Consider the following 57671-nt stretch of genomic DNA (forward strand, 5'->3'; position numbering starts at 1 on the left):
CGGGGTGCGGAGTCGCGCGGGTGTGGCTGGCCGGGGTGCGGAGTCGCCGCCGGGACGGTCAGCCCTTGTGCAGGGCGGGATGGGCGCCGGCGGCGACGAGGTCGGCGACACCGCTGCGCGGGTCGCGGCCGGTGACCAGAGCCTCGCCGACCAGGACCACGTCGGCGCCGGCTCGGGCGAGCTCGATCACGTCGTGCGGGCCGCGGACGCCCGACTCCGCCACCCGGACGATGCCGTCGGGAATCTGCGGGGCGAGCCGGGCGAAGGTGCCCGAGTCGACCTCCAGGGTCTGCAGGTTGCGGGCGTTCACGCCGATCAGGCGGGCGCCGGCGGCGACCGCGCGGCTGACCTCCTCGGCGGTGTGCACCTCCACCAGCGGGGTGAGGCCGATCGACTCGGCCCGCTCGATCAGGCAGACCAGTTCGTAGTCCGACAGCGCCGCCACGATCAACAGCACCAGGTCGGCGCCCGCCGCCCGGGCCTCGAACAACTGGTACGCCGTGACGACGAAGTCCTTGCGCAGCACCGGCACCGACACCGCGAGCCGGACATCGACCAGGTCGTCCAGGCTGCCGCCGAACCGGCGGCCCTCGGTCAGCACGGAGATCGCCGCGGCGCCGCCCGCCTCGTATTCGGCCGCGAGCGCCGCCGGATCGTCGATCGGGGCGAGCGCCCCCTTGCTCGGGCTGGACCGCTTGACCTCGGCGATCACCGCGACCCCGGGGCCGGAGAATCTCGGCATCGGGTCGATCGCGGGATCGATCTGGGCGACCCGCTGCTTGAGCCGGTCCAGGCTCACCCGAGCCTGCCGGACCGCGAGGTCCTCGCGTACTCCGGCGACGATCTCGTCCAGGACGCCCACGGTGGCTGCCGCCTCGATCAGTCGGCGCCGAAGCCGAGCTTGCGCAGCACGACGGTGGCGATCAGTCCGATGACGAGGATGACGACGGCGATGATGACGACGATCCAGTTGGGATGCGGCGGGATCACGAAGCCGATGCCGCCGACGATGAACGCGAGCAGCGCGATCAGTGAACCGGCCCAGGCCGCGGGCGTACGTCCGTGGTGGACGTGCTTCGCCGGCCGATCGTCGGCTGCGTGCTGGCCGGTGGCCGTTCGTGCCCCCGACGAGGATGTCGATGTCATGGCGTCCTTCGTCCAGCGCCACGCTCCGGCCCCGGGAAACCCCAGAAATCCTGGAGCGGCCTCAAGACGGTTCGCGGCGGGTGTCTGTTCCTCCTTGAGGATCCATTGTGTCCCCTGTGGGATCGGATTGCACATCGGGGTGCGGCGAGCCGTCCGCCGCGCTCATCTCGCTGGGTTCGGCCGGTTCCGGATCGATCGCGGTCGGGTCCTCGCCGGCATCCATCGCCTTCCAGGCACTCGCCGGATCGTCGGCCAGCTCGGTCGGCGCGCCCGCGGCCGCGCGGTCGAAGCGGGCGGTCCGGACCGGCCACCGGCCGGCGCGGAGAAGCATCGTCAGCGCGCCGGCGGTCCCGGCCAACCCGGCCAGGGCGTAGATCCACGGCCAGGCGGTCGGGGCCAGGGCGAAGCTGTCGGCGAGCGTCACCTGGGCGAGCCGGTCGAGCACGCCCTGACTCGTCGGCTGCTGCCGGAGCAAGCCGGTGACCGCCAGGCCGAGCCCGGTCAGCGCCAGCACGACCGCGATCACCCGCCGGCCGCGGGCGCGCAGCACGAGCCCCAGCAGCGCGCCGGCCAGCAGCACGGCGGCGAGCGCCCAGGTCAGTCCCCCGCTGGCCTGGTTCCCGGTGAAGCTGACGCTGGTGCCACCGCCGCTGGCCCGCCACCAGGCCTGGCTGCCGGCGACCAGGCCGAGCGCCCCGCCGAGCAGCAGCCCGGCGAACGCGAGCGCCCGGCTCCGAGCGGCCGATGGAGCGGTCGCGGGCAGGCTCATCCGGCCGGGACGAAGGTCTGGGCGACAGCGATGGCGCGGACCACGGCGGCCGCCTTGTTCTGCGACTCCTGGTCCTCGGTCGGCGGGTCGGAGTCGGCGACGATGCCGCCGCCGGCTTGGACGTACGCCGTGCCGTCCTTCAGCACCGCCGTCCGGATCGCGATGGCGGCGTCGGCGTCGCCGCCGAACGCGAAGTAGCCCACGATCCCGCCGTACAGCGCGCGGCGGGACACCTCGAGGCCGTCGATGATCTCCATCGCCCGGACCTTCGGCGCACCGGACAGGGTGCCGGCCGGGAAGGCGGCCAGCACCGCGTCGAGCGCGCTCCGGCCGGCGGCGATCTCGCCGGTCACCGTGGACTCCAGATGCATGATGTGGCTGTAGCGGCGGACCTCCATGAACTCCACCACCGCGACCGTGCCCGGCCGGCAGACCCGGCCCAGGTCGTTGCGGCCGAGGTCGACCAGCATCACGTGCTCGGCCCGCTCCTTCGGGTCGGCGAGCAGCTCGGCCTCCAGCGCGGCGTCGTGCTCCGGCGTCGAGCCCCGGGGCTTGGAGCCGGCGATCGGGTGGGTCACCGCGGTGTCCCCCTTGACCGTGACCAGCGCCTCCGGTGAGGAGCCGACGATGTCGAACGGGTTGCCGTCGGGATCGGTGAGCCGCAGCAGGTACATGTACGGGCTCGGGTTCAACAGCCGCAGCACCCGGTAGACGTCCAGCGCGTCGGCGCTGGTGTCGACCTCGAACCGCTGGCTGACCACGATCTGGAACGCCTCGCCCGCCTTGATCTCCTCCACCGCGGCCGCCACCGCCGACTGGAACTGCTCCGGCGTGCGCTGCCGGCGGATCGGCAGCGCCTGGCCGAAGTCGGCGCCGACCACCGCGGACGGGGCCGGCTCGGCCAGCGCCCTGGTCATCTGCTCGACCCGGGCGACTGCGTCGGCGTACGCGTCGTCGACCCGGTCGTCGCTGGCGTCCCAGTTGTAGGCGTTCGCGATCACCCAGACCTCCCGGTCGTAGTGGTCGAGCACGACCAGGTCGGAGGCGAGCAGGAAGGCCAGCTCCGGGATGTCGATGTCCTTCGGGTTGGAGTCGGGCAGCTTCTCCAACCGGCGGACGGCGTCGTAGCCCAGGTAGCCGACCATGCCGGAGGTGAGCGGCGGCAGCCCGTCCCCGTGCGGCGTTCGCAGGATCTCCAGCGTCTCGCGCAGGGCCGTCAGCGGATCGCCCTCGGTCGGCAGGCCGGCCGGGACCTTCCCCTGCCAGGCGACCTGGCCGCCCACCTCGGTGAGCACGGCGGCGGAGCGGACGCCGACGAAGGAATAGCGCGACCAGGTGCCCTGCTCGGCGGACTCCAGCAGATAGCTGCCGGACCGGTTGCCGGCCAGCTTGAGATAGAGGCTGATCGGCGTTTCGGCGTCGGCCAGCAGCCGGCGATAGACCGGGATCACCCGGTGGGTCCTCGCCTGCTCGCGAAAGCCCTCCAGCGCCGGCACGACGGCGCCGATCATGCGCCGAGCTCCTCAGCGAGCAGCACGCGGGCATCGAAGCAGGTCCGGTCCCCGGTATGACAGGCGGCGCCCTCCTGGTCCACCTTGACCAGCAGGGTGTCGCCGTCGCAGTCGAGTCGCACCTCGCGAACCCACTGCCGGTGACCGCTGGTCTCCCCCTTCACCCAGAACTCCTGCCGGCTGCGGGACCAGAAGGTGGTCCGGCCGGTGGTCAGGGTGGCGTGCAGCGCTGCGTCGTTCATCCAGCCGACCATCAACACCTCGCCGGTGTCGTACTGCTGGATCACCGCGGTGACCAGGCCGGCCGGGTCGCGTTTGAGCAGCCCGGCGACGGCGGGATCGAGGCTGCCGGAGCCGACCGGTGCGGAATCGCCGATGGTGTTCGCTGCGCTCACGGAGGCCCATTGTTCCCGGCCGGGCCGCCCGATCGCGAACAGGTTGTCGGCGCGGACACCAGCTGGCGAGTGCGCCGGCCGGACAGCACGAGCCGGACGAACTGTCGGTGCGCTCCCCTACCGTCGGTCGGGTGGGTATCTACGGGGACGCGCCGGCCGAGGTGGAGGGCCGGTTGCGCGAGATCTGCCGCGAGCTGCCGGAGGCGTACGAGGAGCCGGCCTGGGCTGGTCTGTGCTGGCGAGTGCGACGGCGGACGGTGGTCCGGCTGCTGACCGTGCAGCGCGACTGGGCGCCGGACTTCGGCGATGAGCGGGGCGGGACGGATCGACGGACGGTGCTGACGTTCAAGACACTGGCGGGCGAGTCGGCAAGTCTGGCGGCGTGCGGCTTCCCGTTCTATCTCCTGGGTTGGGGGCACGACAGCGTCGGCATGGTGTTGAGCGGCGACACGGACTGGTCGGAAGTGCGCGAGCTGGTGACCGACAGTTATTGCACGGTGGCGCCGCGGATGCTGGTGGCCAGGATCGCCCGGCCACCGTGATGCCTAGCATCGTCGGCGTGAGCCGGGCGCGCGGTGACGGTCAGTGCGGTGGCCGGCGTGGTTGACGCCGACGACGTGCGGCGGATCGCGTCGAGCCTGCCGCACGCGGTCGAGATCGAGAGCGACGGCTTCGACTTCCGGGTCGGCAACCGCGGGTTCGTCTGGTCCTATCCCGAGTACGTTCGCGGTCGCGGCCGGACGATCCGCACCGACATCGCGGTGCTGTACGTCGGCGACGAGGCCGAGAAGCAGGCGCTCCTGCTGAGCGAGCCCGAGGTGTTCTTCACCAGCCCGGCCTATGACTGGTTGCCGCTGGTGCTGGTCCGGCTGGCCGCGATCGACCTGGACCGGCTCACCGAGCTGATCACCGACGCCTGGCACATGCGCGCCCCGGCCGAGCTGCACCTGCGTCACCCGATGGCCGAGCGGGGACGCGCCGACCACGGCGACGCCGAGAATTCGGGCCGCGGCGATGTCGGATCGGCCGGCTCCCGTTCGTCATAGCTTCGTCAGGTCGGCGGGAACCGCCCGCCGACCGCCCGATCCAGGAGTGGACATGAAGTACATGATGTTCGTCGCGACCGACACCGAGCCCGACACCGACCCCGACGCCGCGCCCGACGTCGAGGTGTGGGTCAGCACCAACGACGCGCGGGGCACCCGGCTGCTCGGCGACCGGCTCCGGCCGGTCGAGGACGCGACCACCGTCCGGGTCCGGGGTGGCGAGCTGCTGGTCACCGACGGGCCGTTCACCGAGAGCAAGGAGTGGATCGTCGGCTTCGACATCCTCGAGTGCGACAACCTCGACGCCGCCATCGAGATCGCCGCGGCCCACCCGATGGCCTATCGGGGCCGGCTCGAGCTGCGGCCGTTCTGGCCGTTCGAGGACTGACCGGGCGGATGGCCGGCCACGATCCGCAGGACGCGGCAGCTCCCTCGCGCGCGGTCGGTGCTGCGCTGACCGCCGCGCTCGCGGGGGAACGGCTGCGGATCGTGGCCGGACTGATCCGGACCACCGGCGACTGGGAGCTGGCCGAGGACTGCCTGCAGGACGCCGCCGAACGGGCCCTCGCCCACTGGCCGGCCGACGGGATCCCCGACAACCCCGCGGGCTGGCTGCGCACCACCGCCCAACGGCGGGCGCTGGACCTGCTTCGCCGCCGCCGTACCGAGCTCCGGAAGGTGCAGGAGGTGCAGGCCATGGACGAGCCCACCCGCCGAGACGAGGGCGCGGACCGGCGGCCGGGACCGCCGGCGGGCGACGTCCTGGTCGGCCCCGGCGGCGCCGTGGTCGACGACCGGCTGGTGCTGCTGTTCGCCTGCTGCCACCCGGCCCTGCCCCTGGCCGGCCGGGTGGCGCTGACCTGCAAGACCGTGACCGGAATGAGCACCCGGCAGGTCGCGCGGGCGTTCCTGGTCTCCGAGGCGACGATGGGCCAGCGGCTGCTCCGCACCCGGAACAAGATCGCGCACGCCGGCATCGCCTTCGCACCCCCGCCGCCGCACCGGCTCGCCGAGCGGACGGCGGGCGTACTGGCGGTGATCTATCTGCTGTTCAACGAGGGCTACACCGCGCCGGAGGCGAGGACGGCCGGCGAGCCGGATCTGGCGGCGGAGGCGATCGACCTCGCCGCGCTGGTCAGCCGGCTGCTGCCGGACGATCCGGAGACCCACGCGCTGCTCGCGCTGCTCCGGCTGCAGCACTCCCGCCGAGCCGCCCGGTTGGACGACCGCGGCGACCTGGTGCCGATGGAGGATCAGGACCGGACCCGCTGGGACCGGGCCATGATCGACGCCGGGCTGGCCGACCTGCGGCGGGCCCGTGCCGCCGGGACACCCGGACGTCCTGCCCCCGCGGCCGGGACGTACCGCCTGCAGGCCGAGATCGCTGCCCTGCACGCCACCCCCGCCACGGCGGCCGAGACCGACTGGCCGCGGGTGGTCGCGCTGTACGACCTGCTGCTCACGAGCTCGCCGTCCCCGGTCACCGCGCTCAACCGGGCGGTCGCGGTCGGGTTCGCCGACGGGCCGGACGCCGGGCTGGCCGCGCTCGGCACGGTCGCGGACGACCCGCGGCTGAGCGGCTATCGCCAGGTCGAGGTGGTCCGGGCCGATCTGCTCCGCCGCGCGGGCCGGGTGAGCGAGGCCGCGGCGGCGTACCGGCGGGCCCTCGGGGATGCCGAGGGCGAGGCCGAGCGTCGCTTCCTGCGGCGCCGGCTGCGCGAGTTGGGCGGCTGATCTCCGGGCTAGCATGGCTCCTCATGACCGCGTCCGCCGCCAAGACCTTCGTCCGCAGCGAGCGCGCCGCGCTGTGCGATCTGTTCGACAAGCTCGGCCCCGACCATCCGACCTTGTGCGCGGGGTGGGAGACGCACGACCTCGCCGCGCACCTGTGGATCCGGGAGAACGACCCGATCGGGGCGGGCGGGATCGCGATCAAGCCGCTCGGCGGCTGGTACGAGCGGCGGGCGGCGGAGGCCAAGCAGCGCTGGCCGTACGCCGAGCTGGTGGACAAGATCCGGGTCGGCCCGCGGACACTCTCCCCGTTCGCCATTCCGGGCGTGGACGCGGCCGCCAACTCGCTGGAGTTCTTCGTGCACCACGAGGACGTCCGTCGAGCCGGGGACGCGGCCCAGCCCGCGCGGCCGCTGGATCCCGAGGTCGAGGACCTGATCTGGCGGCGGCTGAAGCTGCTGGCCCGTGGCTGGTTCCGCCGGGCCCAGGTCGGGGTCGTGCTGGAGCGGCTGGACGGGGCGCGGGACGCCGGAGGGTCCGCCGGACCGGACAGCATTCGAGCCGTCGCAGGATCGCCCATCGTCACCCTGGTCGGGGAGCCGTCGGAGCTGCTGCTGTTCGCCAACGGGCGGACCTCGGTAGCGGAGGTGAAGATCATCGGCGAGCCGGCGGCGATCGACCTGCTGCACGCCGCCGACCTTCGGGTCTGACGACACTGGGTGGATGAGACGCCGCCTCGGCCTGACCTGCCTCGCCCTCGTCGTGCTGCTCGCCGGCTGCGTCGACCCCGTCTCGTCGCCGAACGAGCAGACCAGGACGGCCGCGCCGACCGCGGCCTCGACCGCCGTCCCGAGCGCCCCCGGAACCGACCTGCGCGCAGCCGACGTCGCGACCGGCCTGGAGGTGCCCTGGGGTCTGGTCCCGCTCGCGGACGGCTCGATGCTGGTCAGCGAGCGTGACAGCGGCGCCATCCTGCGGGTCGACGGCTCCCGGCGGGAGACCCTGACGACCCTGACCGACGTCCGTCCCGGCGGCGAGGGCGGTCTGCTCGGGCTGGCCCTCACCCCGGACCGGAGCAGGCTGTTCGCGTACTTCACCGCGGCCGACGACAACCAGATCGTGGCGATGAGCTGGGACGGCACCCGGCTGGGCGAGCCGGTGGTGGTGCTGAGCGGCATTCCGAAGGGCACCATCCACAACGGCGGCAGAATGGCGATCGGCCCCGACGGCTTCCTGTACGTCGGCACCGGCGAGACCGGCCGGCGCGAGCTGGCCCAGGACAAGAACAGCCTCGGCGGCAAGATCCTCCGGCTGAGCTTGGACGGGAAGCCCGCGCCCGGCAACCCGTTCGGTACCGCGGTCTGGAGCTATGGCCATCGCAACGTGCAGGGGCTCGCGTTCGACGACCAGGGCCGGCTCTGGGCCAGCGAGTTCGGCCAGAACACCTGGGACGAGCTGAACCTGATCACCGCGGGCGCGAACTACGGCTGGCCGGAGGTCGAGGGGTCGGGAAACCGGCCGGGGCTGACCGACCCGGTGGTGGTCTGGCCGACCGACGACGCGTCGCCGTCGGGGCTGGCGTGGTGGCGGGGCGCGCTGTGGATGGCCTCGCTGCGCGGTGCTCGGCTGTGGGAGATTCCGCAGTCCGGCGGCAAGGCCGGGACGCCGGTCGAGCACCTCACCGGCGACTTCGGCCGGCTGCGGACGGTGGTTCCGACGGCGGCCGGTGACGCCCTGTTGGTCAGTACCAACAACACCGACGGCCGCGGCGCCCCCCGCTCCGGAGACGACCGCGTGCTGCGAGTGACGCGCTGATCGGCCGAGAAACGGGTAGCTCCGGTGACCTGCTCGTAACAGTGCGTGACTAGGGTGGTTTGAGATGAGCACCGAAGTGGCCCGGGCTGAGCCGAGACGTGCCGAGTTGTCATTGGGTGCCGAGGAGGAATTGCACCTCATCGACCTGGATGGCAAGGACCTGTCCGCCCGGGCGCCGCAGCTGCTGTCGAAGCTGCCGGAGGGCAACTACTCCGCGGAGATCCAGCGGACCACGGTCGAAACCAATACCGACGTGGTGAACACCTTGGACGATCTCCGCTCCGAGCTGCTCCGGCTGCGCAAGGGCCTGGTCGAGGTGGCGCGGCCGGAGGGTCTCGGCATCGCCGCGGTCGGCACCGCGCCGCGCTCGGACTTCTCCGACTTCGAGTTGACCACCACCGGACGCTACGGCCGGATGCAGGAGCAGTACCGGCTGCTGGTCGACGAGCAGCTGATCTGCGGTCTGCAGATCCACGTCGGGGTCGCCGACCGCGATCTGGCGATCGAGATCACCCAGCGGATCGCGCGCGACCTGCCGGTGCTGCTGGCGCTCGCCGCCAGCTCGCCGTTCTGGAACGGCGCCGACACCGGCTACGCGAGCATTCGCACGATCATCTGGCAGCGCTGGCCCACCGCCGGTGCGACCGGACCGCTGAAGTCCGCCGCCGAGTACGACCGGCTGCTCGCCGACCTGATCGCCAGTGGGGTGATCGCCGACGCCAAGATGGCGTACTTCGACGTCCGCCCGTCCTCGCACGCTCCGACCCTGGAGCTCCGGGTCTGCGACGCCTGCCCGGTGGTCGACGACGCGATCCTGGTCGCCGGCCTGTTCCGGGCCATGGTGGCCTCGGCGGAGCACGAGATCCTGGCCGGCCGGCCGTACGCGCCGGTGCCGCCGCCGATCCACCGCGCAGCCATCTGGCGGGCCGCCCGCGGCGGGTTGTCCGGCGACCTGCTGGACAACTCCCGCCATCCCCGGCCGATCCCGGCCGCGCTCGCCGTACAGAGTCTGGTGGAGAGACTGACGCCGCAGCTGCGCCGGCTGGGCGACTACGAGCAGGTGTCCGCACTGACCGAGGCGATCCTGGCGCGGGGCAACTCCGCCGACCGGCAGCGGGCCGCGTTCGCCGAGCGTGGACAGCTCGCCGACGTCGTCGATCTGGTGGTCAGCGAGACCGAGGGCGCCAGCGGCGGGGTGGTGCCCGACGCGCCGGTGCTGCGGACGTACCGGATCCGGGCCGGTGACGAGGCGGTCGGGCTCGGCGGCCACACCCGGCCGGTGTACGCGGACCTGGTCGAGTCGTTCCGGGCCATGGGGATCGACGACATCCTGCGCGCCGAGCAGCAGCGCGACGAGTGGATCGCCGGCCACGGCGTGACGTTCGGCGTCGAGGGATATCAGCAGGAGTTCGCGGTCGACCTGATGCCGAGGATCATCAGCCCGCATGAGTGGGCGGCGTTGTCGGCCGGCCTGATCCAGCGCGCCCGGGCGATCGAGGCGTTCCTGCGGGACTGCTACGGCGAGCAGCGGCTGCTGGCCGACGGCGTGCTGCCGAGCGAGCGGGTGGTGGACTCGCCCGGCTGGCGGGAGGAGGCCCTGCGGCTGCCGGCCGACGTCGTCCGAGCGCCGATCATGGGCTTCGACCTGGTCCGCAACGAGTTCGGCGGCTGGCGGGTGCTGGAGGACAACGTCCGCAACCCGAGCGGAGCGGCGTACGCCATCGCCATCCGCGACCTGCTGGACGAGGTGCTGCCCGACCTGCCGCGGCCCCCCGGACTGCTCGACCCGGCCGACGCGCTGTCCCGGCTGCGGGCGACGCTGCTGGCGAACACCGGGTCGGACCCCGTGAGTGGCATGGCAGCGTCCGCGCCGGAGGCCGGCATTGCAGCGTCCGCGCCGGAGGCCGGCATTGCAGCACTGCTGAGCAATGGTTCGGAGGCCTCCGCCTGGTATGAGCACAAGACGCTGGCCGAGCGCGCCGGGCTGTTGCTGGTGCAGCCGGCCGACCTGCAGGTCCGCGACGGCGCGGTCATCCACGTCCCGGGCGGCGAGCGGATCGACGCGCTCTATCTGCGGCTGGACGACGAGCTGGTCGACACCGTCGACGGCTCGGGCCGGGCGATCGGCGCGCAGGTCTTCGAGGCGGCCGCGGCGGGCGGGGTCGTGCTGGCCAACGCGCCGGGCAACGGGATCGCCGACGACAAGGCGATGTATCCCTACGTCGGGGAGTTCATCGGCTACTACCTGGACGAGCGTCCGCTGCTGGAGTCCGTGCCGACGTACCGCACCGGGGACAGCGCGGAGCGCCGGACGGTGTTGGAGCGGGTGGGCGAGCTGGTCACCAAGCCGGTCGACGGCCACGGCGGCGCCGGGGTGCTGATCGGTCCGGACGCGTCGGCCGCGGAGGTATCCGCCCGCCGGGCCGCCATCGCCGGCGATCCCGAGGCTTGGGTGGCGCAGGAAGTGGTCTCGCTCAGCTCGCATCCGACCTTCGTCGGCGGCCGGCTCCAGCCGCGGCGGGTGGACCTGCGCGCTTTCGTGTACGTCCGCGGGCTGCGGGCCGAGCAGTGCGAGCTGGCCCCCCTGGCGCTGACCCGGGTAGCCCCGCAGGGCAGTCTGGTGGTCAACTCCTCGCGCGGGGGCGGCGCGAAGGACACCTGGATCGTCACCGAACAGACCTGACCTGAATACCGAGGAGTTCCGCGACATGTGTGGACTGGCCGGCGAGATCCGGCTCGACGGTCGCCCGGCCGATGTCGCGGCGCTCGGCCGGATGTGCGACTGCATGATTCCCCGCGGGCCGGACTCCTCCGGCGTCTGGCAGCGCGGACCGATCGCGCTCGGCCACCGGCGGTTGTCGATCATCGACCTCAGCGCGGCCGGCTCGCAGCCGATGGTCGACTCCCAGATCGGCCTGAGCGTGGCGTTCAACGGCTGCATCTACAACTACCGCGACCTGCGCGCGGAGCTGGAGAGCGCCGGCTACCGGTTCTTCTCCACCTCCGACACCGAGGTGATCGGCAAGGCGTACGCCCACTGGGGGATGAGCTTCGTCGACCACTTCCTCGGCATGTTCGCGTTCGCCATCGTCGAGCACGTCTCCGGCCGGGTGATCCTCGGCCGCGACCGGCTGGGGATCAAGCCGCTGTACGTCGACGCCAACGCCGAGCGGATCCGGTTCGCCTCCGCGCTCCCCGCGCTGCTGGCCGCCGGCGGCACCGATACCTCGATCGACCGGGTCGCACTGGCCTACTACCTGAGCTTCCACTCGGTCGTGCCCGCGCCGCGGACGATCCTGAGCGGGGTCCGGAAGCTGCCGCCGGCGACGCTGCGGGTGATCGAGCCGGACGGGACCTGGCGCGACCGGCTCTATTGGGAGCCGCGGTTCGAGCGCGATCCGGCCCGGGCCGGCTGGTCGGAGCGAGACTGGGAAGAGGCCCTGATCGCGAAGCTGCGGACCGCGGTGGAGCGCCGGATGGTCGCCGACGTACCGGTCGGGGTGTTGTTGTCCGGCGGGATCGACTCCTCGCTGGTGGTGGCGCTGCTGGCCGAGGCCGGCCAGCACGGGCTGCAGACGTTCTCGATCGGGTTCGAGTCCGCCGGCGGTGAGTCGGGGGACGAGTTCTCCTACTCCTCGCTGGTCGCCCGCACCTTCGACACCGACCACCACCAGATCCCGATCGACTCGGCCAAGTTGCTGCCGGGCATCGACGCCGCGATCTCGGCGATGAGCGAGCCGATGGTCAGCCACGACTGCGTCGCGTTCTATCTGCTCAGCGAGGAAGTAGCGAAGTCGATCAAGGTCGTCCAGTCCGGGCAGGGCGCGGACGAGGTGCTCGGCGGCTACGACTGGTACCCGCCGCTGATCGACGTCGCGCGCGAGGACGCCGTGGAGGCGTACTCGCGGGTCTTCTTCGACCGCCGCTGGTCGGCGATGGCCGGCGTCCTGCAGCCGGAGTGGCTGATCGAGCACGACGCGCCGACCGCGTACATCGCCGAACGGTTCGGCCGGCCCGGCGCGCGGACCGCGGTGGACGCGGCGCTGCGCAACGACACCACGATCATGCTCGTCGACGATCCGGTGAAGCGGGTCGACAACATGACCATGGCGTGGGGCCTGGAGGGCCGGGTGCCGTTCCTGGACCACGAGCTGGTCGAGTTCGCCGGCACCATCCCGCCCGAGCTGAAGCTGGCCGACGGCGGCAAGGGCGTGCTGAAGCGGGCCAGCCGCGGCATCGTGCCGGACGAGGTGATCGACCGGACCAAGGGCTACTTCCCGGTGCCGGCGATCCGGCAGCTCGAGGGGCCCTATCTCGATCGGGTCCGGGACGCGCTGACCGACCCGGCCGCGCGGGCTCGCGGGCTGTTCCGGCCGGAGCTGGTCCAGCGGCTGCTGGCCGATCCGAACACGACCCGGACCCAGCTGGGATCGAACGCGTTGTGGCAGCTGGCCCTGCTGGAGATGTGGTTGCAGGACCAGGGGATCCGGTGAGCCTGGCGGACACCCGGGATCTCGCGGCGGCGGCTGCGCTGGCGGAACGGCTGGTCGGCGCCTGGGGCAGCTGGGGTCCGACCCTGTCCCCCGGCGCCGACTGCCTGGCGTTCCTCAGCGACCGGTCCGGCGCGCCGGAGATCTACGTCGTGGACCTGGCCGTCGGCGGCGCTGAACCGCATCGGGTGGTGCTGTCGCCGGACCCGGTGATCAGCGTGAACTGGTCGGCCGACGGCCGCTGGCTGGCGGCGGCGGTGGCCACCGACGGCGGGGTGCGAACCCAGGTCTGGGTGGTGCGGCCCGACGGCACCGACGCCCGCCGGGTCGCCGGCTCGTCCTCGGTCCACGCCGAGCTGGGTCCGTGGACCCGCTCCGGGCACCGGGTGAGCGTCTGCATGCCCCGCGACGACGGGGGCACGGACGCCTTCCTTGCCGACCCGGCGACCGGCGAGCTGACCCCGCTGGCCAGCGGGGAGCTGATCCACGTGCTGGACATGTCGGTCGACGAGGACCTGGTCATCCTGCGCGACGGGCAGCGATCGAAGCAGTTCTGCGTGGTGGTGGACCGGGTGGCCGATGCTGACCACCCGCTGCTGCCCTATCCGGCGACCGGCGACACCGAACGGGCGATCATCCGCCCGGCCCCCGACGGGCGTGGCCCGCTGGTCGCCTACCTGGCCACCGACGCCGGTCTGTCCCGCAAGCAGTGCGTCGCGCTGCCGCTCGGGCCGAACGGCTGGCGCGGCCAGTCCGGCGTGCTGGCCCCACGCGAGGACGCCGAGCTGGAGGGGCTGGACGCCGACGACGCCGGGCACCTGCTGCTGCTGGTCTGGAACGTGTCCGGCGGGCGGAGCGAGGTCGAGCTGTACGACACCCGGACCGACTCCCGGCGCGTGCTGTCCGGGCTGCCGGGTCAGGTGGTCACCGGAGCGCTGCTCAGCCGCGACGGCTCCCGGGTGGTGCTCGCCGTGGAGGGGCCGGACCGGCCGCGCCGGGTGTGGTCGCTCGACGTCGCGACCGAGGTCTGGTCCCCCGCCACCGCGAGCCCCGAGCCGCATCCGTGCCCCGAGCCGCATCCCAGCCCTGAGCCGCATCCATGCCCTGAGCCTGTCGAAGGGCACCCCGGACTGGTCAACCCCGAACTCGTCACCTTCTCGGCCCGGGACGGGCTGGAGCTGTCCGGCTGGCTCTATCGGGTGCCGGGCCGGACCTCGCCGGGGCCGGCCATGCTCAGCCTGCACGGCGGACCGGAGGCGCAGGAGCGGCCGACGTTCAATCCGCAGCACCAGGCGATGCTCGCCGCGGGGATCGCGGTGTTCGCGCCGAACATCCGGGGCTCGTCCGGCTTCGGCCGCAGCTACGTCCGGGCCGACGACGTCCACGGCCGTCGGGACGCGTTCGACGACGTGATCGTCTGTGCGCAGTACCTGATCTCGGCCGGCGTCGCCGACCCGCGCCGGCTGGCGGTGACCGGACGGTCGTACGGCGGCTATCTGACCCTCACGTCGCTAGCGTTCACGCCGGGGATCTTCGCCGCCGGCGTCGACATCTGCGGCATGTCGGACCTGCTGACCTTCTATCGCGACACCGAGCCGTGGATCGCCGCCGCGGCGGTCAGCAAGTACGGCGACCCGAAGCGGGACCGGACCCTGCTGCGGGCCATCTCGCCGCTGCGGTTCGCTGTGAACATCAACGTGCCGCTGCTGGTGGTGCACGGGGAGCTGGACACCAACGTACCGATCGGGGAGGCGCACCAGATCGTCGCCGCATTGCGCGCCCTGAACCGCCCGGTCGACTATCTGGAGCTCGCCGGCGAGGGCCACGAGTACCGCCGGGCCGACTCGCGGCTGCTGCTGATCCGCACCATGCTCGACTTCCTGACCCGGGTGCTCTAGATCCTCGTGCTGCTCGCACCCCGTGGAACGGTTCGCCCCCCGTACAAGAGGCGCGAACCGTTCCACGGGGTGCGAACGCGCCTGGGATCGAGCCAAGGCCCGATTGCACGGCAGAAACTTATCCACAGATTCTGTGGATAACCTCTCGAATTCGAGCGGGATCCTTGACTTTCGGATTTGGCTGGGCCCATGTCCGAGATCAGTCTCCATCGAGAGCTTCGCGACCGGGGCTATAGCGCGCCAGAGCTGGCCAGGCTCGTTCGCAGCGGTGAGCTCAGCCGGCTCCGGCGTGGGGCCTACGCCCTGCCTGCCGCGGACGGAGATCCGGTGGCCGCGCACAAGGCTCGGCTGACGGCCGTGATCCGTCAGGTGTCCGACGAGGCCATCGTGAGTCACGTCTCTGCCGCCGTGCTGCACGGACTGCCCACCTGGACCGATCAGCTCGATCTCGTCCATCTCACCCGGGACCGCTCGGGCGGTAGCAAGCTCCGGCGTGACCTGCGGATCCACGGGCTGCCGATCGCTCCCGACGAGGCGACCAGGATCGGCGGCTTCACGGTCACCTCGCTGGCGAGAACCGTTGTCGACCTGAGCTGCCTCGACACCCTTGAACGGGGTGTGGCGATCGGCGACGCGGCGCTTCGGCTCGGGCTGCGCGATCACGAGCTGGCGGCGGCCGTCGACGCGGGCACCCGGCGCCACGGCATCGGCCGGGCCCGCCGCGTGTGCGAGCTGGCGGACGTCCGCAGCGAGAGCGTCGGCGAGTCCTTCAGCCGGGTGCGATTCTGGCAGTGGGGTCTGCCGGCGCCGGTGCTGCAGCTCGACGTACGCGATCCTCGCGGGGTTCTGGTGGGACGGGGCGACTTCGGCTGGCCCGAGTTCGGCACCATCGGCGAGTTCGACGGCAAGGTCAAGTACGGCGCGCTGCTGAAGCCAGGGCAGAGCGCGCAGGACGTCCTGCTCGCGGAGAAGCGGCGGGAGGAACGCATCCGCGAGGTCGGCTGGCAGGTCGTCCGCTGGACCTGGGCGGATCTGCGCCGCGGCACCGACCTCGCCGCCCGGCTCCAGGACGCCTTCCGGCGAGGCAGGGACCTGTCCGCCTGACCGCTCGGCGTTCGCACCCCGTGGAGCGGTTCGCGCCCCTTCTACGAGGGGCGAACCGTTCCACGGGGTGCGAACCGGCGGAGGGTGCGGCCGAACCAGATGTACCAGGCGGTCTGGCAGGCGATCCCGATCGGCGCGGTCAGTGCCAGTCCGGGCAGCAGGAAGTAGCCGAACTCGACCAGCTGGAACACCACCGCGACGATCGCGAGCCGGGCCAGTCCGGCCGGCAGCGCCGCGCTGCGCCGGATCACCGGCAGCCACGCGATCATCGCGGTCGCGGTCGCGGCGATCGCGATGTAGAACGTGGTGTCGCCCAGCGCATGGACGATCTCCGCCAGCCGTTCGGCGTCCGCGCGGTCCTCCCCGGCCAGCTGCTGCAGCGCGGAGACATGCCAGCCGAACACCCCGTGGAAGATGCCGCTGAACACGAACAGCAGGCCGGAGAACGCGAGCTGGACCGTGCCGATGATCAGCCACACCCGCGGTCCCGCGGCGGCGACGGCCCAGAAGCCGAGCACGATCAGGGTCAACAGCGGCTGTTGCACGATGAAGATCACCTGGGCGACGACCCAGGGCACCTGCATCGTGGTCACGTCGGCGACGAGGTCGGCCGGCGAGACGATGGAGAAGTCGAGCACGATCGCCTCCAGCGTGGCCGCGACCAGCGAGGCGACCGCGTACGCGATCGAGGCGGTGCCCGCCGCCCGCAGCAGTCCGGCGCCGCACGGCGCGGCCTGCCGTCCCGCTGGGCGCGCACCGTCCGGGCGACCGCCCTGGTCAGTGCGCACCGGCCACCTGATCGAGGAAGAGCCGCTGCCCCTGCTCGGCGGCGAGATCGGTCGCGATCCGGCGGTGCAGCGCGATCTCGTCATCGCCGGCCCCGCTCGCCACCAGGGCGTCGACGGCGACCAGGTGCAGATAGGGCAGGAAGAAGCCTTCCCCCGTCTCCGCCGTCAGCGCGATCGCGTCCCGGATCCGCGCGAGGGCCGGTTCGGGCCGGCCGGCAAGCACCTCCGCGGCGGCCGCGAGCGCGTTGAAGTACGGCAGCAGCTGCCGGATGTCGCCGGCCTGCTCGATGGCCTCCAGCACGATGGCCAGACCCTCGTCGGGATTGCCCTGCGCGGCCACCGACCAGCCGAGCAGCGCCTGCGCCCACACGAACCACCAGTCGTTGCCGAGCTGGACCGCGAGCTCGATGGTCGCCTCGGCGGCCTGCTGGGTCCCGGTGGCGTCACCGGCGAGCTGGAGCGCGATCCCGCGGGTGGCGTACACCAGGCAGATCGCGTCGGCGAGGTTCGAGGACTGCGCCCGCACGCGGGCGCGCTCGAACAGCTCGTGACTCCGGTCCGCCCGCGCCCGGGTGTGCTCGGCCAGCCCGGCGAGCGCGAGCCCCGCGCAGTCGCTGAGCAACTCGGCCGCGCGCAGCAGCAGGGACAGCTCGGTGCCCTCCGACCCGGCGTCGTCGGTCGGGACGTAGACCGCGTCCGCCTCGTCCAGCCGGCCCATCCAGATCAGCGTCGCGGCGTGGAACTGCCGGACCCGGCGCTCCCCGATCGGGTTGCCGGCCCGCCCGGCCAACGCGATTGCCTCGGTCCCCCGCTGGACCGCCTCGGCATAGCGGCCGATCGCCTGCAAGGTCGAGATCAGCAGCGGATAGAACCGGATCTTCAGGTCCAGGTCCGGTGCGGCGTCGACGAGGACGAAGGCGCTCAGCACCGTCTCGACCAGCTCGTCGTCGGAGATCACGGTCATCTTGATCGAGGTGGCCAGCAGCAGCTTTGCCATCACCAGCAGCTGTCCGGTCTCCGGGCCCGGCGGGAGCTGAGCGATGTCGGCCAGGGCGCGCCGGGCGTACTGCTGCGCCTCGGCGAATCTGGTCGCCCGCAGCGCCGCGTCGGCGGCCTGGACCCAGCCGAACGCGGCCTGCGGGACCTGGCCGGCCGCCTCCAGGTGCTCGGCCAGCTGGGCCCCGGCCGGCGCGCCCGCGGCCGCCAACCGGGCGGCGATCCGCTGATGCAGCTCGGTCCGTACCGCCCGCGGCAGCGATGCGTACGCGACGTCCTCCAGCAGCCCCTGGGCGAAGGTGTAGTCGCGCCGGCCCGGCGGCCCGGAACGGCGCAGCACCCCTTCGGCGACCAGCGCGTCCAGCTGTTCGGTCAGCTCGCCGCCGAGGTCGACACCCTCGCACACCACGGCGGCCAGTTCGACGTCGAACCGGTCGCCGATCACCGCGCAGCGCTGGACCAGTGCCTTGGCCGGGCCGAGCCGGTCCAGCCGGGCGAGCAGTGAGGCGTTCAGCGTTGCCGGTACGTCCTCGGGCCGCTGCCCGACCGGGCCGGCGCCCGCCTGCCGGGCCAGCTCACGCAAGTGGAGCGGATGGCCGTCGGCCAGCTCGACGATGCCGTTGACCGTGCCGAGCCGCAGCCGGGCCGGGGCGGCGGCCTGGATGACGAGGGCCCGGGCGTCGTCGGCGGGCAACCGGCCGAGCTCGATCCTGTGGGCGCCGCCGGCGAGCCGGGGCGGCAGCTCGTCCTCGCGGCTGGTCACCACCAGCAGGCCGTGGTTGAGCTGGTCGACCAGTTCCTCCAGCGCGGCCACCGTCTCCTGGTCGAGGTACGGCAGGTCCTCGACCACGACCCGCAGCGGGCGCGCGTCGCCGAGTGCCGCCAGCCAGGTCGTCACGGCGGCGCGTCGTGCCGTCACCGAGAGCACCGGCTGCTGTTCCGGCGCCGGGTCCCAGCCGGCCAGATCGCTCAGGACCGCCGCGGTCTCGGCCAGCCCGGGCTGGGGCACGCCGAGCAGGTCCAGGTCGAGCTCCAGCTCCGCCCGGCTGCCGTAGCGGGCCGCGAGCAGCTGCCCGATCGGATACAGCGCCTGGGAGCGACGGTGCCGATCCGCGCGCACGATGAGAGCGCCGGCGTGGGCAGCGCCCAGCCCGGCCAGATAGGCGGTCGCCAGGGCGCTCTTGCCGATGCCGGCCTCGCCGAGCACCACCACGACGGCCGGCTCGACGGCCGCATCGAGCGCGCGCAGCCGGGCGAGCTCGACGTCCCGGCCGACCAGCCGGACCCGCTCGTGCTCCTCCACCGCGGACGCCAGCTCCCCGCCGACGGCGACCGCGCTCAACCCGCTCGGCAGCGCGACGGCCCGGCCCACCGGAGTCAGGGCGAAGTCGGCCGCGATCAGCGCCGCGGTGTCGGAGGAGACCAGCACCTCGCCGGCCGCCGCGGCCCGCTGGAGTCGTGCGGTCACTCGCGGAGCCTGGCCCGTCGCTCGTGGCGGCGCGCCGCGGAAGAGGGTGAGCCCGGTGTGCACCCCGGCGGACAGCCCGGAGCCGGCCTGCTCGGCCGCGGGAACGGCGTGAGCGGCGGTGAGGGCGGCCCGGACGGCCTGCTGGGGGTCATCCTCGGCCGCGTTCGGATAGCCGAAGTAGGCCAGCACCCCTTCGTCGGTGGCGGACGCGACCACACCGCCGTGCTGAGCGACGACGTCCTCGGCCCGGGCCCGCAACTCGTCCTGGACGTCGGCCAGATCCTCGGGGTCCAGCTCGTCGAGCAGCCGTTCGTAGTCGGTCAGGCCGAAGCTGACGAACGTGACCGTACGTCGCTCGTCCGCGCCGCCGTCCGGCGCCGCCCGGTCGGCCCCGAGCTGAGCCGCCCCGGGCCGATTCGCATGGAGCTGATCCGCATCGGGGGCCGGCACGGCCGGGTCGAGCGGAGCCGTCGGGACCGACAGACTCGGGTCCTGCGCGAGCACCCGCCGCTCCAGATCCCGCAGCTCCGGGCCCGGCTCGACGCCGAGCTCGTCGATCATCAGGTTCCGCACCCGTTGATAGGTGTCGAGCGCGTCGACCTGCCGGCCGGTCACGTAGTACGCCTGCATCAGCAGCGCCCACAACCGCTCCCGCCACGGGTCGGCGGCGATCAGGTCCGGCAGCGCGGCCGCCGCGGCTCCGGCGGCGCCGTGCCGGATCTGCAGTCCGATCAGCTCCTCGACCACGTCGGCCCGGGCCTCCTCCAGCGGCCGGACCAGCCGCGCCACCGCCGGGTTGCCGCTCAGGTCGGCGAGGGCTCGCGAACCGGACCAGACGGCGAGCGCGGACTCGAGGTCGCGCAGGGCCGCGATCGGCTCGGCGGCGGCGCGGGCCCTCGCCCGGGCGACGATCGCCTCGTAGCGGGCGAGGTCCAACTCGTCGTCGGCAACCCGAAGCCGGTAGCCGAAGGCGCCACTGCTGATCCGTTGGCCACCCGCGCCTGCGGGCCCGTCGCCGAGCTCGCGCCGCAGGTTCGCGACGTACACCTGCAGGGTCTTGCGGGGCCGGCCGGGCGGGTCGTCCTCCCACACCTCGTTGATCAGGTCCTCGACCCCGACGCTGCGGTTGGCGCGCAGCGCGAGCAGCGCGAACACCGTCCGCTGTTTGGGTCCGCCGAGATTCGCCTGCCGCGCACCCAGATCAGCGGAGATCGGGCCCAGCACCTGGATGAACATGAACTGCTGCGAGTTCCCCCCTGCACCCGGCCTCGTCGATGCGGGGGCGTCGACTTCGTCGGCCGGAACCGAAAAAATACCAGACAGCGTTCCCGCGATCTTCGCTCATCCCCCACCACGAAGGCGGCCAGCAATGCCCTCCACCCCACGGCCCTCCGGGTCGTCCCCGGTGCTCGACGACGCGACCCTCGACGAGTTCCGCACTCAGACCGACCCGGAGGCCGACGCCGTGGTCGAGGCGCACTTCTCCGACTCCGCCCGCTCCGCCGGCCAGCTGTTCGGCGCGCTGGTCCGGCACCCCGACGACCCGGCCCCCGATGCCGGCGGCGACGCGGACGACCCGGTCGCCGCTTTTGTGGCGGAGCGGCCGCCGTGGCCGGACTGGGCGGACCCGGCGCAGGTCCGGAGCGGGCAGGAGTTCTTCGAGCGCTGGGGGATGCAGATCCTGCCGGGCCTGCTGCTGGCCTCGCTGCCCCAGGCGTACGCCGCCGCCAAGGGGGTCGAGGTGCTGCACCTGACCGCCCGGCTGGCCACCGACCCGCGCCGCCGTGTGGTCGAGACCGCCCAGATGACGGTCGACGCGATGACGGTCGGCGGGCTCGCGGTCGGTGCGCCCGGCTATCTGACCACCCGCCGGGTCCGGCTGATGCACGCGGCGGTGCGCTATCTGATCGACCACGATCCGCTGGTCGCGCAGAGCTGCGATGCGTCGGTTCCCCGGCGCTGGTGCGCCGAGTGGGGCAGGCCGATCAACCAGGAGGACCTGCTCGGCACCCTGCTGACCTTCACCACCGTGATCTTCGACGCGCTGGACCGGTCGGGGGTGAGCTACGCCCGGGCGGACGCGGAGGCGTACCTGCGCGCCTGGTGCCTGGTCGGCCACTTCCTCGGCATCCGGCCGGACGTGCTGCCGCTCGGGCTGGACGAGGCGTACGCCCTGGACGCGTTGATCCGCCGACGCCAGGACGCGCGCAGCGAGGCCGGACGGGAGATGACCGCCGCGCTGGTCGGGATGGCGCGCGAGCAGATGCACCCGCGGATCCTGCGGGGGATGCCCCAGACCACCATGCGGCACCTGATCGGTGACGAGACCGCCGACCTGATCGGCGTTCCGCCCGGCGACTGGACCCGGATCTTCTTCGGCCCGATGGCCCGGCTGCTGGGCCGGCTGTCGATGGCCGAGCAGCACGACCGGCTGCTGCGCGCGATCCTGACCCGGATCGGAACCCAGCTGGTGAAGGGGTTCGTCGAGATCAACCGGGGCGGCGACCGGGCTACCTTCGCGCTGCCGGACCACCTGGCAGATCGATGGTCAATTCCGGTTGCTGCAGCAGGGTCGCGTCCTGCTGGCGGGACCGGAACAGATTGACGATGTAGTTCATCCGGTCCTCCAGCACCGCCCAGTCGGCGGCGGCCGAGCCGCGCAGGGTGCCGCGGGACCGGTCGAAGCGGGCGATGACCGAGGCCGGATCGGGGTCGGTCAGCTCGGCCAGCACGGCCGGCCACGGGCTGCCGTCCGGCAGCGGCGGCACGTCCTCGCCGAGCCGCAGGATCTGGCCGGGCGTCATCAACGTGGTGGCGTAGCGGGTCAGCGCCTTGTCCCAGGCCACGTCGACGGCGTGCAGCAGCGGGTCGAGATGAGGCGCGAGGTCGCGGGCCAGCCGGCCGGTCAGGCCGTGCTCGGTGAGGTCGTGGAAGACGTCGAGGATGCTCGCGTCCAGCGCGGCGGCGATATAGGGCTGCAGCCGCTGCTGCTCGTGATAGACCGCGAGCACGTTGCCGGCCAGGATGTCCTGGGCGGAGCGCCGCGGGTCCGGGTCGGACAGCGCCCGCCGATAGCGCTCGAACGGCTCGAGCAGCGGCTGGTCCGGTCCCGCCGACGGATCGGTCGGCAGCGGCTGGTCGGCGAGCAGCGCGACGAAGGCCGGTGCCAGCTCGGTGAACACGAGTGTGTTGCCGTCGGACAGCGCGTCGCTGATCTGGCCCGCCACGACCTCGCCCGCCCGGATGATCGCGGTCTCGTCCAGCACGTGGCGCACATGCGGGAAGTGCCGCTGGTAGTCGTCGGACCGGGTCAGCAGGCCGCGGAACAGCGCCGGCACCTCGCGCATCGCGATCATGGTCCCGGCCGTCGCCGACGCCCAGGTGGCGAACGCGCACCAGGTCAGGTCCGGACGCCCGGTCCGCTCCACCAGGGCCACGGCCAGCCGGTGGTAGACGTCGGTCACCCCGAGGTTGCGCTGGATCCGGTCGGGCCGAGCGATGATCGCGGCGATCTCCTCCGCCGATACCGGGCTCGCGCTCACGGGCGCCATGGTAGAGGTGCTCATCGCCGCGCCCGTTGCTCCGGGCACCGGGGACCGGCGGCCGGGTCTCCCCGGAACCCGACCGCCGTCCGCGCCGTTTCCCGCACCCGGCGCAGCACTGCGCAGCGCCGGGTTCCTGGCGCGGACCTCCCCCGTCCCCCACCCGGTGCATCCCCTCCACCCGAAGTCGAACCGTCGAGCCCCCTCCGCTCGACGCATCGACCTGCGCCCACCACATGGTCGACGACCAGCCCCCCGTGGGCGTGCCGGACGCGCTCGGCACAGCGCCGGGTTGTCGTCAGGAGCTTCCCGTCCCTGTCAGCGATCGAGTTCGGCACGGCAAAAGCGTCGCGCAGCGCGGTTAAGAGATGGCTGGAACCGCTCGCCGGGTGCTGCCTGGACGCTGCCGGACACAACTGCGCAACGTTCCCGCCGGACGGCCGACCGCGCGACTCGCCCGCCTCGTACGGTGTCCGTCGTGGGCGACGAGCGGGAGTGGCGCCGGCGCCTGCCGCGCTGGTTGCTCACCACGCTCGGCTATCTGATCCTGGTCCCGCTCATCGTGGCGGAGGCGATCGCCGAGCCGGGCTGCGCCGGCGCCGACCGGTGCCGGTTGCCGCCGGGAAGCGGGCTCGCGGCCGTCGATGCGGTCACCTCCGGCGGTCTGCTGGCCTGCCTGCTCGGCATCGCCTGGGCACCGCGGCTGACGGTCTGGGGCGCCGGCGTGCTGGCCATCGTGTCCGGCGTCGTCCCCGGTCTGCCGCTCGCCCGTCCGGGTTTCTGGGTGGTGGCCGGCGCCGTGCTGCTGACCCTCGGCACCGTGGACCTGCTCGGTCGGCAGCACCAGCGCGCCATCGCCGCCGGCTGGACCGTCCGCCGCGACCCCGGGCTGGGCGCCGCCGCGGCCCGGGCCGATCTGTCCCGCAGGTTCCGGGCGCTGCCGTACCTGACCGGGGCGGTGACGGCGACCATGGTGGCCGGACTGGTGGCGCTGTATCCCTCTGCGGTGGACGAGGTGGCGGGGTTCGAGGCCCGCGCGGTGCACACCACGGCGACGGTGATTGGCTGGGCCGACAGCGACGAGTGGGAGACCGAGTTGGAGGTGGACGGGCGCCGAGTGCCGGTGGTGCTGGGTCGCGACCGGGATCCCGGCACGGTCGTGCCGGTGCTGGTGGACCCGCTGTCTCCCGACTGGGTCGTGGTCGTCGGCGAGCAGTCCGACCCGAGCGTCCTGTTGCTCTTCGCCGCCGCCGTGGCGATGGGCGGCGGTTCGGCGACGGCGGCGATTGCGGTCTGCCTCGGGCGCCGGCACCGGCTGGTCCGCGACGGCGGGCCGGTCGTGCGCGGCGTGCTCGTGAGCGACGGCAGCACGATCCGGCTGCAAGCCGCCGACACCGACGCGGGCCTCGACCTCGCGGTCGTCCCCTGGCCCGTGTCACTGAACTTCTACGCACCGCGCCGGGCTATGGTCCGCGGCGTTCCGTCGCTTCCGGTCGCGCCGAGCCGGCTCCTGCTCAGGCCGTTCAGCCATGGCCAGGTGGGCCGGCTCGCCGTGGACGTGATCGGCCTGCGCGCCCACGGCTACCCGATCATGGTGCGGGCGGGCGACGAGATCGCCGTGACGGCGTACGGCCTGCGCCATCCGCGGCCGGGCTGGCTGATCAACTCAGGTCGCGGCTGAACACCGGGGTCTCGTTGCCGGCGAGGTCGGCCCCGACGTAGCAGAACCGGACCGGCAGCGCGTCGGCCGGGATGAACGCCGGCACCCGCCGGAACGCCACATACCCGGCGGTGTCGGCGCAGTCCGTGCTGGCCGCGGGCCCGTACTTGATCCGGAAGTCGGACAGCTCGGGCGGGGAGAACACCGGTTGCACCCGGACGCCCTCCTTGCCCTGCTCGACCGACAGCCGCGGCGTCCGCGCCGGCGGGGTCAGGTCGCGCTGCAGGACGACCCTGGCCGGCTGATCGGGCGCTGCGACATCCTGCAGGCACCAGACGTAGAACCCCTCCGCGGTCGGCAGGTCGGTCTGGATCACGGTCTTGCGCTGCCCCGCCGCGACCGTGCGCTCGTACGTCGCCGGGTCCGCGCAGGCGTCGGCGTCGGTCAGCGGCGCGACCCCGGTCCAGACCGAGGTCGGCCGAGGCGCGGTCAGCTCGGCGCTGATCGTGTCGGTGCCGGCGTTCACACTGGCCAGCACGGCCGAGGCGACCAGGCCCGGCCGGGGCAGGGAGCAGCCGTCGGCGAGCGCGAACCGCCCGTCGGGGAAGCAGCCGGTCAGCTCCTGGACGCCGACCGCGTAGCTGGTGTCGGGCACCACCCGGGCGCCGGACTCCGTCCGTTCGCACGGCTTGTTCAGCCAGCACTCGCCGCCGGCGGCGGTGGCGCCGGCCGTGGTGGTGGTGATCATGCCGACCACCCGGTCGGTCCGGTCGAACAGCGGCGAGCCCGAGCTGCCGCCCAGGATGCCGGGGCAGTCCACCGCCTGGGCGCCGTCGAAGAACCAGCCGAGCTCGATCACGCCGACCGGCTCGCCGGTCACGCACTGCCCGATCCGTGGTGCGATCTGTCCGGCGGGCACGCCCTGCACCGGGACACCGACGTTGTCGACCAGCCGGCCGGACGGCAGCTGGGGCGCCGGGCGGTACGCCTCGATTCCGTTGTTGCGCAGCCGGGGCAGGCTGGCGTTCAGCTCGACCACCGATACGTCGGTGCCGTTCATCGAGCTGTAGACCACCCGCTTCGCCTTCACCGTCAACGAGGACGCGCGCCCACCGCGGCCGAAGGTGACCGCACTCTCCGCGGGCAGGTCCAGACCGACCTCTGTCGGCAACAGGTTGCGGGCTTGGGTGCAGTGACCGTTGGTGATCAGGTACGCCGGTCCGTCGGCCTGGGTGTCGAGCAGCCACCCGGTGCAGGCCGAGTCCTCACGGATCTGGGCGACACCCGAATAGCGTTCGGCCTGCTCGTTGTCCAGCTGCGGTGCAGGCACCAGTGGCGAGGCGACCTCGACCGTGAACGGCCACCAGCCGCCGCGCCAGAGGTTGAAGCCGATCGCCGCCGCGGCGATCAGCGCCGCCGCGGTCACCGAGGCCAGGGCGACGGACAAGGCGTTCGGGCTGCGCACGAGAGTCACCCTAGTGAGAACCGTGTCCCCGCCGCAGCATCTCGCTCCCAACTCCCGACTCCGTGCCCCGGCCCGCGCCGCGGCCCCACGTAGTCCGGGGGTGCGTCACTGTCAGCCGAGCTTGGCCAAGATCAGCTCCCGGACCCGGGCGGCGTCGGCCTGACCGCGCATCTGTTTCATCACCGCACCGATCAGCGCTCCGGCCGCCTGCACCTTGCCGGCCCTGATCTTGTCGGCGACGTCGGGGTTCGCGGCGATCGCCGCGTCCACGGCCTCGCCCAGCGCGCCCTCGTCGGAGACCACCGCCAGGCCGCGGGCCTCGACCACCTCCGCAGGTGTGCCCTCGCCGGCGATCACACCGTCGAACACCTGCCGGGCCAGCTTGTCGTTGATCGTGCCCTGCTCCACCAGCGCCTGGATCTCGGCGACCTGGGCGGGCGAGATGCCGACCTCGGCCAGCTCGACACCGGCCTCGTTGGCCCGCCGGGCGACCTCCGACAACCACCACTTCCGGGCGCTCTGCGCGCTCGCGCCGGCGGCCACGGTCTGCTCGATCACGTCCACCGCTCCGGCGCTGACCACGTCGCGGAGCTCCAGGTCGGTGAAGCCCCAGTCCGCGCTCAACCGCTGCAGCCGCTCGGCGGGCGGCTCCGGCAACGTCGCCCGCAGCTGCTCGACCCACTCCCGGCTCGGCGCCACCGGCACCAGGTCCGGCTCGGGAAAGTAGCGGTAGTCCTCGGCCTGCTCCTTGCTGCGCCCCGGCGTGGTCTCGCCGGTGTCCTCGTGCCAGTGCCGGGTCTCCTGCTTGATCCGCTCGCCGGACTGCAGCCGAGCGGCCTGCCGGGTGATCTCGTACCGGATCGCCCGCTCCACGCTGCGCAGCGAGTTCACGTTCTTGGTCTCGGTCCGGGTGCCGAGCGGGGAGGTCGGCGTCGGCCGCAGCGACACGTTCGCATCGCAGCGCAGCGAGCCCTGCTCCATCCGGACGTCCGAGACGCCCAGCGCTCTGAGCAGATCCCGCAGCATCGCGACGTACGCCCGGGCGACCTCCGGCGCCTTCTCAGCCGTGCCCTCGATCGGCTTGGTGACGATCTCGATCAGCGGCACGCCGGACCGGTTGTAGTCCAGCAGCGAGTGGTCGGCGCCGTGGATCCGGCCGGTGGCGCCGCCGACGTGCAGCGACTTGCCGGTGTCCTCCTCCATGTGCGCCCGCTCGATCCCGATCCGGTACGTCTGTCCGTCCACGACGATCTCGGTCCAGCCGTCGTACGCGATCGGCTCGTCGTACTGGCTGATCTGGTAGTTCTTCGGCATGTCCGGGTAGAAGTAGTTCTTCCGGGCGAACCGGCACCAGTCGGCGATCGAACAGTTCAGCGCCAGCCCGATCCGGATGGCGGACTCGATCGCCTTCGCGTTCACCACCGGCATCGAGCCCGGCAGGCCGAGGCACACCGGGCAGGTCTGGGTGTTCGGTGCGGCCCCGAATGCGGTCGAGCAGCCGCAGAACATCTTCGACGCCGTGTTCAGCTCGACGTGCACCTCCAGCCCCAGCACCGGGTCGAAGTTCGCGATCGCGTCCTCGTACGGAACCACCGGCGCGCTCATCGTGCACCTCCGAGATCCGTGCCCTGAGCCTGTCGAAGGGCACTCGGCTGCTCACTGCGCCCTTCGACGAGCTCAGGGCACATCGAACTCAGCGGGCCGCCCCAGGCCGAGACCAGCTCACGCTCCAGCGCGGCACCGACCCGGTACAGCCGATCGTCGGCGAGCACGGGGGCCATCACCTGCAGCCCGACCGGCAACCCGTCCTCCGGTGCCAGCCCGATCGGGAACGAGGCGCTGGCATTGCCGGCCAGGTTGGACGGGATGGTGCACAGGTCGTTCATGTACATCGCCAACGGGTCGTCCACCTTCTCCCCGATGCCGAACGCGGTCACCGGCGTGGACGGCGAGACCAGCACGTCCACCGAGGAGAACGCCGCGTCGAAGTCCCGGCTGATCAGGGTCCGCACCTTCTGGGCCTGGCCGTAGTAGGCGTCGTAGTAGCCGCTGGACAGCGCGTACGTGCCGATGATGATCCGGCGCTTCACCTCGGCCCCGAAGCCGGCCTCGCGGGTCAGCGCCATCACCTCCTCGGCGCTGTGGCTGCCGTCGTCGCCGACCCGCAGCCCGAACCGCATCGCGTCGAACTTCGCCAGGTTGGACGACACCTCGCTGGGCATGATCAGGTAGTAGGCCGGCAAGGCGTAGACGAAGTGCGGGCAGGACACCTCGACGATCTCCGCACCCAGGCTTGCGAGCAGCTCGACCGCCTCGCCGAACCGCTGCTCCACCCCCGGGGCATAGCCGTCGCCGGCGAACTCCTTGACGATGCCCACCCGCAGGCCGGAGACGTCTCCGGACCGGGCGGCATCGACGACCGGGGGCACGGGCGCGTCGATCGAGGTCGAGTCGCAGGGGTCGTGGCCGGCGATCACCTCGTGCAGCAGCGCCGCGTCGAGCACGGTCCGGGCGCACGGGCCGGGCTGGTCCAGGCTGGAGGCCATCGCCACCAGGCCGTAGCGGGACGTCCCGCCGTACGTCGGCTTCACCCCGACCGTGCCGGTCACCGCTGCCGGCTGCCGGATCGAGCCGCCGGTGTCGGAGCCGATCGCCAGCGGCGCCTCGAACGCGGCCAGCGCCGCCGCGCTGCCACCGCCGGAGCCGCCCGGGATCCGGTCGGTGTCCCACGGGTTGCGGGTGGGGCCGTACGCGGAGTTCTCGGTCGAGGACCCCATCGCGAACTCGTCCATGTTGGTCTTGCCCAGGATGACGATGTCGGCGTCCAGCAGCCGGCGGGTGACCGTGGCGTCGTACGGCGGGATCCAGTTCTGCAGGATCTTCGAGCCGCAGGTGGTCGGCGCCCCGGCGTAGGTGAATACGTCCTTGAGCGCCAGCGGCACCCCGGCCAGCGGACCGACGGCCTCGCCGGCGGCGATCTTGGCGTCCACCGCGGCGGCCCGGGCCAGCGCGCGGTCGGTGTCGACGTACAGGAAGGCGTTGATCGTCTCGTCAACGGCCGCGATCCGGTCCAGACAGGCCTGGGTCGCCACGACCGAGCTGGTCTCGCCGGAGGCGATCGCCGCGGCCAGCTCGGCAGCGGTGCGCCTGATCAGCGTGCTCACGCCTCCTCCTCCAGAATCCGTGGCACCCGGAACCGGTCCTGCTCCGTGGCGGGGGCGCCGGCCAGTACGTCGGCGAGCGGGAGCGACGGGCACACCACGTCCTCGCGGAACACGTTGGTCAGCGGCAACGCGTGGGAGGTCGGCGGGATGTCCTCGGCGGCGACGTCGGCCACCTTCATCACCGACTCGAGGATGACGTCGAGCTGCGGCGCCAGGTGCGCCAGCTCGTCGTCGGTCAGCTCGATCCGGGCCAGCTTGGCCAGGTCGGCGATGTCGTCAGGGGTGAGCGCCACGATCGGGTGCACTCCTTCGCGGTTCGGTTTCAGGCGAGGTCATCCTAGGAGGCCCCACCCACAAGTCGGGGCTAGGTGAGCTCGCGGATCACCAGTCCGGTCTTCAGCTTCGGGGTGAAGAAGGTGGACTTGGGCGGCATCAGCAGGCCCTCCCGGGCGGTCCGCTCGATCTCGGCGATGCCGACCGGGCGGATCAGCACGGCGGCCACCGCGCGACCCTCGGCCACCGCGGCCAGCACCTCCTCCAGCCCGTGCTGGTAGGTCACCTCGGCGGGAGTGTCGGCCAGCGCGGCCTCCAGCCAGGCACCGTCCAACGCGCGTACGTCGTCGAACGCGCCCGGACTGGGGCTCAGCGTCCAGGTGGCGGCCCCGGTGTGCAGGACCAGGTAGCCGTCCTGCTCCATCGCCCGCAGCACCGCCGGCGTGGGCGCGGGTGCGGGGACGAGGTCGAACCGGGCGCCCAGCGCGGCGGTGAGCGTGGCGACGTCGACGCCGGTGTAGAGCCGGTGGATGGCGGCGATGCTCAGCTGGTCGGCGACCAGCTCGTTGACGAAGGTCAGGGTCTGCTCGGCCGGCGAGTCGGTCCGGCCGGACCCCGTGCGCACCTCGTCGCGGTAGATCCGGGCCACGCCGTAGCGGTGGTGACCGTCGGCGATCAGGACGTCGTCGGCGGCCAGCACCGCCTGGATCGCGGCGATCCGGTCGGGGTCGGTGACCCGCTCGACCACGTGCGTGACACCGTCTTCGGTCACTTCGCCGAGCGGCTCCCCGGGCCTGCGGAGCAACTCGGTCAGCCCGTGGGCCAGCGACAGCCCCCACACCGGCGACAGGTTGGCGCCGGTCGCCCGGGTGAGGTCCAGCCGGTCGGTCGACGCCTTCGGGGTGGTCCGTTCGTGCGGCAGCACGCGGGTTCCTTCCGGACCCGAGGCGGCACCCGCATCGACCACCTCCAGCCCGCCGAGCACCCCGACGACCTCCCGCGCCCGGCCCAGATCGTCGGTGAACCGCAGCCGATAGACGGTGAAGCTCGGTTCCGGGTCGCGGATCAGTACGCCACGCGCGATCCACTCGGCCAGCGTGTCCGCCGCCCGGTCATAGCGGTCCTCCCCGCCGCGTGGCACGTCGACCACGGTGATGTTCTCGGCCGAGCGCTGCTGCAGCGCGTCCACGTCGGCGTCGGACAAGACGTCGTACGGCGGTGCGATCACCCGCGCGAGGTCGGAGCCGGACGGACCATCGGTCGCATAGCGCAGGGCGCGGAAAGGCTCGAATCGAGGCACCGGACAAGGCTTCCATCTCGCGTGCCCTCGGACCGACCTGGGTCACCCTGCGGGACCCGCGTGATGTCCCCGCAACACGACGGTAATGCCGCGTAAGCGAAGATGGTGGCCGTGTTCTTGATGCGTGTCCTGCTCCCGGACCGTCCCGGCTCGCTCGGCAGAGTCGCGACGGCCCTCGGCGGCGTCGGCGCGGACATCAACGCGGTGGAGATCGTCGACAAGGGTGACGGGGAGGTCGTCGACGATTTCATCGTCGATCTGCCGCACGACCAGCTGCCGGAGATGCTGGTGACGGCCTGCAACGCCCTCGACGGCGTGAAGGTCCAATGGATCTCGCGCTATCCCGAGGGCGGCGGCCTGCAGTCCGACCTCGAGGCGCTGGAGCGGATGACCGCCGACCCGGCACAGGCCGCGGAGACCCTGGTCGGGCTCTGCCCGGTGGTATTCCGGTCGCACTGGGCGGCACTGCTCGACCTCGCCGGCGAGACGCCCCAGCTCGCTCGCTCGACCACGCTGGCCCCCGACCTGAGCGACACCCTGGTGCGGCGGCTGGAGCCGTTCGACCACACCCATCGCGCCGATCTGGAGCACGGCTGGCTCCCGGGCTGGGGCGAGTCGACGGTAGTGGTGACGCCGGTGACCCGTGACCGCGCCATCGTCATCGGCCGGCTCGGCGGACCGGCGTTCATGGACTCCGAGATCGCCCGGCTGCATCACCTGGCGGCCCTGGTCAAGTGACCCAGTTCGGCTGAGCCCTCGGCGTCGGGCGGTGGGATAGGTTCCGGTCATGGGTGACGGGGCTTGAGCGGGACCGGCTGGCCCGATCTGGTCGCGTTCCTCACCTCGATCGGGTACGGCGTCGCCTCCGCCATCTTCCCGGTCGTCAACGCCGAGGCGTACGTCGTCTTGTCCCAGGTGTCGGCGACGATCGGCGCGCTGCCGATCGCGATCGGGCTGGCGCTCGGGCAGACGGTGGGCAAGCTCGCCTTGTTCTACAGCGTGCGGGCGGGCCGGGAGTCGCGGTTCGTCCGGCACCGCCGGGCCCGCGCCCGGTCCAAGCCCAAGGGGCGGGCCCGGCAGCGGTTCGATGCCGCGGTCGCCTGGCTGCTGGCCCTGGTCGGTACGAAGCGCTGGGGACTGCCGATCGTGCTGGTCGCCGCGATCTTCGGCATCCCGCCGCTGTACGCCGTCGCCCTGCTGGCCGGCGCCACCACGATGAAGGCGCACTGGTTCGGGCTGATGGTGCTGATCGGCCGGGCCACCCGGTTCGTCCTGATCGCCGAGGGCTCGCTCAACCTCTCCGGCCTCTTCCACTGACCTGCGCGCCGCCTGGCGGCCGCCCGCCCCGGCCCGCCTGTCGCCGCGCTCGCCCCGCGCCCCTCTGGCCTTCCGCCCGCCCGCCCCGCGCGTCGCTTCTCGCCCACCTGCTCGCCTCGCTGGCCTCCCGCCCGCCCGCCCCGCGCGTCGCTTCTCGCCCACCCCGATGCATCTTCGCGCGCGTTCCACCAACTCCGCGCGTGAAGCTAGACGCGCGAACTGGGTCGAAGCCGAGCGAAGATGGTCGGCCGCGGTGCTGATGACCGCGCAGCCAGCGGGGGTCGCGGCGCCGCAGGGGGTCCGGGCGGAGGGGTCAGGGTGGCGGCGACCCGGGCTGAAGGGCTCGAGGTGGCGACTACTTCTCGCCGCCGATGCCGAAGCCCCAGGAGCCGGTCATCACGAAGTACACGTACCAGCCCACGAGGAAGATCGCGAGCATCGCGCCGAACAGGGCAAGGCTGGCCCAGATCCGCATCCGCTTCTTCGCCTTGGTGCTCGGCACCTTGACCGGTCCCCACTCGCCCACGTTCGGCTGGACCCGCGGCGGGGTCGACCCGTTCAGGTTGAGATTGGAGAAGATCTTCGGCACGCGCCAACTGTAGTGGCGAACGCGAAGTCGGCTTGAGCGGTGCGCGAAGCGGACTTAACCTCGAAGTATCGCTCGCAGAGAAGGGAGATGATCCCGGTGGCGATCGCCGCGCTGGTCGTCTGGCTGATCACGGTGGGCGTCGGTTCGTACATGGTCAGGTTGTGGCTCGGAAACGGCGGGCTGACTCGCGACTCGTCCCACTTTCCGCCGGCTCGCGTATTCACCCATCTGGGGCTGGCCGTCGCCGGCCTGATCGTCTGGATCCTCCACCTGGCCACCGGCCTGACCTTGCTTGCCTGGATCGCGTTCGCCGACCTGGTCCTGGTGGCTCTGCTCGGCGGCCTGCTGGTCAACCGGTGGCGGGTCGACGGTCGTGCGGCCATGGCCGACCCTGGCGCCTCGAGGCCGGATCTCGCCGAGCAGCACATCAGCCGGCCGCCGGTCGTGCTGCACGGCGTGCTGGCATCGGCCACCTTGATCCTGGTGCTGCTCGCCGCGCTCGGCGTCGGCACCTGAGCAGCCCCAGCATCCACCACTAGCCGCCCCGGGTGGCGATGGCGGCGGCGGCCTCCGGCCCGTCGTCCAGCAGAAGCTGGAACGCGTCGGCACCGTGCAGCACCGGGACCTCCAGCTGAACGGCCTTGTCGAACTTGGATCCGGGTGCCTCGCCGACGACGACGAAGGAGGTCTTCTTCGACACCGAACCGGAGACCTTGCCCCCACGGACGGTGATGGCCTCGGCCGCGCTGTCGCGGGTGAAGCCGTCGAGGGAGCCGGTCACCACCACCGACAGCCCGGACAGGGTCTGTGCGCGCTGCTCCTTGGGCTCGTCCCGCATGGCGGCGCCGGCGGCCTGCCACTTGGCCACGATCTCGCGGTGCCACGGCTCGGCGAACCAGTCGAGGATCGCCTGGACCAGGGTCGGCCCGAGGCCCTCGACCTCGGCCAGCTGCTCCGCCGTCGCGGTCGCGATCGCATCGATGTCACCGAACGCGGCGGCCAGGTCGGGCGCGACTCCGGGCCCGACGTGGCGAATCGACAAGGCGATCAGGTAGCGGTCGAGCGGCTTGGTCTTCGCTTGTTCCAGGTTGGCCAGCAGCTTGCTGCCGTTGGCCGACAGCCGGCCGTCCTTGGTGGTGAAGAACGGGACAGCGGTCAGCTTCTCCTCGGTCAGGGAGAACAGGTCGCCCTCATCGGTGATCAGCCCGGCGTCCAGCAGCGCCTGCGCGCTGCGATAGCCGAGCACCTCGATGTCCAGCGCCGATCGCCCGGCCAGGTGGAACAGGCGCTCTCGCAGCTGCGCCGGGCACGAGCGCGTGTTGGGGCAGCGGATGTCGGCGTCGCCCTCCTTCTCCGGCTTCAGCTCGGTGCCGCACTCCGGGCAGTGGGTCGGCATCTCGAACTCACGCTCGGAGCCGTCGCGGAGCGCCACCACCGGCCCGACGATCTCGGGGATCACGTCGCCGGCCTTGCGCAGCACGACGGTGTCCCCGATCAGCACGCCCTTGCGCTTCACCTCGCTCGCGTTGTGCAGCGTGGCCATGCCGACCGTCGAACCGGAGACGAGCACGGGCTCCATCACCCCGTACGGCGTCACGCGGCCGGTCCGGCCCACGTTCACCCGGATGTCGAGCAGCTTGGTGTTGACCTCCTCCGGCGGGTACTTGAACGCGATCGCCCAGCGCGGCGCCCGGGTGGTCGAGCCGAGCTGGTCCTGTACGGCGCGCTCGTCCAGCTTGATCACCACGCCGTCGATCTCGTGCTCGACCGAGTGCCGGTGCTCGCCGTAGTAGGCGATGTAGTCGCGCACCTCGGCCATCGTCGCGGCGACCTTGTAACGGGTGCTGGTCGGCAGCCCCATCGCGCGCAGCACCTCGTACGCCTCGCTCTGCCGGGCCGGCGCGAATCCCTCGGCGGCGCCGATCCCGTGCAGCACGAAGCCCAGCCGCCGGCTCGCGGTCACCTTGGGATCCTTCTGCCGCAGCGAGCCGGCGGCGGCGTTGCGCGGGTTGGCGAACGGCGCCTTGCCGTCGGCGACCAGGTGCTCGTTCAGTGCCGCGAAGTCCTGGACGGCGAAGAACACCTCGCCGCGGACCTCCAGCAGCGCCGGCGGATCGTCGACGCTCAGGCGCTCCGGGATCACCGCGATGGTCCGCACGTTCGCCGTGACGTCCTCGCCGGTCCGCCCGTCGCCCCGGGTCGCCGCCCGGACCAGCCGACCCCCCTCGTACACCAGGTCCAGGGCCAGCCCGTCCACCTTCAGCTCACACAGATAGCCCGACTGCTCGATCCGTGCCTCGCCCAGCTCGCGCGCCGCCCGGGCCGCCCAGCGGTCCAGCTCCTCGTCGCTGAACGCGTTGTCCAGGCTCATCATCTTGACCAGGTGCTCGACCGGCTCGAACGTCGTCGACGGCGCCCCGCCGACCTGCTGAGTCGGCGAGTCGGGCGTCCGCAACGTGGGGAACCGGTCCTCGAGCTGCTCGAGCTCGCGCATCGCGCCGTCGAACTCCGCATCGGACAGGGTCGGCGCGTCCAGCACGTAGTAGCGCCAGCGCGCCTGGGTGATCCGCTCGCTCAGGTCCGCATGCTGCTCGCGCGCCGCCGCGTCGGGCTCGTCCTGGGCGACGGGGTCATCGGTCGGCAGATCGGTGTTCTCGGCCACCTGCGCACATTAGCGCCGCCCACCGACAGTGTTGTCCGGCTCGCGCGCTCGGCGTACGTCCACTCCCCCGCTGCTCACTCACCGGCTTCAGCCGGCTCGGCACAATCCGGCCGCGGCGGGAAGTGCGGCCGGTTCAGGGCCTGGGCGGCCCGAGAATCCGGCCGCGGCGGGAAAGTGCGGCCAGTTCAGGGCCTGGGTGGCCCGAGAATCCCGCCGCGGCGGGAATCCGAACCGGGCCGAGACCGGCGAGGCGGCGAGCAGGCCTGGGTTACGCCGCGGCCGCGGGCGCCGACCTGGGCTCGCGGAGGGCGACGCCGAAGAAGACGAAAGCGATGCCGACGGCGATCGCCATCGCGCAGACGCCGAAGGCGACCACCGAGGTGAACAGCGACGCCTGCAGGAAGGACGACGTCATCGCCGTGTCCCGATTGGGGTCGTCCTTGTCCAGCTCGGCGTACGTCTTGCCGCCGGTGATCTTCATCGTGTGCTCGTCGATCACGGTGGCCTGGCAGTACGCGCTGATCGGGCCGGCGACGTTGCGTCCGGCGCTGCACGGGGCGTCGCTGGAGACGGTGATCTTCTGGCTGGACAGCGTGGTGCTCACCACGATCCAGACGAGGATGCCGGCGACGATGAAGATCGCGCCGAAGATGATGCCGACAAGAGGTGCCGCCTTGCGCATGCGCTCGGACCTTCCGGGTGGGGTGACGGAACGGACCCCTCGTGCCTAACGGAGATTCGGCGCAGTTCTCCGGCCGACTCGCCCAGGACTCCACACTGTTATCCAAATGTCTCCGCGCTCGTCACCTGTCTCGCAGACGATCGCAAGCGGGAACAGAACGCCGAGCGAGGACCCGAGCGGGTGGGCAGGTCAGCGGGCGAGCTCCTCGGAGACGATCTCGGCGGCCTCCCGGACCGCCCGCAGGGCGTCGATCGCGCCGGCCCGGTCGAACCCGGCCAGCCCGCAGGCCGGGGTGACCAGCAGCCGGCCGGACACGTCCGGTCCGAGGCCCAGCGCGCGCAACGGCCGGAGCGCCCGGTCGGCGACCCCGCGGGCGTTCGGCCGCCCGGGCTCGCGCCCCCGATCGGTCCGCAGCGCGCCGAGCCCGATCAACGTCCCGGCCTCGAGCGCCTCGGCCACCTGGTCCCAGGTCCGCGAGTCGGCGCGGTCCACGTCCAGCATCAGCCCGGTCACTCCGGCCCGGCGGAGCAGCTCGACCGGGACGTCCGCGGCGCAGCAGTGCACCAGCACGGGCGTCGCGGCGCCGGCGGCCTCCAACCGCTCGACGAGCTGGCCGTACGTCCCGCTCACCTCGGGCCGGTCGACGGCCCGGTGCCGGTGCAGCCCGCTCGCGGTCCGTACCCCGCCGGCGAGCACGGCCGGCAGCAGCGGCTCGTCGAGTTGGACCAGCCACTCGACCTCGGGCAGCCGGCGGCGCAGGTCGAGCACCAGCTGCGCGATCCCCTCGGCCAGCGACTGGCCGAGCTCGCGCCGGGCCCCGCGGTCGGCCAGCACCCGGTCACCGCGCGGGCGCTCCATCGACGCGGCCAGCGTCCACGGACCGCCGACGGACAGCTTCACCGGACCGGCGTAGCCCTGCGCTTGCTCCTCCAGTTGATCGAGATCGGAGCGCAGGACGGCGCGCGCCTGGCGGTGCTCGCGGCCGGAGGAGTCGCTCAATCGCCAGCCGGCCGGCTGCAGGTCCACCGGCAGCTCGTGCAGCAGCGCCGTCGCCCGGCCGATCATCCCAGCCGCGGGTCCGCGCTGCGGCAGCTCCGGCAGGTAGGGCAGGTCGGGGCACTCGGCGAAGGCGATCTTGACCGCCTCGGTCAGGTCGGTTCCCGGCCAGGAACCGATGCCGGTGCTGCGGACCGGCGCGGGATCGCTCATCGGGCGCGGCTCATCGGGTGCGGCTCATCGAGCGCTGGCGATGGTGGAGCTGCCGACCACCCGGGTGCCGTCGTACAGCACCGCCGCCTGACCGGGCGCCACGCCGGCGAGCGCCGCGCCGACGTCGATGCTGACCCGATCGTCGTCGGCGCTGACCTCGGCCGGCACCGGCTCGCCGTGCGCCCGGACCTGGACCCGGCCCGACCACCGGCCGGACGGGCGGCCGCCGGTCCAGACCGGACGGGCGCCGACGATGTGGCGGACCGTCAGCGCGGACCGCGGTCCCACGGTGACGGTGTTGGTCACCGGCGAGATGTCCAGCACGTAGCGCGGCAGCCCGTCGTCGGCAGGCACCCCGAGCCGGAGGCCTCGGCGCTGGCCGACGGTGAAGTGGTGGGTGCCCTGGTGGCTGCCGACCGTCCGGCCGTCGGTGTCGACGATCTCGCCCGGCGTCGTACCGAGCCGACGGTCGAGGAACCCGGCAGTGTCGCCGTCGGCAATGAAGCAGATGTCGTGGCTGTCGGGCTTGGCGGCCACGGACAGGCCCCGGGCAGCGGCCTCGGCCCGGACCTCGGACTTGAGCGAGTCGCCCAGCGGGAAGAACGACCTGGCCAGCTGGTCGGCGGTCAGCACACCGAGGACGTACGACTGGTCCTTGCCGTCGTCAACGGCGCGGTGCAGCTCGACCCCGTCGGGGCCGGACACCAGCCGTGCATAGTGCCCGGTGCAGACGGCGTCGAAGCCGAGCGCCACCGCGCGGTCCAGTACGGCGGCGAACTTGATCTTCTCGTTGCAGCGCAGGCAGGGGTTGGGGGTTCGGCCGGCCGCGTACTCGGCGACGAAGTCGTCCACCACGTCCTCGGCGAACCGGTCGGACAGGTCCCAGACATAGAAGGGGATGCCCAGGGCGTCGGCGGCGCGGCGCGCGTCGTGGGCGTCCTCCTTGGAGCAGCAGCCGCGCGCGCCGGAGCGGAACGACAGCGGGTTCTTCGACAGGGCCAGATGGACGCCGGTGACGTCGTGACCGGCGTCGACGGCGCGGGCGGCGGCGACCGCTGAGTCGACGCCGCCGGACATGGCAGCCAGGATCTTCATCGCCGGGTCACCCTACTCGGGCACCGGCCACGGCGCCCGCCATCCGTGCCCGCGCCAGCGCCTCGGGCAGCGCGGCGATCAGTGCGTCGATGTCGGCCGGTGCGGTGCTGCGGCCGAGGGAGAACCGGAGCGTGCTCCGCGCATCGCGTTCGGTCCGGCCCATCGCCAGCAGCACGTGGCTCGGTTCGGCGACCCCGGCCGAGCAGGCCGACCCGGTCGCGCAGTCGATGCCCGCGGCGTCCAGCAGCATCATCATCGCGTCCGCCTCGCAACCGGGGAACGTCACGCTGAGGATGCCGGGCAGCGTGGCGACATCGTCCGGTGTGTTGACGACGACATCGGGCGCGATCGTTCGCAGCCGGGCGGTCAGCTCGGCCCGCAGCTCTCGCAGCCGTACGTCCTCCGCGGCCCGGTCTCCGTCGGCGACCTCGATCGCGGCGGCGAAGCCGGCGATCGCCGCGACGTCGATCGTCCCGGAGCGCAGGTCGCGCTCCTGGCCGCCGCCGTGCAGCATCGGGGTCAGCTCGAGCCCGCGGCGGATCACCAGCGCGCCGATCCCGACCGGCCCGCCGAGCTTGTGCGACGTACAACTCATCAGGTCAAGACCGCTCGCCCCGAAGTCGACGCTGACGTGGCCGACGGCCTGCACGGCGTCGCTGTGGCTGAGCGCACCGCGGGCAGCTGCCAGCTCGGCGACCTCGCGGACCGGCTGGAGCGTACCCACCTCGTTGTTGGCCCACATCACCGAGACGACCGCGGTCCGCTCGTCCACCAGATCGGCCAGCGCGGCCAGGGCGAGCCGGGCGCCGCCATCCACCGGCGCCAGAGCGACCTCACCGCCCTGCTCGCGGACCCAGCCGGCGGTGTCCAGCACGGCGTGGTGCTCGATCGCACTGACCACGACGCCGGCCCGCGCCGGCTGGTCGGTCGCGGCTCGGCCGGACCACCAGGCGCCCTTGACGGCGAGGTTGTCGGCCTCGGTGCCGCCGGAGGTGAAAACGACCTCCACCGGCAACGCGCCGAGCCGGGCGGCGATCGACTCCCGCGCATCTTCCACCACCCGCCGGGCCGTCCGCCCGGAGCCGTGCAGGCTGGACGCGTTGCCGACCGTCGCGAACTGCCGGGTCATCGCCTCGATCGCCTCGGGCACCATCGGGGTGGTCGCGGCGTGATCGAGATACACCCTGCGCATGGCTCATAGTCTGCCTGGTCGCCTCCGAGCCCCGGAAACTGTGCGCGTCTTGCAGCGACACGCCGCCCGGGACTGCGAGAACTGCACACTTTCCGGGTGCGGGGGCCGGTGGGGCGTCGGAGGGCGCATGCCGGGGCGGCCGGGCGGCGACTCCGCACCCTACGCAGCCGGCCCGGGGCGGACTCCGCACCCCGCCCAGCCGGCCCAGGCGGACTCCGCACCCCGTACATCCGGCCGGAGTGGACTCCGCACCCCCCGTACAGCCGGCCCGAGTGGACTCCGCACCCGGTACAGCCGGCCCCGAGTGGACTCCGCACCCCGCAGGTGCACTTCGCACCCGGCATGCAGGGTGCGGAGTGGATCTCCGCGGTGCGGAGTCCCTTCGTCGGCGCCGAGGCCTGTCCACAGGTCGCCGTCGAGCCGTCGGTGGGGCGAAAAAGTTGTCCACAGATCTACCTGACGGTCGGTCCCACCCCTTGCAATCTGCATTGTGATGTGCGGATGGACGACATCATCTCGCTCGACACCCTCCGAGCTCGTGGGCTCGATCATCCAGAGATCAGGCGCCTCGTGCGCTCCGGCGAGCTCGAACGCGTACGCCGCGGGGTCTTCATGCGCCCCTCGTCGCCGTGCACCGTCGAGGAGCGGCACCGTCGACTGGTCCGGGCGACCTCGCGGTTCCTCGGCGAGGGTGCCGTGATCAGCCACTTTTCGGCAGCCACACTCCACCGGCTCCCTGTCTGGCCCGACGCCATCGGCCGAGTTCACCTGACGCACCCGAGGAGCTACGGCGGGAAGCGCCGGGACAGTGTCCACGTGCACCTGGGCCGCCTCCCGCCCGACGACGTCGTGCGGATCGACGGCATCCCGGTCACCAGCCTCGCGCGTACGGTCCTCGACCTCGGCCGGTCCGCCACGCTGGCCCAGACCGTGGCCGCCGGTGATCGCGCCCTGTTGCTCGGCCTGACCGGTCACGAGCTCGCGGAAGGTCTGTCCCGGATGGAGCGCTGGCCCGGTACCCGCCAGGCGCGGCAGGCCGTCGCCATGCTGGATCCACGGAGCGAGAGCGCCGGCGAATCGGCGAGCCGGGTCGAGCTGATCAACCAGAACCTGCCCCACCCGGAGCTCCAGCTGGAGATCGTCGACGGCCGCGGCGACTTCGTCGCGCGCAGCGACTTCGGTTGGGCCGAGCAGCGAACCGTGGGCGAGTTCGATGGCAAGATCAAGTACGGCCGGCTGCTCAGGCCGGGCGAGACGGTCGAGGATGTCGTCTGGGACGAGAAGCTCCGAGAGGACGCCATCCGAGACGCCGGCTGGCAGGTCGTCCGGTGGACCTGGGCCGATCTCCGACGCCCGGAGGTCATTCGCGATCGGATCCTGCGCGCCTTCGACCGGTCCGCCGCCGGGCGCCCTCGATCCGGGTGGTGAACCCGTTCGCGTCCGACGACGCCGCCGCACTCCGCACCCCGGAGGGCGACTCCGCACCCTGCGCGCAGGGTGCGGAGTCCAGTTCCGGGGTGCGGAGTCGCACGGGGGGTGGTTGGCCGGGGTGCGGAGTCGCACGGGGGCGGTTGGCCGGGGTGGAGTCGCACGGGGGCGGTTGGCCGCGGTGCGGAGTCCGCACGGGGGCGGTGGCCGGGGTGCGGAGTCGCTGCCCGGGGTGCGGAGTCGCACGAGGGGCGGTTGGCCGCGCGGAGGCGCGCTACTTGCGCGAGGCGGGCTACTTGCGCGCGGCGATCTCCTTCGTGACGGCGGGGAGGACGGTGTGCAGGTCGCCGACCACGCCGAGATCGGCCAGGGCGAAGATCGGGGCCTCCGGATCCTTGTTCACCACCACGATCGACTTCGAGGTCTGCATGCCCGCGCGGTGCTGGATGGCGCCGGAGATGCCGGCGGCGACGTACAGCTGCGGGGAGACGGTCTTGCCGGTCTGGCCCACCTGGTACGCGTGCGGGTACCAGCCGGAGTCCACCGCCGCGCGGGACGCCCCGACCGCCGCGCCGAGCGCATCCGCGAGCGCCTCGACCTGGGCGAAGTCACCGCCGGTGCCGCGGCCGCCGGAGACCACGATCGCGGCTTCGGTCAGCTCGGGCCGGCCGCTCGCGGCCTTCTCCTCGACCTTCACGATCCGGGCCCCCTTGGCCGCGTCGGAGATGCTCACCGACGCCTCCTCCACGGTGCCCGCTGCCTGGGCGGGCTCCGGGGCGACCGCATTCGGCTTGACCGTGATCACCGGGGTGCCGTGGGTGACCGAGGCGCTGACCGTCCAGTTGCCGGCGAACACCGACTGCACGGTCGAGCCGTCGGAGCTGACGTCGACCGCATCGGTGATCAGCCCGGACCCGAGCTTCACCGCCAGCCGGCCGGCGACCTCCTTGCCCTCGGCGCCGGAGCTGATCAGCACGGCCGCGGCGCCGGTGGACGACGCCAGCTGGGCCAGCGCCTCCGCCTTCGGAGCCACCAGGAACTCCTCGAACGCCGGGTCGGCGACCGCGAGCACCCGCTCCGCGCCGTACTCGCCCAGCTTCGCGGCGGCACCGGCGTCGGCGGAGCCGAAGACGACCGCGACCGGTGTGCCGATCCGGCGCGCCAGGGTGAGCAGTTCCAGGCTCGGCTTGGCGACGCCGCCGTCGACCAGGTCGGCCACCACCAAAACGTCAGACATGTTGTTGCGCTCCCCTTCTCAGATGTACTTGCCGGCGGCCAGGAACTCGATCAGCGACGCGGCGCCCGAGCCGTCCTCGTCGGTCACCACACGACCGGCCTCCTTGGGCGGCCGGGGTGCGGTCTGCGCGACCTTGGTCCAGGCCGCGTCCAGCCCGACCGAACCCTCCTCGATGCCGAGGTCGGACAGGGTCAGCTCCTCGACCGGCTTCTTCTTGGCCGCGAGAATGCCCTTCATCGACGGGTAGCGCGCCTCGCCGGACTGGTCGGTGACGCTGACCACGGCAGGCAGGTCCGCCTCGACGGTCAGGCTCGCGGTGTCGGTGTCGCGGCGGATGGTGACCGTCCGCCCGGCCAGCGAGAGGGTCGCGCCCATCGTCGCCGCCGGCCAGCCGAGGCGCTCGGCGATCATCGCCGGGACGACCCCCATCGAGCCGTCGGTCGAGGCCATCCCGCAGATCACCAGATCCGGGTCGGCCCGCTCGATCGCCGCCGCCAGGATCGCCGAGGTGCCCAGGGCGTCCGATCCGTGGATCGCGTCGTCGAGCACGTGGATCCCGGCCGAGGCACCCATCTGCAGGGCGCGCTTGATCGCGTCCGCCGCGTCGTCGGGGCCGACGGTGAGGGCCACCACCTCGACGTCGTCGCCGTCGTCGGCGAGCTGCAGGGCCTGCTCCACCGCATACTCGTCCAGCTCGGACAGCAGGCCGTCGCTCGCCTCGCGGTCGACCGTCCCGTCGTCGGCGAAACTGCGTTCACCGGTCGCGTCGGGGACGTACTTCACACAGACGACGATCTTCATCTCGCTCGCTCCATCGCTCTCGCTGCTCACCTTCGGGCTATATTACTCGCGAGTAACTTAGTCTACGCCATCAGGTCCGGGCCGCGGCCGGCCGAGTGGGTCTCACAGTAGTGCCGCGGACGTATCAGGCGAGCTCGCCGGACTTCTTCCGATCAGGCGGAGGGCTTGGGGAGCACAGCGATGGGGCGTGACCGGGAGAGGAGTCTCCGGGTCACGCCCCGCGCCCGTTCGGAGAACGACGCGACGAGCCGGCCGGCGGTCCGGCTGCTCGGCCCGCTCAGCGTCGAGTACGACGGCCGGCGGGTCGACCTCGGACCGGCTCGGCAGCGGTCCGTGCTGGCCGTGCTGCTGCTCGCCGCCGGCCGGCCGGTCGGGATCGGCGAGCTGGCCGAGCGGGTCTGGGGTCAAGAGCCGCCGGTGGCCGCCGGACAGGCCCTGCGCAGCTACATCTGCCGGCTGCGGCAATCCCTGTCCGGCGTCGCCGGGTTGAGCATCGAGCGCTCCGCCGGCGGGTACGTCCTCGCCTGCGACCCCGACACCGTCGATCTGGCACGCGCCTGCCGGCTCCGCGGGCTGGCCCGGAGCCGGCTGGACTCCGGCGACGCCGCCGCTGCCCTGGTGGCGCTCGGCGAGGCCATGGAAATCAGCCGCGAGGAGCCGCTGGCCGGGCTGGCCTCCCCCTGGCTGGACGACCAGCGCCGCGCCCTCGCCCACGAGCGCCGCTGCCTGGAGCTGGAGCACAACGATCTCGCGCTCCGGCTCGGCGAGGCCGAACGCATCCTGCCGGCCCTGATCGCGGCGAGCGCCGCCGAGCCGTACGACGAGCGCCTGGCCGGTCAGCTGGTCCTCGCCCTGCACCGGACCGGACGGACCAGCGAGGCGCTGACGACGTACGACCGGGTGCGGCGCCGGTTGCGCGACGAGCTGGGCACCGAGCCGGGTCCGGCGCTGCGCGAGGTACAGCAGCTCGTGCTGCAGTCCGGATCGGCAGCCCGGCCCACCGGCCGGCGGGGCGACGGGTCGGGCGGCGATCGGCCGGTCCCGCACCAGCTGCCGCCCGGACCGGCGGGCTTCGTCGACCGGCTCGACCAGCGCGTCCGGCTCGATCGGGCGCTGCTGCGGGACACGACCGAGTGCCGGGTCGTGGCGCTGACCGGCACCGGCGGTGTGGGCAAGACCTCGCTGGCCGTCCGCTGGGCCCGCGACCACGCCGCCGACTTCCCGGACGGCCAGCTGTTCGTCGACCTCCGCGGCTTCGATTCCGGTCGGCGCCCGATGTCGACCGAGAGCGCGCTGCACTGCCTGGTGCTGGCGCTCGGCGCGGACCCGGCCGCGGTCCCCGCCGAGCTGGACGCGCTGGTCGGCCTCTACCGCACCCTGCTCGCCGGCCGCCGGGTGCTGGTGGTCGCCGACAACGCGGCCGACTCCGCCCATGCCCGGCCGCTGCTGCCGCCATCCGGTCCGGCCGCAGCGATGGTCACCAGCCGGTCGGCAATGACCGGTCTGGCCGCCGATCCGGGGGCCACCCTGCTGCCGCTGGCGATGCTGGCGCCGAACGGCTCGCGCGCGCTGCTGAGCGAACGGCTGGGCGCCGACCGGGTGGCCACCGAGCCGGCCGCGGTGGCGAGCATCGTCGCGGCCTGCGCAGGCCTGCCGCTGGCGCTCGCCGTGGTCGCCGGTCGCGGCGCGTTGACCCCGCACCTGCCGCTGGCGGCGCTGGCCGAGGAGCTCTCCGACGAGCTGACCCGGCTGTCCGCCCTCGGTGGAGACGACCCGGCCCGCGATCTGGAGACCGCGCTGGCGTCCTCCGTTGCGGCCCTGGCCCCGGCGACGGCTGAGGCGTTCGCCCTGCTCGGTCTCGCCCCCGGTCCGACCCTGGCGCCGGACGCCGTCGCCGCGGTCTGCGGGGTGCCGCCGGCCAGGGCAGCGGCGCTCCTGCGCGACCTGGCCGCGCTGCACCTGGTCGAGCAGCCCTACGCCGGCCGGTTCCGGATGCACGACCTGGTGAAGCTGTACGCCGCCCAGCTGGGCCGCGCCCGGCCCGACGCCGGCGCCGCCGTGGACCGGCTGCTCGACTTCTACCGGGGCCGCGCCGGGCAGCCCGGCCGGGTCGGCGAGGAGTACGTCGCGGCCGAGACGGCCGCGCTGGTCGCCGCCACCGAGCTGGCGTCCGGCACCGGCCGGGACGCGGCCGCCTGCGACCTGGCGCACTGCCTGGAGGACCGCCTGGGGGCGATCGGCTGCTGGCGCGAGCTCGGCCGGCTGTCCGAGCTGGCCGTGGCCGGGGCGGCCCGGCTCGCCGACCCGCGCCGCGAGATCGCGGCACTGGTGGGGCTCGGCCGGAGCCGGATCGGGCTGCGGGCGTTCGGGCCGGCCGCTCCGGTGCTCGAGCTCGCCCTGCAGCGCGCCCAGCGGTTGGCCGACCCGGGCGTGGAGGCCGGGGTGCACCGCGCGCTGGCCCGGCTGGCGGCCAAGCAAGGCCGGCACGACCTGGCCCTGCCGCACGACGTCCGGGCGCTGGAGCTGCAGGCGACCGCGGGCGACCGGCTCGGCCAGGCGAACTCCTACAACGCGATCGGCTGGCACCAGGCCCACCTCGATGCCGCCGCGGAGGCGCTGCCCAACTGCCGCCGCGCGCTGGCGCTGTTCGAGGAGCTGGACGACCGCTCCGGCCAGGCGATCACGCTGGACAGCATCGGCTACGCGCTCGGGGCCCTGGGCCGGCACGACGAGGCGGTCTGGGCGTACCGGCGATCCGCCGAGCTGGCCGAGCAGCTGGGCTGGCGCGTGATCCGGGCCGAGACCCTGAGCAGCCTGGCGCAGAGCTATGCCGCCGCCGGCCGGGGGGAGGATGCGCGCCGGGCCCGGGCGGACGCGGCCGGGCTGCTCCGGCTGGCGGGCGTGCTGGCCGCCTGAACTCACCACGGCTCCGCCGAAGCAGGGGCAGAATGCGAGAGGGCGGACGCCACCGAGCGCGAGGAGTGGGCAGATGGCCGGAACCAAGGACGACCCGTGGCAGCTGACGACCGCGCCCGGCACGTCGACGTACACGATGTGGGCCGATGACAGCCTGGACGAGCCGACGCTGTTCTGTCAGGTCGGAACGACTCAGCTGCGGTACCGGCTGCGGGCGATCGACGACCTGCACGACTGGCTGCTGAGCCGGGGCGACTGGGTCGACCTCGGCGCGGCCGACGAGCAGAAGCCGGCTGCCCCGGGCACCGTCGAGGCGTTCGGCCGGGCCGAGGACAACCCGGTCGGCGGCTGGTACGGGCTGCGTAAGGGCTACCGCGGCCGGTTCGGGATGTACGTCCCCCCGCTGCTGGAGCTGCTCGGGCGCGCCGAGCTCACCCACCAGCCGCGGAACAACAAGGTCCGCGCGCTCCCCCGCTGATAGCACCCGCGCGGGGACCGGCTCAGCGGCCGACGAACCGCGCCTTGCCCGGACCCTGCTCGACGAACGAGGTCATGCCGATGGTCCGGTCCTCGGTCGCGAACAGCCCGGCGAACAACCCCCGCTCCAGCTCCAGGCCGGTGGACAGGTCGACGTCCAGGCCCCGGTCGATCGCCGTCTTGGCGGCCCGCAGGGCGATCGAGGCCGCGCCGACGAACTGCCGGGCCCAGGCCAGCGCGGTGGGCAGCACGTCGGCGGCCGGCACGACCTGGTCGACCAGGCCGATCCGCAGCGCCTCGTCGGCCTGCACGAACCGGCCGGTGAAGATCAGCTCCTTGGCCCGCGCCGGCCCGACCAGCCGCGCCAGCCGCTGGGTCCCGCCGGCACCCGGGATGATGCCGAGCTTGATCTCGGGCTGGCCCAGCACGGCCTCGTCGGAGGCGATCCGGACGTCGGCGCACAGCGCCAGCTCGCAGCCGCCGCCGAGCGCGTAGCCGTTGATCGCCGCCACTACCGGCTTGCCGATCCGGGCGACGGCGGAGAAGGTGTCCTGCAGCACGACCGACTGGCCGACCATGTCGGCGTAGGTCATGGTGGCCATCTCCTTGATGTCCGCGCCGGCGGCGAACACGTGCTCGCCGCCGGTGAGGACGACGGCGGCCACGTCATCGCGGGCGTCGATTTGCGCCGCCGCCTCGCCGATGCGACGCTGGATCCCGGCGTTGAGCGCGTTCATCTTCGGCCGGTCCAGCCGGAGCACAGCGACTCCGTCGGACACCTCCACCCGGACCTCGTCGGCTGCCTCGCTCATGGCGCGACTCTAGACGGGCGGGCCGACGCCTCGCCGCGGCACCGGCCGCCGCGTCGCAACTTCCCTGCTGTCCGGCACGGCGAGATGTATTCCAAAGCTCCGCGGCGCCATCTTTACGGGCAAAATAGTGCCAGCCTCGGCGGGAATATCGTCTGAACGTCCAGACAAGCCAACTGCACCACATCCTCCCCAAGAGGGCGCTCGACCCGAAAGGGCAACCCGATATGACAACGATCGACATCTTCGACACCGAGCCTCCCGACACGGTCGCGGCGGCGACCTCGGTCGACACCAGCCGGCTCGGCGCGCACGTCCGCGACGGCGGCACCGAGTTCGGGCTGTGGGCTCCCCGGGCGACCCGGGTGGAGCTCGCCCTGGTGGCGGAGGACCGCAGCCAGCAGAACTACGACATGACCGTCTCCGGCGACGGGATCTGGACCAGCTTCGTGCCCGGCGCGGGCCCCGGCCAGCGCTACGGCTACCGGGTGCACGGCGAGTGGGCGCCCGAGCGCGGCGCCCGGTTCAACCCGGCCAAGCTGCTGCTGGACCCGTACGCCCGGGCCATCACCTCGGGCGTCGACTACTCCGGCCCAATCCTGGACCACACCCCCGAGTCGGACTACGAGCCGGACCCGACCGACTCCGCGACCGCGGTGCCGCTCAGCGTGGTGGTCGGCAACACGCCCGCCCCGGCGCCGCTGCGGCGCCGCCGCCGGATGGCCGAGAGCGTTGTCTACGAGTTGCACGTCAAGGGCTTCACCCAGCTGCACCCGGCGGTGCCCGAGCACCTGCGCGGGACGTACGCCGGGCTGGCCTATCCCGCGGTCGTCCAGCACCTGCTGGACCTGGGGGTGACCGCGGTCGAGCTGCTGCCGGTGCACCACTTCGTTTCGGAGCCGTTCCTGATCGGGCGCGGCCTGGCGAACTACTGGGGCTACAACACGCTGGGCTTCTTCGCCCCGCACGCCGCGTACTGCTCGGTCGGCACGATGGGTGAGCAGGTCCGCGAGTTCAAGGAGATGGTCTCCGCGCTGCACGAGGCCGGCATCGAGGTGATCCTCGACGTGGTCTACAACCACACCGGCGAGGGCGGCCACGAGGGGCCGACGCTGGCCTTTCGGGGCATCGACCACGCCGGCTACTACCGGCTGACCGACGACCTGCGGACCGACTACGACGTGACCGGCTGCGGCAACTCGGTGGACAGCTCCGAGCCGGGCACGCTGCGGCTGATCATCGACTCGCTGCGCTACTGGGTGAGTGAGATGGGCGTCGACGGCTTCCGCTTCGACCTGGTCACCACGCTGCTGCGCGACCGCCACCACCACGTCGACCAGCGGCACCCGTTCAAGGAGATCCTGCGCACCGACCCGGTGCTGTCGAAGGTCAAGCTGATCGCCGAGCCGTGGGACCTGGGGCCGTACGGCTATCAGGTCGGGTCGTTCGGCGACGACTGGAGCGAGTGGAACGACCGGTTCCGCAACCACGTCCGGGACTTCTGGCGGGGCAACACCCACGGGGTCGGCGAGCTGGCGCAGCGGCTGGTCGGCTCGCCGGACATCTTCGACTACCAGAACCGGCCGGCCACGGCGAGCATCAACTTCGTCACCGCCCACGACGGGTTCACCATGCGTGACCTGGTGACCTACAACGTCAAGCACAACGGGGCGAACGGGGAGTCCAACCGGGACGGCACCGACGACAACCGGTCCTGGAACTGCGGCTACGAGGGCGAGACCGACGATCCGGAGATCAAGGCGCTCCGGCACCGGCAGGCCCAGAACCTGATGGCGACCCTGGTGCTGGCTGCCGGAGTTCCGATGATCACCGCCGGTGACGAGCTCGGCCGCACCCAGCAGGGCAACAACAACGCCTACTGTCAGGACTCGCACATCTCCTGGGTGCACTGGGACACCGAGGCGGCCTGGGCGGACCAGACCGACCTGACCCAGGCACTGCTGCGGTTGCGAGCCGAGCACCCGGTGCTGCGCCGGACCTGGTTCCGGCACGGCGAGACCATCCTGGACAGCACCGGCACGCCGACCGGCCGGAAGAACCTCGCCTGGTTCGGCGGCCGCAGCGCCGAGATGACCGAGGCCGACTGGCAGGACGGCACCCGCCGCACGCTCGGCATCTACCTGGCCGACGACTCCCCCGACCGGGAGGCCGACGACGCGTTCCTGATCTGGATCCACGGCGGCGCCGACCCGGTCCAGGTCGCGCTGCCGGACGGATTCTGGGCGTCGACCTACCGGGTGCTGGCCCATTCCGGGATCGAGGGCGAGCTGCCGACCGGCAAGCTGGCCGCCGGGACGACGTTGGAGCTCCCCGGACGGACGGTCGCGATCCTCCAGGTCGACTAGTCGGACGCCAGCTCAGAACTCGTACGACCGGACGCGGTCCACCGCACAGATGCCAGCAACTGTGGAGCAACTTTCGAGCAACAGAACCCGGGCTGACGATCGGATCACGCCGTTAGCGTGAAGCCCCGTCGCGCCGAACAGTGTCGCGCCGACCAGTCAAGGCGAGGCAGCTGGAGGGGATCATGTCAGACGAGAGTTCGACCTCGGCGCAACTCGCCGACACCGCGTTCGCACGGCGGGGACTGCTGAAGCGAACCGCGCTGGTGGCCGGCATCGCGGCCGGCGCCGCGACGTTGGCCGCCCGTCCCGAGGCCGCGCTCGCCGCCGATGGCGACCCGCTAGAGCTCGGCAGCGGCAACGAGGCCGACTCGACGACCACTCTGAGAATCGGCGGCGATAGCGGGGGGGCCGCGCCCGCCCTGGCGCTGGAGAACGCGGACGGTCCCTCGCTGAAGCTCCAGCCGCTGTCGGCGGTCTGGCCCGGCCAGCTCGACGTCGGCGAGATGGTCGGCACCGATCTCGGGCCGCTGGTCGGCGTGGATCTGCCGGGCGGGGCGACCACGACCTACCTGGCGACCGGCGCCGACCTGGCGAGCATGCCGACCCCGTTCGCGACAGCGCCCGTCCGCCGGCTCGACCTCCGGACCGCAGCCGGTCGAGCCGCCGTCATCCGCCGGTCGTCGGCGAACGCCCTGACCGCCGGCGGCAAGCTCGCCGCCGGCCAGTGGATCGACATCGGACTCGCGGTCACCGGCGACGATTACGCGCTGCAGGCCGTCTTCGCCAACCTCACCGTGACCGGCGCGGCCGCCAACGGGTTCGCGGCGCTCTACCCGCCGGGCGTCCGCCCGGTGGCCAGCACGATCAACTACGTGAAGGGCCAGACCCTGGCCAACTTCGCGTTCGTCGCCGCCGGTGTCGTGCAGGGCTACCACACGGTGCGGCTGTACAGCTCCAGCGAGGCGTGGTTCCTGCTCGACGTCTCCGGCGGCGTCAACGTCGGCAACAGCCTGACGCCGCTCTCCCAGGCGGCCCGGGCGAAGGGCGGCCGGGCGGCGCTGATCGGGAAGCTGCGCAAGGCCCTCTCCGCCGCCGTCGGCTGACGCCGCACCCAGTACGCCATGTCGTCCCCGCAGCCCGCCCGAACCCATCGTCGCACGCTCGCCGGCGTGGTCGCCGCCGTCGCGCTCGCCCTGCTTGCGGTGTACCTGGTCACGCCGCCGCCGCGGGCGAGCGCCGCCACGACGGCGCCGGTCGGCAGCCTGTCGCTCGGCACCGGGCTCAGTGGTCGGGTCGACCCGCGGACCGGGGAGTTCTCGGTCTCCGTGCCGGTGGCCGACATCCGCGGCATCGGCGACGCCGGCATCGCGTTCTCGCTGTCTTGGCAACAGGCCCGGGCCACCGCGTCGATCGACCGCTCGGGCTGGGGTGCGGGCTGGAGCCTGTCCACCTCGTTCGTGAACACCAACGGCCAGAAGCGGGTCTACCCGGCGAGCGGCGGGTCGTACCTGCTCGACCCCACCACCCCCAGCGGGCTGGCGGACTACAAGCTGGCCGACCTGGTGTTCACCCAGTTGCAGACCGCGCAGACCCTGCGGGCCCGAGCCGGCGCACCCGCCGTCGCCTACTGGTACACCCTGGCCTACGACGACGGCCGGACCGACTACTTCGACGTCAACGGCAACCTCGTCGCGCGGGCGGACCGGTTCGGCAACCGGACCGACATCGCCTGGCAGTCGCCGGTCAGCGGCCAGTGGCGGCCGCTGTCGATCGTCGACTCGTACGGCCTGAGCACGACCTTCCGCTACCCCACCCAGAGCCAGATCCAGGTGATCTCGCCGGAGCGCTCCGACGGCGTGACCTCGGTGACCACCATCGACCGCTCGTCGGCGAACGGCGTGCAGACCCTGAAGGTGACCGACCCGGTCGGGAACGTCACGACGTTCGACGCGACGGCCGTCAAGGACGCGCCCAAGCCGCTGCTGACCACGGTCACCGCCGCGACCGGCGCGAAGACCAGGATCGGCTACCAGGAGCCGGCGTACGAGAAGGGCCTGATCGCCGTCGACACGGTGATGGTCACCGACGGAGCCAACAACCAGCTCTCCCCCACGCAGCGGTTCGATCTCGACCCCGCGCTGCCCGCCACGAACGACCACGGCCTGCCCAGCGCCAACAACCGGCACAACTACACCGGGTATCCGAACCACCTGCCGGCGAACGGCAAGGACACGCTGTTCTCGTCGGGGGACGCGAGCTACTACTACTCCGCCGGCCTGACCACCGGCGCCACCACCACCGTCTCCACCTACGACGCGCTGCACCGCCTCGTCCAGCGCACCGTCGGCGTGGCCCCGCCCGGCAGCCAGCAGCCGATCCTCGCGCAGACCCAGACCATGACGTACCCGGTGGCGGTCACCTTCCCGAACCAGTTGCCCGCCAACTGGGCCCGCACCAAGACCGCGTCGCTGACCAGTTCGGCGGCCACCAGCAGCAAGGGGCTGACCCCCAGCCCAGCCCCGCGGACGACGACCGTCGCGACCCAGTACGACGACCACGGACGGGTGACCTCCGCCACCGACGAGACCGGCGCGGTGACGGTCACCGGCTACGGCCCGTACGGCCTGATCCAGAAGCAGACGACGACCGGCGCCGACGGCAGCGTCGCGCAGACCGACAACACGTTCACCGGGTCCGGCACGGCGCTCTCCATCGGCACGACCACCACCTCAGTCGGCCAGCCGGGGCACCCGCCGACGGCGCGCCAGACGGTCAGCTACACCTACGACGGCACGGGCCAGGTCGCCAGCCGGACCCTTGCCTGGGCGCCGGGTGCCGGACCGGATCCCGGTGACGGCCGCGGCGGCGGCCCGGACAGCATGGTCACCACCTTCTCGCGGACGCTGAGCAGCGACGCCAAGACCGTGACGCTGACGACCACGACCGGTGCCGGGACCGGCGACGCCCAGCACAACACGGCCGTGATCGACACGGTCTCGGGGAAGCCGGTCGGCCACTTCGACGCCGCCGACCGGAAGACCAGCTTCGGCTACGACGCCATCGGCCGGCAGGTCTCGACGACCACCCCCGGCGGCCTGACCACGACCACCGCCTACACCCCGACTCAGACCACGGTCAGCGGTCCGGACGGCCGGATCACCCGGTCGACCGTCGACCTGCTCGGCCGCACCGTCTCGGTCACCGACAACGTCCGGAACCGGGCGTTCACCACCGATCCCGGCGCCCGCACGCTGTCCAGCACCAGCTACAGCGCCGACGGGTCCACGGCAACCGCGACCGACCAGGCCGGACGGACGACCACCACCACCGTCGACGCGTTCGGCCGGGTCGTCAGCAAGGTCGGGGCCGGCGGCGTCACCCAGCTGAGCAGCTACGACGACGGCGCCGCCCATACCTCGACCAGTGCGGTGGTTCCCGACGGCGCCGGCGCGGCGACGAGTTCGATGGTCACCAGCTACGACGACCGCGGCCGGGCGATCGGCACCGACACCAGCTTCGCCGCCGGCTCCGCTGTGGCGAAGACGCTCGCGTTGCCGGCGGACCAGAACGCCGCCACCGCGTACAACGGGATCGGTCAGCCCACCACGACCACCGGCGGCGACCTCGAGCTGACCACCGACCACAGCGGTCCGGGCGGCCTCGCGGTCTCCTCGACGGCCACTCCGCAGGCCACCGGCGACTTCCCGGGAGCCGCGATCACGGCGAGCACCGTCCGCAGCCTGAGCGGGGACGCGATCTCGCGCACGCTGCACCAGGGCAGCGACGTCAGTACGGCGGTCGCGGTCAGCTACGACGCAACCGGCGAGGTCGTCGCCGCGACCGACCCGGCGGGCCGGGTGACGCACTACACCTACACCGCCGATGGGCAGCCGGCCACCAAGACCAGCCCGTCGGGTGCGGTCACCACGAGGACGTACGACCCGGTCAGCGGGCTGCTGGCCAAGATCGTCGTCACCGCACCGGGGAAGGCGACCCGGACCATCTCCTACACCCGGGTACCCGCCGGCCAGCCCGGCGCCGGGCAGGTGAAGACGGTCACCGACGGGACGGCCACGATCAGCTACGGCTACGACGTCGACGGCCATCGGACCTCGGTCGGCTACCCGGACGGGACGGCGACGTCGGCTGCGTACAACGACAAGGGCCAGCTGGTCAGCAGCACCGACATCACCGGAGCCGTCACCAGCTACGTCTACAACCCCGGCGACGGCACGATGGCCTCGGCGACGCAGAAGCGCGGCAGCGCGCTGCTGGCCTCGGTCAGCTACGGCTACGACGCGATGGACCGCGTCCAGACCGTCAAGCGGGGCAACGGCGTCGTCACCACGAACACCTACACCGCGGACAACCGGCTGGCCGTCCAGTCGACCACCGACTCCGCGAACAAGGTGCTGGAGTCGCACGCGTACAGCTACGACGACCACGGCAACGTCGACACCCGGGTCGACACCATCGCGCCCGGCGGCGGCAACGCCGTGCCGGGCGGCCCGCTGACCTGGACCACGCGCTACTCCTACGACGCCTACAACCGGCTCACCGGCTCGGCCGTGTACCCGGGATCGTTCGGCTCCGACGGCAGCCCCACCGCACCGGCCGCGACCCAGACCGCGTACACGCTCGACGTCGCGGGCGACGTGACCGCGACCAAGACGACCACCCGGACCGCGGGCATCCGGCCGATCATCTCGACCAGCACCACCAGCAACACCATCGACGCGTCCGGCCGGCTGACCGGTCAACGCACCGGCAGCCAGACCGCCGGCCAGACCTTCGACGACGACGGCCACGTCCTCACCTCGCTGACCGGGCTCACCACCAGCTACACCGCCGACGGCACGCCGGCCACGCTCAGCCGGCCCGACGGCACCACGATCGGCTACACCCGGTGGCCGGACGGCACGCTGCGCTCGGCGACCACCAAGGCGCCGGACGGCAGCACCAGCACGGTCAGCTACCACTACGGCGTCGACGGGGCGCTCCTCAACGACAGCACCAGCGACACCGGTACGGCCGCCGGCACGAGCACCACCGCCTCGTACCTGATCAGCACCGGCCGCGAGGCCCGCACCCTGGTCGCCGGTGCCGCCGCGTCCGGCGGGGTCTCGGGCGCCGCGGCAGCCCCGACCACCACCGGACCGGGTGCCGGCTACTACCTGCGGGACCGGCACAACTCGGTGACCGCCGTCGTCGACAGCACCGGGGCGATCACCGCCGGCTACGGCTATACCGACTACGGCGCGCCGGCGCGGGCAGACGGGCGCCGGATCTCCGTCGGTGTCCTCGACGGCGGCCGGACCAACCCGTTCGGCTATGCGGGCGCCGCGGTCCAGGGTCCGATCACCGACGTCGCGCTGAACCTGATCAGGTACGCCGACCGCAGCTACAACCCGGTCACCGGCCGGTTCACCGGTCCCGACCCGGTGGACGCGCACAACCTCTACCAGGGATTCCGGACCAACCCGATCGTCTACTCCGACCTGTCCGGCCACGACCCGATCATCGACGCCGTGATGGACGGACTGTTCGCGGTGATCTTCGTCGCCACCGCGATCCTGACCATCGTGACCGGTCTCGCACCGGTGCTCGGCGCGATCGCCGCCGCCGGCTACGGGGCGATCGCCGAGGTGACGGGTGCCGTCGTCGCGAACGCCGTGGTGTCCACCCTCGCGGTGGCCGCCAACCTCACCGGCGCCGCGACCAGCGCGGCCCTGGCCATCGACGACGACCGCATCCTGGCGACCGGGAAGGGCTACTTCGACACCGACCAGCGCAGCATGGTCAGCCTGGTCAACACCGCGGCCTCCGTCCTCGCCGGCGGCGCGGGCGCCGTGCAGGGTGCCACCGCCAGCTCCGTCGCGGCACTGGAGGACGCGACCGCGGCCGCCAAGCAGGCGCAGGCGGCCCGAGCCAGCACCACCGTCAACGACCTGGCGATCGATGCCACGAACAACACCCAGGTCGTACCGGACGAGGCGAACCGCGCTTCGGTGCATGGCGACGATCCCGTCGACCCGCCCGGCGCGAACCAGGGCGACGGCGGTGGCCAGATCGTTCCGCGAACAGAGCAGAACCAGGCGGATCCGCTGCGTCAACCGGACAACGCGAACCAGCAACGGCAGGATCCGGACCTGCTGGTGCCCGCCCAGCTGCCGCCGCTGCCGGAGCTGCCGGCCGCTCCGCCGCCCGATTACTTCGAACACATCTATCCCGAGGTCACGCTCGAGCTCCCGGCCGACCGGCCCCTGCTCCGCCAGACCGCGGTCAACGGCGCCAACGAGGCGCAGGAGCAGGTCCGCACCAACACGACCCGCACCGAGGTGAACGACCCGCCCGGAGTGCCGGCCGATCTGATCCTCACCGGCGACGCCGTGCCGGCGACGCTGACGAACGAGCCCGGCATCGGCACCGGACTTGTGAACATGACCAACGACAACGTGCTCGTCACCCGAACGGACAACTGAGGACAGCCATGACCGGATTCGATGGTCGCGCTCCGCGACCCTCCCGCCGCTACGGAGCCCTGGTGGCAGCGGTGGTCGCCCTGACCCTCGTGCTGGCGCCCATGGGCGCCGCGCAGGCGACGCCGAAGCCGTCGCCCGGTCCGTCGAGCGAGCGGGCGACGGTCACCAGCCATCCGACGATGACTGCCAAGAAGAAGGCGACTGCCAAGAAGAAGGAGACTGCCAAGAAGAAGGAGACTGCCAAGAAGAAGACGACTGCGAAGAAGAAGGCGACTGCCAAGAAGAAGGCGACTGCGAAGAAGAAGACCACCACCACCACCAAGAAGACGACCGTCTCGGCGCTGGCGGCCACCACCTTGCCGGCCGACCTGTCGCGGCTGCTGCCCCGGGTCCGCCACGACGGCACCACCGGCGACTTCATGAACGTCGGCCACCAGCAGCGCGCCGTGGTGGAGAACGGGTTTCTGAACATCTACGACTCCCCGGAGCGAGGCGGAGCCCTGCTGCGATCGACCCCGACCGACCTCACCGAGCCCGGTTCGGCGAGCGCCCTGTGGAGCCCGATGAACACGAAGATGGGCGACCTCGCGTCGGCGCAGAAGCTGGCCGCCGTCTACCTGGCCTGGACCCCGGACGCGCTCTACATGGCCGGCCACACCAAGGACGCCACCACCGCCGACGGCCTCGTCACCTTGTACCGGCTGCCGGCCGACGGAACCTGCGCGTCCGCGGGCTGCGCGATCTGGGTCAAGCACTTCGACGCGGCGGGCGGAAACATCGTCGTCGGACCGTGGGTCACCCTCGCCGTGACGGCGCTGGCGACCGGGAAGATCGGCACCCGCAACGTGCTGGCGGCCGGGCTGAACCTGTCCGGCCCCTACCCCAGCTACCCGAGCGGGAAGTCGGATCAGCTCGGCGTGTGGGTCCTCGACGCCGACACCGGCGCGCAGGTGGGCAGTACCTACAACGGCTTCGTCGACGACCGCAACCAGACCCCGGTGACCTCGCTCGCCTGGGACCCCACCGGCAGCGGGCTGCTCGCGTTCGGGGTCGCCAGCGCGACCCGGATCGGCTACGCGATCAAGGTCAGCACAGCGGGCGCGATCTCCAACCCGACGTACTGGGACTTCAAGGTCGGCAACATCAACTACGACCCCGCGGTGTTGTCCACCGCTGTCGGGCTGCTGGCGGACAAGAAGACGCCGGTGGTCGCCTTCGGGCTGAGCGACGGCAGCGTACGGCTGTGGGACCCGGCCACCAGCAGCAGCACGCTCAAGGCGTCGGCCACCGACAACAAGGACCCCGTCGACGCGCTGACCTTCGTCGACCGGGTGACCGGGACGGCCGGGGCCCAGGACCTGGTGGCCGTCAGCAGCAAGGGCAACTCCGCTCGGGTCCTGCGCTACGACGGCGGCACCACCCTGAAACCGCAGGCCGTCGCCGCGAACGGTGTCACCACGACCGACGTCGGCGGCATCCAGTCCTGGTTCCCCGGCTACAAGTCCGGCGCGATCCGCTTCGAGAACACCAGCGACCAGTCGATCGTGGTGTCCTTCGCCAGCCGGCCGACCGAGGCGTACGGCTGCTGGTTCGCGCCGAACCTGCCCGGCAGCGACGGCATGCCGAACACCGGCACGGTCACCCTCGCCGCCCACGAGTTCACCGACTTCTACAACGTCGGGGGTCTGACCGCGGCCATCAGCGGCAACTGCGCGCAGGGCAGCGACTTCGTCGGACAGTGGGCCTCGTATCTGACGCTCGCCCCGGTTGGCCGGCCGGCCCAGCGCAGCACCGTCAAGCTGGTAGCCGACCGGGCCGGTGGCTACCACACGACGGTGGTCGGCGGCT

The 57671-nt window shown here is 72.5% G+C and carries 44 protein-coding genes (1 of these 44 cut by a window edge); 22 read left to right on the forward strand and 22 right to left on the reverse strand.

The window, feature by feature from the left end; all coding sequences use genetic code 11:
• Positions 1-58 precede the first annotated feature (58 nt).
• From trpC to hisI, 5 genes are all read right to left on the reverse strand, one after another.
• Positions 59-862, reverse strand: a complete 804-nt coding sequence (gene trpC / locus ABD747_RS05415; RefSeq protein ID WP_344802155.1) for an indole-3-glycerol phosphate synthase TrpC — start codon at positions 860-862, stop codon at positions 59-61.
• Between the two features lie 17 nt (positions 863-879).
• Positions 880-1146: an HGxxPAAW family protein gene (locus ABD747_RS05420; RefSeq protein ID WP_344802157.1), complete on the reverse strand. Its 267-nt coding sequence runs from the start codon at positions 1144-1146 to the stop codon at positions 880-882.
• 61 nt (positions 1147-1207) lie between these two features.
• Positions 1208-1915, reverse strand: coding sequence for a Trp biosynthesis-associated membrane protein (locus ABD747_RS05425; RefSeq protein ID WP_344802159.1), 708 nt, complete (start codon positions 1913-1915; stop codon positions 1208-1210).
• A complete protein-coding gene (locus ABD747_RS05430; RefSeq protein ID WP_344802161.1) occupies positions 1912-3426 on the reverse strand; it encodes an anthranilate synthase component I in 1515 nt (504 codons plus the stop codon). The genes ABD747_RS05425 and ABD747_RS05430 overlap by 4 nt, the downstream gene beginning before the upstream one ends.
• On the reverse strand, positions 3423-3821 hold the full coding sequence (gene hisI / locus ABD747_RS05435) for a phosphoribosyl-AMP cyclohydrolase (protein WP_344802163.1): 399 nt from the start codon (positions 3819-3821) through the stop codon (positions 3423-3425). Before hisI ends, ABD747_RS05430 begins: the two co-directional genes overlap by 4 nt.
• A 131-nt stretch (positions 3822-3952) precedes the next feature.
• Here hisI and ABD747_RS05440 point away from each other — a divergent pair, with 131 nt between their 5' ends.
• From ABD747_RS05440 to ABD747_RS05485, 10 genes are all read left to right on the forward strand, one after another.
• Positions 3953-4363: an MmcQ/YjbR family DNA-binding protein gene (locus ABD747_RS05440; protein WP_344802165.1), complete on the forward strand. Its 411-nt coding sequence runs from the start codon at positions 3953-3955 to the stop codon at positions 4361-4363.
• 48 nt (positions 4364-4411) lie between these two features.
• Complete coding sequence (locus ABD747_RS05445; RefSeq protein ID WP_344802167.1) at positions 4412-4867, forward strand: MmcQ/YjbR family DNA-binding protein; 456 nt, start codon at positions 4412-4414, stop codon at positions 4865-4867.
• Between the two features lie 52 nt (positions 4868-4919).
• Positions 4920-5255, forward strand: coding sequence for a YciI family protein (locus tag ABD747_RS05450; protein WP_344802169.1), 336 nt, complete (start codon positions 4920-4922; stop codon positions 5253-5255).
• An 8-nt stretch (positions 5256-5263) separates the two neighbouring features.
• Positions 5264-6601, forward strand: a complete 1338-nt coding sequence (locus ABD747_RS05455; RefSeq protein ID WP_344802171.1) for an RNA polymerase sigma factor — start codon at positions 5264-5266, stop codon at positions 6599-6601.
• Between the two features lie 23 nt (positions 6602-6624).
• Positions 6625-7308: a TIGR03085 family metal-binding protein gene (locus ABD747_RS05460; RefSeq protein WP_344802173.1), complete on the forward strand. Its 684-nt coding sequence runs from the start codon at positions 6625-6627 to the stop codon at positions 7306-7308.
• A 13-nt stretch (positions 7309-7321) separates the two neighbouring features.
• Positions 7322-8413, forward strand: a complete 1092-nt coding sequence (locus ABD747_RS05465) for a PQQ-dependent sugar dehydrogenase (RefSeq protein ID WP_344802175.1) — start codon at positions 7322-7324, stop codon at positions 8411-8413.
• Positions 8414-8477: 64 nt separating this feature from the next.
• Positions 8478-11096: a carboxylate--amine ligase/circularly permuted type 2 ATP-grasp protein gene (locus ABD747_RS05470; protein ID WP_344802177.1), complete on the forward strand. Its 2619-nt coding sequence runs from the start codon at positions 8478-8480 to the stop codon at positions 11094-11096.
• A gap of 25 nt (positions 11097-11121) precedes the next feature.
• Positions 11122-12906 (forward strand): N-acetylglutaminylglutamine amidotransferase, encoded by a 1785-nt coding sequence (locus ABD747_RS05475; RefSeq protein ID WP_344802179.1) that lies wholly within the window; start codon positions 11122-11124, stop codon positions 12904-12906.
• Entirely contained in the window at positions 12903-14801 is a 1899-nt protein-coding gene (locus ABD747_RS05480; RefSeq protein ID WP_344802181.1) for a S9 family peptidase, read from the forward strand. Before ABD747_RS05475 ends, ABD747_RS05480 begins: the two co-directional genes overlap by 4 nt.
• A 189-nt stretch (positions 14802-14990) precedes the next feature.
• On the forward strand, positions 14991-15905 hold the full coding sequence (locus tag ABD747_RS05485) for a type IV toxin-antitoxin system AbiEi family antitoxin domain-containing protein (RefSeq protein WP_344802183.1): 915 nt from the start codon (positions 14991-14993) through the stop codon (positions 15903-15905).
• 41 nt (positions 15906-15946) lie between these two features.
• On the opposite strand, the gene ABD747_RS05490 is transcribed toward ABD747_RS05485, so the two are convergent.
• Both ABD747_RS05490 and ABD747_RS05495 read right to left on the reverse strand, forming a co-directional pair.
• The gene (locus ABD747_RS05490) at positions 15947-16693 is read right to left on the reverse strand and encodes a hypothetical protein (protein WP_344802185.1); all 747 of its coding nucleotides are present in this window, start codon (positions 16691-16693) and stop codon (positions 15947-15949) included.
• Complete coding sequence (locus ABD747_RS05495) at positions 16683-20393, reverse strand: BTAD domain-containing putative transcriptional regulator (protein ID WP_344802187.1); 3711 nt, start codon at positions 20391-20393, stop codon at positions 16683-16685. The genes ABD747_RS05490 and ABD747_RS05495 overlap by 11 nt, the downstream gene beginning before the upstream one ends.
• Before the next feature lie 133 nt (positions 20394-20526).
• Here ABD747_RS05495 and ABD747_RS05500 point away from each other — a divergent pair, with 133 nt between their 5' ends.
• On the forward strand, positions 20527-21762 hold the full coding sequence (locus tag ABD747_RS05500; RefSeq protein ID WP_344802189.1) for an oxygenase MpaB family protein: 1236 nt from the start codon (positions 20527-20529) through the stop codon (positions 21760-21762).
• Here ABD747_RS05500 and ABD747_RS05505 read toward each other — a convergent pair.
• Positions 21668-22699 (reverse strand): hypothetical protein, encoded by a 1032-nt coding sequence (locus tag ABD747_RS05505; protein ID WP_344802191.1) that lies wholly within the window; start codon positions 22697-22699, stop codon positions 21668-21670. The two genes, ABD747_RS05500 and ABD747_RS05505, sit on opposite strands and share 95 nt — an antisense overlap.
• 478 nt (positions 22700-23177) lie before the next feature.
• Between ABD747_RS05505 and ABD747_RS05510 the strand changes: the two genes are divergently transcribed.
• Complete coding sequence (locus ABD747_RS05510; protein ID WP_344802193.1) at positions 23178-24380, forward strand: hypothetical protein; 1203 nt, start codon at positions 23178-23180, stop codon at positions 24378-24380.
• Here the strand turns inward: ABD747_RS05510 and ABD747_RS05515 are convergent.
• From ABD747_RS05515 to ABD747_RS05535, 5 genes are all read right to left on the reverse strand, one after another.
• Positions 24361-25824: a S1 family peptidase gene (locus ABD747_RS05515; protein WP_344802195.1), complete on the reverse strand. Its 1464-nt coding sequence runs from the start codon at positions 25822-25824 to the stop codon at positions 24361-24363. The genes ABD747_RS05510 and ABD747_RS05515 overlap by 20 nt on opposite strands.
• A 111-nt stretch (positions 25825-25935) precedes the next feature.
• Entirely contained in the window at positions 25936-27429 is a 1494-nt protein-coding gene (gene gatB / locus ABD747_RS05520; RefSeq protein ID WP_344802197.1) for an Asp-tRNA(Asn)/Glu-tRNA(Gln) amidotransferase subunit GatB, read from the reverse strand.
• Entirely contained in the window at positions 27426-28988 is a 1563-nt protein-coding gene (gatA, locus tag ABD747_RS05525; RefSeq protein WP_344802199.1) for an Asp-tRNA(Asn)/Glu-tRNA(Gln) amidotransferase subunit GatA, read from the reverse strand. Before gatA ends, gatB begins: the two co-directional genes overlap by 4 nt.
• Positions 28985-29281 (reverse strand): Asp-tRNA(Asn)/Glu-tRNA(Gln) amidotransferase subunit GatC, encoded by a 297-nt coding sequence (gatC, locus tag ABD747_RS05530; RefSeq protein WP_344802201.1) that lies wholly within the window; start codon positions 29279-29281, stop codon positions 28985-28987. The genes gatA and gatC overlap by 4 nt, the downstream gene beginning before the upstream one ends.
• Before the next feature lie 71 nt (positions 29282-29352).
• Positions 29353-30561 carry a DUF1015 domain-containing protein gene (locus ABD747_RS05535; RefSeq protein ID WP_344802203.1) on the reverse strand — a complete coding sequence of 403 codons (1209 nt, stop codon included), beginning with the start codon at positions 30559-30561 and terminating at the stop codon, positions 29353-29355.
• Between the two features lie 117 nt (positions 30562-30678).
• Between ABD747_RS05535 and ABD747_RS05540 the strand changes: the two genes are divergently transcribed.
• Positions 30679-31299 carry an ACT domain-containing protein gene (locus ABD747_RS05540; protein WP_344802502.1) on the forward strand — a complete coding sequence of 207 codons (621 nt, stop codon included), beginning with the start codon at positions 30679-30681 and terminating at the stop codon, positions 31297-31299.
• Positions 31300-31362: 63 nt separating this feature from the next.
• On the forward strand, positions 31363-31878 hold the full coding sequence (locus ABD747_RS05545; RefSeq protein WP_344802205.1) for a hypothetical protein: 516 nt from the start codon (positions 31363-31365) through the stop codon (positions 31876-31878).
• A 355-nt stretch (positions 31879-32233) separates the two neighbouring features.
• Here ABD747_RS05545 and ABD747_RS05550 read toward each other — a convergent pair whose 3' ends face one another.
• Complete coding sequence (locus tag ABD747_RS05550) at positions 32234-32467, reverse strand: hypothetical protein (protein ID WP_344802207.1); 234 nt, start codon at positions 32465-32467, stop codon at positions 32234-32236.
• 87 nt (positions 32468-32554) lie between these two features.
• Between ABD747_RS05550 and ABD747_RS05555 the strand changes: the two genes are divergently transcribed.
• Positions 32555-32983 (forward strand): hypothetical protein, encoded by a 429-nt coding sequence (locus tag ABD747_RS05555; RefSeq protein ID WP_344802209.1) that lies wholly within the window; start codon positions 32555-32557, stop codon positions 32981-32983.
• A gap of 19 nt (positions 32984-33002) precedes the next feature.
• Here ABD747_RS05555 and ligA read toward each other — a convergent pair whose 3' ends face one another.
• From ligA to ABD747_RS05580, 5 genes are all read right to left on the reverse strand, one after another.
• On the reverse strand, positions 33003-35129 hold the full coding sequence (gene ligA / locus ABD747_RS05560; protein WP_344802211.1) for an NAD-dependent DNA ligase LigA: 2127 nt from the start codon (positions 35127-35129) through the stop codon (positions 33003-33005).
• Positions 35130-35397: 268 nt separating this feature from the next.
• Positions 35398-35811: an aromatic ring-opening dioxygenase LigA gene (locus tag ABD747_RS05565; RefSeq protein WP_344802213.1), complete on the reverse strand. Its 414-nt coding sequence runs from the start codon at positions 35809-35811 to the stop codon at positions 35398-35400.
• Between the two features lie 189 nt (positions 35812-36000).
• On the reverse strand, positions 36001-37020 hold the full coding sequence (locus ABD747_RS05570) for a uroporphyrinogen decarboxylase/cobalamine-independent methonine synthase family protein (RefSeq protein WP_344802215.1): 1020 nt from the start codon (positions 37018-37020) through the stop codon (positions 36001-36003).
• Between the two features lie 24 nt (positions 37021-37044).
• Positions 37045-38115, reverse strand: a complete 1071-nt coding sequence (mnmA, locus tag ABD747_RS05575) for a tRNA 2-thiouridine(34) synthase MnmA (RefSeq protein ID WP_344802217.1) — start codon at positions 38113-38115, stop codon at positions 37045-37047.
• Positions 38116-38122: 7 nt separating this feature from the next.
• Positions 38123-39307, reverse strand: coding sequence for a cysteine desulfurase family protein (locus ABD747_RS05580; RefSeq protein ID WP_344802219.1), 1185 nt, complete (start codon positions 39305-39307; stop codon positions 38123-38125).
• 501 nt (positions 39308-39808) lie between these two features.
• Here ABD747_RS05580 and ABD747_RS05585 point away from each other — a divergent pair.
• Positions 39809-40735: a type IV toxin-antitoxin system AbiEi family antitoxin domain-containing protein gene (locus tag ABD747_RS05585; RefSeq protein ID WP_344802221.1), complete on the forward strand. Its 927-nt coding sequence runs from the start codon at positions 39809-39811 to the stop codon at positions 40733-40735.
• Between the two features lie 292 nt (positions 40736-41027).
• On the opposite strand, the gene ABD747_RS05590 is transcribed toward ABD747_RS05585, so the two are convergent.
• Positions 41028-41972, reverse strand: coding sequence for an electron transfer flavoprotein subunit alpha/FixB family protein (locus ABD747_RS05590; protein ID WP_344802223.1), 945 nt, complete (start codon positions 41970-41972; stop codon positions 41028-41030).
• A gap of 18 nt (positions 41973-41990) precedes the next feature.
• On the reverse strand, positions 41991-42803 hold the full coding sequence (locus tag ABD747_RS05595) for an electron transfer flavoprotein subunit beta/FixA family protein (RefSeq protein ID WP_344802225.1): 813 nt from the start codon (positions 42801-42803) through the stop codon (positions 41991-41993).
• 150 nt (positions 42804-42953) lie between these two features.
• On the opposite strand from ABD747_RS05595, the gene ABD747_RS05600 reads away from it, so the two are divergent.
• Both ABD747_RS05600 and ABD747_RS05605 read left to right on the forward strand, forming a co-directional pair.
• Positions 42954-45689 (forward strand): AfsR/SARP family transcriptional regulator, encoded by a 2736-nt coding sequence (locus ABD747_RS05600; protein WP_344802227.1) that lies wholly within the window; start codon positions 42954-42956, stop codon positions 45687-45689.
• A gap of 73 nt (positions 45690-45762) precedes the next feature.
• On the forward strand, positions 45763-46167 hold the full coding sequence (locus ABD747_RS05605) for a DUF6855 family protein (protein WP_344802229.1): 405 nt from the start codon (positions 45763-45765) through the stop codon (positions 46165-46167).
• 22 nt (positions 46168-46189) lie between these two features.
• On the opposite strand, the gene ABD747_RS05610 is transcribed toward ABD747_RS05605, so the two are convergent.
• Positions 46190-46978 carry an enoyl-CoA hydratase/isomerase family protein gene (locus tag ABD747_RS05610; protein WP_344802231.1) on the reverse strand — a complete coding sequence of 263 codons (789 nt, stop codon included), beginning with the start codon at positions 46976-46978 and terminating at the stop codon, positions 46190-46192.
• Between the two features lie 224 nt (positions 46979-47202).
• Here ABD747_RS05610 and glgX point away from each other — a divergent pair, with 224 nt between their 5' ends.
• The 4 genes from glgX to ABD747_RS05630 all read left to right on the forward strand — a co-directional run.
• Positions 47203-49341 carry a glycogen debranching protein GlgX gene (glgX, locus tag ABD747_RS05615; RefSeq protein ID WP_344802233.1) on the forward strand — a complete coding sequence of 713 codons (2139 nt, stop codon included), beginning with the start codon at positions 47203-47205 and terminating at the stop codon, positions 49339-49341.
• 182 nt (positions 49342-49523) lie between these two features.
• A complete protein-coding gene (locus tag ABD747_RS05620; RefSeq protein WP_344802235.1) occupies positions 49524-50444 on the forward strand; it encodes a hypothetical protein in 921 nt (306 codons plus the stop codon).
• An 18-nt stretch (positions 50445-50462) separates the two neighbouring features.
• Positions 50463-55823, forward strand: coding sequence for an RHS repeat domain-containing protein (locus ABD747_RS05625; protein WP_344802237.1), 5361 nt, complete (start codon positions 50463-50465; stop codon positions 55821-55823).
• An 8-nt stretch (positions 55824-55831) separates the two neighbouring features.
• A protein-coding gene (locus tag ABD747_RS05630) for a WD40 repeat domain-containing protein (RefSeq protein ID WP_344802239.1) crosses the window boundary here: on the forward strand, positions 55832-57671 show its 5' portion. It continues 1310 nt past the right edge of the window; 1840 of the gene's 3150 nt are visible here — the first part of the coding sequence; it begins with the start codon at positions 55832-55834; its stop codon lies off the right edge, out of view.

Origin of the sequence: Microlunatus ginsengisoli (genome assembly GCF_039537205.1) — a bacterium.
GTDB classification, from domain to species: Bacteria; Actinomycetota; Actinomycetes; order Propionibacteriales; family Propionibacteriaceae; genus Microlunatus; species Microlunatus ginsengisoli.

What these genes read in the sequence shown, in the direction of transcription:
- ABD747_RS05420 (WP_344802157.1), bottom strand. Translation starts at nt 1,146, where the DNA reads ATGACATCGACATCCTCGTCGGGGGCACGAACGGCCACCGGCCAGCAC.
- ABD747_RS05425 (WP_344802159.1), bottom strand. Translation starts at nt 1,915, where the DNA reads ATGAGCCTGCCCGCGACCGCTCCATCGGCCGCTCGGAGCCGGGCGCTC.
- ABD747_RS05430 (WP_344802161.1), bottom strand. Translation starts at nt 3,426, where the DNA reads ATGATCGGCGCCGTCGTGCCGGCGCTGGAGGGCTTTCGCGAGCAGGCG.
- ABD747_RS05450 (WP_344802169.1), top strand. Translation starts at nt 4,920, where the DNA reads ATGAAGTACATGATGTTCGTCGCGACCGACACCGAGCCCGACACCGAC.
- ABD747_RS05455 (WP_344802171.1), top strand. Translation starts at nt 5,264, where the DNA reads ATGGCCGGCCACGATCCGCAGGACGCGGCAGCTCCCTCGCGCGCGGTC.
- ABD747_RS05460 (WP_344802173.1), top strand. Translation starts at nt 6,625, where the DNA reads ATGACCGCGTCCGCCGCCAAGACCTTCGTCCGCAGCGAGCGCGCCGCG.
- ABD747_RS05465 (WP_344802175.1), top strand. Translation starts at nt 7,322, where the DNA reads ATGAGACGCCGCCTCGGCCTGACCTGCCTCGCCCTCGTCGTGCTGCTC.
- ABD747_RS05470 (WP_344802177.1), top strand. Translation starts at nt 8,478, where the DNA reads ATGAGCACCGAAGTGGCCCGGGCTGAGCCGAGACGTGCCGAGTTGTCA.
- ABD747_RS05475 (WP_344802179.1), top strand. Translation starts at nt 11,122, where the DNA reads ATGTGTGGACTGGCCGGCGAGATCCGGCTCGACGGTCGCCCGGCCGAT.
- ABD747_RS05485 (WP_344802183.1), top strand. Translation starts at nt 14,991, where the DNA reads ATGTCCGAGATCAGTCTCCATCGAGAGCTTCGCGACCGGGGCTATAGC.
- ABD747_RS05495 (WP_344802187.1), bottom strand. Translation starts at nt 20,393, where the DNA reads ATGTTCATCCAGGTGCTGGGCCCGATCTCCGCTGATCTGGGTGCGCGG.
- ABD747_RS05500 (WP_344802189.1), top strand. Translation starts at nt 20,527, where the DNA reads ATGCCCTCCACCCCACGGCCCTCCGGGTCGTCCCCGGTGCTCGACGAC.
- gatB (WP_344802197.1), bottom strand. Translation starts at nt 27,429, where the DNA reads ATGAGCGCGCCGGTGGTTCCGTACGAGGACGCGATCGCGAACTTCGAC.
- ABD747_RS05555 (WP_344802209.1), top strand. Translation starts at nt 32,555, where the DNA reads ATGATCCCGGTGGCGATCGCCGCGCTGGTCGTCTGGCTGATCACGGTG.
- ABD747_RS05565 (WP_344802213.1), bottom strand. Translation starts at nt 35,811, where the DNA reads ATGCGCAAGGCGGCACCTCTTGTCGGCATCATCTTCGGCGCGATCTTC.
- ABD747_RS05570 (WP_344802215.1), bottom strand. Translation starts at nt 37,020, where the DNA reads ATGAGCGATCCCGCGCCGGTCCGCAGCACCGGCATCGGTTCCTGGCCG.
- mnmA (WP_344802217.1), bottom strand. Translation starts at nt 38,115, where the DNA reads ATGAAGATCCTGGCTGCCATGTCCGGCGGCGTCGACTCAGCGGTCGCC.
- ABD747_RS05580 (WP_344802219.1), bottom strand. Translation starts at nt 39,307, where the DNA reads ATGCGCAGGGTGTATCTCGATCACGCCGCGACCACCCCGATGGTGCCC.
- ABD747_RS05585 (WP_344802221.1), top strand. Translation starts at nt 39,809, where the DNA reads ATGGACGACATCATCTCGCTCGACACCCTCCGAGCTCGTGGGCTCGAT.
- ABD747_RS05590 (WP_344802223.1), bottom strand. Translation starts at nt 41,972, where the DNA reads ATGTCTGACGTTTTGGTGGTGGCCGACCTGGTCGACGGCGGCGTCGCC.
- ABD747_RS05600 (WP_344802227.1), top strand. Translation starts at nt 42,954, where the DNA reads ATGGGGCGTGACCGGGAGAGGAGTCTCCGGGTCACGCCCCGCGCCCGT.
- ABD747_RS05605 (WP_344802229.1), top strand. Translation starts at nt 45,763, where the DNA reads ATGGCCGGAACCAAGGACGACCCGTGGCAGCTGACGACCGCGCCCGGC.
- ABD747_RS05610 (WP_344802231.1), bottom strand. Translation starts at nt 46,978, where the DNA reads ATGAGCGAGGCAGCCGACGAGGTCCGGGTGGAGGTGTCCGACGGAGTC.
- glgX (WP_344802233.1), top strand. Translation starts at nt 47,203, where the DNA reads ATGACAACGATCGACATCTTCGACACCGAGCCTCCCGACACGGTCGCG.
- ABD747_RS05620 (WP_344802235.1), top strand. Translation starts at nt 49,524, where the DNA reads ATGTCAGACGAGAGTTCGACCTCGGCGCAACTCGCCGACACCGCGTTC.
- ABD747_RS05625 (WP_344802237.1), top strand. Translation starts at nt 50,463, where the DNA reads ATGTCGTCCCCGCAGCCCGCCCGAACCCATCGTCGCACGCTCGCCGGC.